The following is a 41,298-nucleotide window of genomic DNA, read 5'->3' on the forward strand; positions in this document are numbered from 1 at the left end:
ACAGTCTCCGAACAGTCTCCGAACCGTCCGGTCACGCCGGACGGTCAACAGTCTCCCAACCGTCCGGTCACGCCGGACGCTCCCTTCTCCCTGGGATCCCTTCTCCCCTCCCCGGACGACGACGTCTCGATGAACCGTCACGGCCATCACGACAACGCGATGAGGGGGTTGGAGGATTTGGTTTCAGAGAGATGGCTTCCAATCGGTGCAGCCGAGCTGATCACTCACGCATACCGCCTTGGCAACGGAGACCCGTGGCAGGGCTACCTCGAGATCAAGCACCGGACCGCGCGAAGCCTGGACGGTGCCACAGACCCGAAGGCCGTCCTCATGTCCAGATTGCGAGGCGCAGCATGACGACTCTGACGACACATTGCGTGTGTGGGCACGTGTTCCGTATTCACGGACGCGCATGGATCGGCGACGAGAAGTGTCGCGCCTGCGACTGCGACGATTTCGAGGAGCGCATCGATGCCGATACGTGCTGAAGGCGTTACCCGAATCCTCACAAGCCGAACCGGAGAGTTCGTCGCCTTCGTGCCCGACGGCTACATCGAGGTCCGAGTTCGATTCTCTCCAGCCGGCGGCCCTGCCCGCTACAGGTGCGACAACTGCGGGAGGCACCCCGACCCGACCTGCAAGCACGAGCACGCAGCGAAATCCGCATACCGACGACACATGAAGGAGAACCATGGCTGACACCACCGAAAGCCCGACCGAAGCACCCGAGGCGGTCCAGGAGGCCCCAGACGCACCCGCCGAGGCTCCCGAACCGGGCAAGGCCGGCCGCGAGGCTGCGAAGTACCGCACACAGCTCCGTGAGACCGAGGCCGAGCGCGACACGCTCCGTGAGACCGTCTCGGCCCTTCGTCGCGAGCAGGCCGAGGCTGCCCTCGACAAGACCCTCGCCAAGCCCGATTCCTTCTGGCTCACGGGCGCCACTGTGGACGACTACATCGACGACACGGGCAACCTCGATCGAAGCCGCCTCGTCGCCGATGCTCAGAGTGCCGTGAACAAGCAGGGACTCGCGTCCTTCAAACGCTTCGCCGGCCACGCCGATCAGGGTGCACGCCCGGTCGAGAAGAGCGGCGGAACCACCTGGCAGGACGTTCTCGGCGGTTAGCAATATCGCACCTGGTCCGGTATCCTTGGAGATGAGCGCAAGGATGCCGGGCCAGGTGCCCATTCCATTCGCTCAGCCGCCCCAGGTGGGCAGCGCAGGTAGGCCAGGAGCCGCCGCGTAGAAGGATCACCATTCCTCCGCGTGCGGCTCTATTGCTGCCTGAGACCCCAGGAGCATCACATGACGATGTTCACCACTTCCACCGATGTCTCGGGAATCCTCCCCGACGATTACGGCCCCCTCATCGTTCAGCCCGTGCAGCGTGGCTCGATCGCCTACCAGGTCTCGACCGGCCTGGGGACGAACTCGACGCAGATGCACGTCCCGATCGTGACCGAGGACCCTTCCGCCGCCTGGGTGGCTGAGGGCGCCGAGATCACGCCGGACGACGGCACCCTCGACGAGCTCTCGATCACCCCCACCAAGATCGCCGGCCTCACCGCGATCACCCGCGAGCTGGCCAGCGACTCCAGCCCTGCCGCCGCCGAGATCGTGGGCAACGGCCTGGCACGGTCCATCGCCACTCGGGTCGACCAGGCGTTCTTCGGTGCTCAGTCGGCGCCTGCCCAGTCCGGTCTCGGTGCCCTGTCGGGCGTCGGCACCGTGGACGCTGGCAGCGTGTGGGCCAACCTCGACCCGTTCCTCGAGGCCATCAGCAACACCGAGACCGTGGGCACCAACGTCACCTCCTTCGTGGCCAACCCCGCCGACGCCCTGCTCCTGGCCCAGCTCAAGGACCAGACCGGCAGCAACCGCCCGCTGCTCGGCTCGGACCCGACGCAGCCCACTCGACGACTCATCCACGGTGTCCCGCTGTACGTCTCGCCCGCTGTCACCGTCGGCACGGTCTGGGGAATCCCTCGCGACCGCGTCCTCGTCGTGACCCGTGAGGACGTCTCTCTCGAGGTCGACAAGAGCGTGTTCTTCACGAGTGACCGAGTCGCGGTCAAGGCGATCATGCGCGTCGGGTTCGGCTTCCCGCACGCCGCCGCGGTCCAGAAGATCACCCTCGGCGCGTGACCTACCCAGTCGTGACCCTGGCGTCAACGTCACCCGCCCTGGTCTATAGCCAGCCAGGCACGCGGGATCGCTGAGCAACCCCGCAGGTCAGCGACTTGTGTGACGCAAGGCAACCAACGCCCTGACCAGGGGGGATGCCCCCCAAGGTCCAAGCCGGAACACCGCCGGTGAGGTGAGGCGCGGTCTGTACGGGATCCCAGGTCCGCCGGGCAGGCGGAAACCAACTGCATAGAGAACGCCCCCGCGACCGCGCCAACGGTCCGGGGGCTTGGCCGACTTTCGAGGAGTCGACATGCCCCAGCGTACATGCGCCATAGACGGATGTGACGGCGGTCTCTGTACCTCGCGGAGGGTTCAAAACTTTCGGCCCGGTAGGGATTCGAGCATAGGAAGGAGGCCTCATGGCCGATCGGTCAATCCGCATCGTGATGTCCGCTAGCGTCCAAGGCCTCGTCAACGGCTTCAAGACTGCGAACACAGCGGCGAAGAACCTCAACACCCAGCTCAAGCAGAACGAGCAGGCGGCGCAGCAGGTCACTACGAGCCTTGGCCTAGTCGGTGCCGCCGGTGTCGCTGGTGCCGGGCTGGCGATCAAGACGTTCGCCACCTTCGACAAGCAGATGAGCAACGTCAAGGCGACGGGTGCGGCGACCGCTGGCGAGCTGAACAAGCTGCGCGAGGCCGCCGTGCAGGCGGGTGCGTCTACGGCATTCTCGGCGACCGAGGCTGCGGCGGGTATCGAGAACCTGCTCAAGGCTGGTGTCGCGGCGAAGGACGTGCTCGGTGGCGGGCTTGCCGGGTCGTTGGACCTGGCTGCTGCTGGTGAGCTCGGCGTGGCTGACGCTGCGGAGATCGCCGCGACGGCGATGACGCAGTTCAACCTCTCGGGCCGCGACGTCACACACGTTGCAGACCTGCTCGCCGCTGGTGCAGGCAAGGCCGCTGGCGACGTCACGCAGATCTCGCAGGCACTGAACCAGGCGGGTCTCGTGGCCTCGCAGACCGGTCTCTCCATCGAGGAGACGACCGGCACCCTGGCCGCGTTCGCCTCGGCGGGTCTCCTGGGCTCCGACGCTGGTACGTCGTTCAAGACGATGTTGCAGCGGCTCTCCGCGCCCACCAAGGAAAACGCCAAGTACATGGCGGAGCTCGGCATCTCCGCATATGACGCTCAGGGCAACTTCGTGGGCATGTCTGCGCTCGCAGGCCAGCTCACGGACGCGCTCGGCAAGATGACCCCGGCCCAGCGGAACGCCGCGCTCGCTACGATCTTCGGGGCCGACGCCGTTCGTGCCGCGTCGGTGGTCTACGACCAGGGCGCGAAGGGTATCGACTCCTGGATCGGCAAGGTCAACGACCAGGGGTACGCGGCTGAGACCGCTGCGGCCCGGCTCGACAATCTCCAGGGGGACCTCGAGGCCCTGGGCGGCGCCTTCGAATCGGCATTCATCCGCGCGGGTGCTGGTGGCAACGACGTGCTGCGCGGCCTTACTCAGGGCGCGAGCCATCTCGTGACCGCGCTCGGTGAGCTCCCCACTCCCATCCTTGGCACGACCACGGCACTCGTCGGCGGCGGTGGCCTTGTGGCGCTGGGTGTCGCTGGTCTCGGCAAGCTCGCGCTGAGCGTGAACGAGATCAACTCTGCGTGGTCGTCGATGGGGCGCAACGTGAAGTTCGCATCCGTCGGCATGGCGGGTGCGCTCTCCGCGGCCACCGTTGGGATCGCTGTCTGGGCGCAGAATGCCGCTGAGGCTCGGGCCGCCGTCGAGGAGTGGAAGGCCACTCTTGACGAGTTCGGCAACACCACCGACACGACCCTGGAGAAGGTGAACGAGGGGCTCGCCAAGTCTCGCGAGGTCTGGTGGCAGGTAGGCGAAGACCAGCGCTCTGCGATCGAGATTGCCGACCAGTACGGCGTCGCCATCGAGGACGTCCAGGCGGCCATCCTCGGCAGCGACGACGCCCTCACTCGCGTGAACAAGTCGCTGGCGACCGCCAACGAGCGATACACCTACGGCACCTCTGGCGCGTACCTCTTCCAGCAGGGCTCGGCGCGGCTGCTCGAGACGATCTCGCAGCAGAGCGCCGAGATCCGAAAGTCGACCACGGAGAAGCAGCGCGAGGCGGCGGCCAACGAGGCGGCAGGAATCGCCCAGGACGGCCTCACGGATGCCACCCGCGACACCACGACTGCCCTCGAGGACTACGCGGCAGCGCAGGAGGAGGCGTGGCAGGCCACGAGGAAGGCTGCGGGCGTCGTTCTCGACCTGCGGTCCGCTCAGGCCTCTTACGAGGCGTCTCTGGACGAGGTGACCGCCTCGCTGGAGAAGAACGGCAAGACCCTCGACATCTCCACCGAGGCCGGCCGGGCGAACGACGAGGCCCTGCGCAAGCTCGCCGGCGACGCCCTCGACGTCGCCGACTCGATGCGCGAGGGTGGCGCGGGCGCAAACGAGCTCAGCGAGCACATGCGCTCCGCCCGCAAGGACGTCATCAAGGCGGCCACGTCCCTTGGGATGTCGAAGGCGGAGGCGAAGGCGTTCGCCGACCAGCTCGGTCTCATCCCGGGGAACGTGAACGTGAAGGTCTACGCCGACACGGACGACGCGCTGCGCAAGATCGCCAGAGTCCGCAAGCAGGTGCTGAACCTGCCGGACAAGAAGATCACGGTCACCACGGACACCCAGGTCACGGGCGGCTGGGGCTCTCGCGCCGGCGGCCTGCCCTGGGGTGACGGTGAGGGTGCCGGTTGGACCGGGGGCGTTCCTCGTGGCGTCTCCGCGATGTCCAAGGCTGTCCGGTCGATCGACCCGGGCGCACGGATCACGTCGGGCTACCGTCCGGGCGCGGTCACGGCGACGGGCTACCCGAGCTATCACGGCATGGGTCGTGCGATCGACATCGTGTCGCCGAACATGGGCCGCACCTGGGACCTGCTCCGCCGCGCCTTCGGATCCCAGGCCAAGGAGCTGTTCTACACGCCGCGCGGGTTCCTCCGTAACGGCGTGATGGGCGGTGCCGCTCCGGTCACTCGCCGCACGCACTACTCGCACGTTCACCTGGCCCTGGCGAACGGTGGGCGCCTGCCCGGCCCGGCTCCGGCGGATCCTCGCGAGGACAACCTCCTCGGGGTGGACGAGCACGGGATGCCCTTGGCGCGGGTTCGCTCGCGCGAGTGGGTCGTCAACCAGGGCGCGTCGGACTACTACGGCGATGCCCTCATGTCGGCGATCAACTCGCGTCGGATCCCGCGCGAGGAGTTGGCGGCCTTGCAGGGGCTGGCCGGCGGTGGCGCGGTCGGGTCTGCCGACTCGGCGGTGAAGCGGGCTGAGCGTGAGCTCTCTCGTGCTCGTGCGGCGCGTCGAGCGGCCAAGAAGGAGAAGACGAAGGCGGCTGCTGAGAAGCGGGTCGAGCAGGCTGAGGAGCGTCTGTCGAAGGCTCGTGAGCGTCGGTCGAACCTTCGTGAGAGCCGGACTGACCTGTCGCTCGATGTCCGTCGTGGTGGCCTCATTTCATCCGCCACGTCCGGGGCTGACGGTGCGTACGGCGTGGTCGACGAGATGCGCAGCCTCGCCCTTTCTGGCGATCTCGGCAAGCGTCGCTCTCGGACCCTCGCGTCCCAGGCGTCCAAGGCCGAGGCAGCGGTCCGCGGGCTCTACAAGGAGGTCGACAAGGTCGACAAGCGCCTCGAGTCCGCAGCGGACAACACCGAGCGTCTCCAGACCATCAGCGACGGTGTGAAGAACGCGCTGATGGGCGAGCAGTCGCTGTCGGATCTCGTGCAGGAGGGCACGTTCCGGGATGTCACCCGGACGAACTCTCGCGGCGAAACGTGGACCGAGCAGATGTGGGACGCAGGTGGCACGACCGCCAAGGGACTCGTCAACGCCAAGCAGGGTCAGGCGTCACGTGCGATGGCCTTCGCGGAGAAGCTCAACAAGCTTCGGGCCAAGGGTCTGTCCGGGACGATCCTCGAGGAGATCGGCAACCTCGGCTCCGAGAAGGGCATGCAGGTTGCCGACGCGCTGCTCAAGGATCCGGGTCAGATCGACGACCTGAACAAGGCCTACAAGGACGTCGCCAAGTACTCCGGCGCTGCGGGTGAGTACGTGACGGACGCTTTCTCCAAGGGCGGTCTGTCTGCGGCGAAGTCGTTTGAGGCGGGCCTCGTCAACCAGAAGTCGAGCCTGGAGAAGCAGGCCTACAACTGGGGCGTCTACATGGCGAACGGGATCTCGGCTGCTCTCACGGGCAAGAAGACGGGTCTCAAGAAGCGTGCGAGGGGCGGACAGGTTGCGCCTGGCACGCCGTACCTGGTCGGCGAGGAGGGTCCGGAGCTCATCGTTCCGGCGGCCTCCGGCCACGTCATGACGGCCGCCCGCACCCGCCATCTGGCGGACACGGCCCAAGCTGCGCGACGGTTTCATCCTGCCGCGGCCAGCGGTCCGAGCGTTACCGTCGCGCTCAACGGTGACCTCATCGCGACAGACACAAACGCTGCGGTCGACCGGATGTACACAAAGGCGTGGGACGCGATCAACACGCACGGAATCAACGCACTGGCACAGGGGGTGGGCGTGTGAGCACAGAAGCATCAGTACCTGAGGGCATCGCCGAGAGGCTGGCAGGGCAGATCGAGTCCGCCTTGCAGACGCTGGAGCAGGACCCCGAGAGCCACAACGAGCTCTTGAGGGCTTTCATGGATGTGGCGACCCACACCACCGAGGCGATCCTCCGCCTCGAGATGTTGGTTCACGTCCTGGAGGACCAGCGGCGATCCTTGCCGTGACTCAACCCCGTGCCCGACAGAAGCGCCCCCGGTCCACAAGGACCGGGGGCGCTTTCGTGCGTTCGGGGTCTGAGATTTCATCCTTGGCGGCAACCGTTGCGGAGGGCCACCTTGGACCATGGAAATCATCTATGGCGGCACGTCCCTCTCGATCGCTGACAGTGAGAACATCGGCCTCTTCCAGAAGCGTGTGAACGAGATCCTCGCCCGGGGCGGTGGTTGGATGACCCTCGCCGGTACTGACGCCAAGACCGGCCTACCGGGGGTCACGGGCATACTGATCACCCCTGGAGTTCCGATCCTGTTTCGAGGCGCCGGGACCCCCGATGATGCTGGCGTCGATTACCAGGAGATCCAGACCAACTAGCGCGGCTTGCGAACCGTCCTGCGCGAACGCGACGTCTGGCTCGCGCGCATGGCATCGATCTCGTTCAGGTGCTCGTAGCTCTCGGAAGTGATGCCGACCGAGTAAGCACGCACGAACGCTTGGGCCTGCTCCGTGGTGAACCGGATCTCACGGCCGAATCGCGTGTGCTCGAAGCCGCGAGCCGCGATCTGACGCTTCACCCAGTCGGCGGTATGGCCGGTGTTCTCCGCCATCTCCTCGAGCGAGATCGTCTTGGCGGGGTGGTCGTCGGGGAGCGGCGTCATCGGTACACCCTCTCCATCGGCAGGCTGCGAACGAAGGCGACTTCGAAGCGTTCATCCATGGCTCGGAGCGTGCCGCAGTCCGCAGAAAGTCCGCAAGAGGGCCGCACCTGGCAGTTCCGGCTCGGCGCCAGCCAACCAAGAAACCGCAGAATTCCAACGCTGCTCACGCGTACCGTGCATGTATGGATCTCGATGGCGAGTCCTGGATCAACTCGCCCGCCCAGGTGTTCGTCGCGCGCCGGGGCGTGCCGGAGCTGACGACCACGATCCTCACCGCCGGGCAGCTGCGCGACCTCGTGGAGCGGATGCTCAAGGCCTCGGGTCGCCGGCTCGACCTGAGCAGCCCGTTCGTCGACGCGTCGCTCCCCGGCGGCGAACGGCTGCACGTGGTCATCCCCGACGTCACCCGGCACCACATGGCCGTCAACATCCGCAAGCACCTGGTGCGCGCGGACCACCTCGACCACCTGGTGCGGCTGGGCTCGCTCACGCCCCACGCCGCGGCCTTCCTCGACGCCGCCGTGCGGGCGGGCCTGAACGTGCTCGTGTCGGGCGCCACCCAGGCGGGCAAGACGACCATGCTCAACGCCTTGGCCGGGTCGATCCCCGCGGGACAGCGCGTCATCTCCTGCGAGGAGGTGTTCGAGGTGCGCTTCGCCGCCCGGGACCACGTGGCCATGCAGTGCCGGCAGCCCAGCCTCGAGGGCACCGGGGAGATCCCGCTGCGCCGCCTCGTCAAGGAGGCGCTGCGGATGCGGCCCGACCGGATCGTCATCGGCGAGGTGCGTGAGGCCGAGAGCTTCGACATGCTCGTGGCCCTCAACGCCGGGATCCCGGGGATGTGCACCGTGCACGCGAACTCGGCGCGCGAGGCCGTCACGAAGATGTGCACGCTGCCGCTGCTCGCCGGGGAGAACGTTTCCGACCGGTTCGTCGTGCCGACCGTCGCGTCGGCGATCGACCTGGTCGTGCACCTCGACGTGTCGCCCGACGGCGCCCGGCAGGTCCGCGAGGTCGTCGCCGTGACGGGCCGCGTCGAGGCGGACCGGGTCGAGACCGCCGGGCTGTTCCACCGGGTGCCCGCGGAGCAGGGCGGCGACCTGGTGCGCGGCGACGGCTTCCCGCCCGGCGAGGAGCGGTTCTCCCGTGCCGGTGTCGACGTCCGCGCGCTGCTGGCCGGCGGCCGCTGATGGGGGTCGTCGTCGGGCTCCTGCTCGGTGCGGGCATGGTGTGCGTGTGGCTGTCGTGCTGGGAGGCGCCCGCCCGCCCGCGCCGCCGTCCCGGGAGGTCCGCCGCCGTGCAGGACCTGCTCGTGCAGGCGGGGGCGCCGTCGGTCACCCCGGCGGCCCTGTGGTGGCTCAGCGCGACCGCGGGCGTCGTCGTGCTGCTCGCGGGCCTGGCGCTGACGCGCTCGCCCGCCATCGCCGCGTGCTTCGCGCTGATGGCGGCGGCCGCGCCCGAGCTCCTCGTGCGGGTGCGCGCCAGGAAGCGGAGGCGAGACCTGCGGGAGGTCTGGCCCGAGGTGGTCGACCACCTCGCGTCCGGCGTGCGGGCGGGGCTCTCGCTGCCGGAGGCGGTGGCCCAGCTGAGCGAGCGCGGCCCGGTCGAGCTCCGTGAGCCGTTCGCCCGGTTCGCGGCGGACTACCGCGCGACCGGCCGCTTCGGCGAGTGCCTCGACCTGCTCAAGGCGCGGCTCGCGGACCCGGTGGCCGACCGGATCGTCGAGGCCCTGCGGCTGACGCGCGAGGTGGGCGGCACCGACCTCGGGCGGCTGCTGCGCACCCTGTCGTCGTTCCTGCGCGAGGATGCGAGGACGCGCGGCGAGCTCGAGGCGCGGCAGTCGTGGACGGTCAACGGCGCCCGGCTCGCGGCCGCTGGCCCCTGGGTCGTCCTGGCGTTCCTCGCGACCCGGCCGGAGACGGCGCAGGCGTACAACTCGGCGGCGGGGGTCGCGGTCCTGGCCGCGGGAGCGGCCACGTCGGCGCTCGCCTACTGGCTGATGCGGCGGATCGGACGCCTGCCCGAGGAGGGGCGGGTGCTGCGATGACGTTCCCCGGGTTCTCGGGCGTCGGCGCCCTCGTGGGGCTGCTCGGCGGGCTCGGCCTGCTGCTCGTCGTCTCCCGGCTCCGCGCCCGCCGCGCGACGCTCGACCGGCGTCTGGCCCCGGCGCTGCGCCCGCGCGACGCCACGTCCGGGCTGCTGCGCGACCAGCCCACCCACACGCCGTTCCCCGTGGTCGAACGGCTGCTCGCCCCCTGGGTCGCGGACGCCGCCCACTGGTTCGAACGGCTCGGCTCGTCCCGAGCGGACGTGCGACGACGGCTCGACCGCGCCGGCTGGCACGAGAGCGTCGAGGCGTTCCGGGCGCGCCAGGTCGTCTCGACCGCCCTCGGGCTCGCGGCCGGGCTGCTGCTCGCTCTGCTCCTCGCCGCGACGCGCGGGTCCTCTCCGGTGCCGCTGGCGGCGGTCGTCCTGCTCTGCGGCGCCGCCGGGTTCGTCCTGTGCGACCAGTGGTTGAGCCGTGCCGTCCACCAGCGCGAGGAGCGGATGCTCGCCGAGTTCCCGACCGTCGCCGAGCTCCTCGCGCTCGCCGTGACGGCGGGGGAGGGACCCGTGCCCGCGCTGGAGCGGGTGGCCGCCACCGCCCGCGGCGAGCTGTCCGGCGAGATCTCCACGATGCTCGCCGACGTCCGCGCCGGCGCGCCGATCGCGGCCGCGCTCACGGCCATGGCCGACCGGACGGGCCTGCCGTCGCTCACCCGCTTCGCGGAGGGTGTCGCCGTCGCGCTCGAGCGGGGCACCCCGCTCGCCGACGTGCTGCGCGCCCAGGCGCAGGACGTCCGCGAGTCCGGCCGCCGGGCCCTCATGGAGGCCGGTGGGAAGAAGGAGGTCGCGATGCTCGTGCCCGTCGTCTTCCTCATCCTGCCGATCACCGTCGTCTTCGCCGTGTTCCCGTCCCTCGCCACCCTGCAGATCGGCTGGTGAGCGTGCATGCCGACATCCGAACCCGCCGCCACCGCGCGGTGCCACCGAAAGGACCGACCATGCCCGATGAGTTGCCCGACAAGACCCCCGACGAGACATCGGACATGACCGGCGACGCGCCACCCCGGCTCCCCGGGGCCAACGACCCCGAGCGGGGGGACGTGCCGGGGTGGGTGCTCGTGACGCTCATGACGGCCGGTCTGGTCGTCGCGCTGTGGGCGATCGCGGGCCCGCTGCTCGAGGACACGTTCACGCGGGCGATCACGAGCGTCACGGGTCCGTGACGTGGCGATCGGCCGGCTGCACCACCTGATCATCGACTGCCCGGACCCGCGGAGCCTCGCGGAGTTCTGGTCGGCCGTGCTCGGCCAGGACGTGACGTACGCGGACGACGACTTCGTCGTGGTCGCGCCCAGCGACCGGCACTCCGGTCTCGCGTTCCAGCGCGCCCCCGACCATCGGTCGCCGGACTGGGGCGACCCGGCACGCCCGCAGCAGATGCACCTCGACGTGATGGTCGACGACGTGCCCGAGGCGCACGCCCGCGTGCTCGCGCTCGGGGCGCACCGGCTCACGGCCGCCGCTCCGGGCGCGGGGGAGGGCGACGTGTACGCGGACCCGGCCGGCCACCCCTTCTGCCTCGTCCCGCGGCCCGGGTGGGCCGCGCCGGTCGGCGAGGGTCGGGCGTGACGGTATCGAGCGTGACCGCATCAAGCGTCGGCGCGCCCGCGGTGCACTCCGCGACCGGGCGGGACGGCGAGCGGGGGTCCGCCGTCGCGGAGTTCGTCATGGTGTCCGCCCTGGTGCTGGCGCTGTTCCTCGCGGTGGTGCAGGTCGCGCTGGCGATGCACGTGCGGGCGCTCGCGATCGATGCCGCGGCGGAGGGAGCCCGCGTGGCCGCGCGGGCGGACCGCGACCTGGCGACCGGTGCCACGCGGACGCAGGACCTGCTCGCCGCGGCGCTCGGCTCCCGGTACGCCGACGACGTGACCGTGCGGCAGACGGTGCAGGACGGGCTCGACGTGGTGGAGGTGACGGTGCAGGTGCCGCTGCCGGTGGTGGGGCTCATCGGGCCGTCCGGGGTCCTCACGCTCCAGGGCCACGCGCTGGAGGAGTCGTGAGCGCTCCGACGCCGCGGTGCGCGCCGCGGCGGCTCATCTCCCGCACGGCAGCGAGGCCCGCGGACGAGGCCGCCGGGCCCGAGAATCCCGACCCCGGGACTCCCGACCCCGAGGCGGGCTCCGCGTTGGTGGAGTTCCTCGGCACGGCGGTGCTGTTGCTGGTGCCGCTGGTGTATCTGGTGCTCACGGTCGCGCAGGTGCAGGCCGGGGCGTTCGCGGTCGAGGGCGCCGCCCGGGAGGCGGGCCGGGCGATGGTCACGGCGGACTCCGCGGAGGCGGGGCCCGGGCGTGCCCGTGCGGCCGCCGGGATCGCGTTCGAGGACCAGGGGTTCGCCGTCTCCGACGGCTCCGTGACGCTGGAGTGCTCGGCCGACCCGTGCCTCACGCCCGGCGCGACGGTGGGGGTCCGCACCCGGCTGGCGGTGCCGCTGCCGTTCGTGCCCGACGCGCTGCGCGGCTGGTTGCCGCTGGAGATCCCGGTCACCGCGACCCACGTGGCAACCGTCGACGAGTACGGGAGGGCGCGGTCGTGACCCGGGACCATCGGAACGACGACGCACCCGGTGACGGCGCGCCCGATGCCGAGGACGGGCGGATCATGCTGCTCACGGCGGGCGTCGTGGCGCTCGCGCTGATGCTCGTCGGCATGGTCGCGTCGGCGACGGCGGTGCACCTCGACCGCAAGCACCTGTACGACCTGGCCGACGCGGTCGCGGCGGACGCGGCCGACGCCGTGCCCGCGGAGCGGTTCTACGACGGCACCGCGGCGTCGCAGGGGGAGGCGGTGCTCACGCTCACCGACGCCGACGTCGAGGCGTCGGTGGGCGAGTACCTCTCCGAGCATCCTGGCGAGGCGGCGGGTCTCGACCGCCTGCGCCTGGTCGAGGCGACCTCCCCGGACGGCCGGACGGCACAGGTGGGGCTGGCCGCCACGTCGCACCCGCCGTTGCTGCGGTGGTTCACGGACGCGTTCGGCGGTGGTTTCACCGTCGCGGCGACGGCGTCGGCGCGGGCGGGCTGACCCTGCGGGCACCGCGCCGGCACCTCGCGAACGCGGTGTGGAACATCCCACACCATCAAAGACGCATCTCGGATTCCGATTTGGCTACCCTGCGGGTGTGCAGCTCACCGCGTTCACCGACCTCGGCCTGCGGATCGTCATGCGCCTCGCCGTGCTCGACGCCGAGACGGCGACGACGCGGGCGCTCGCCGAGCAGCTGAACGTGCCGGCGACCCACGCGGCGAAGGTGGTCACCCGCCTCGGGCACCTCGGCGTCGTCGAGGCGCGACGCGGGCGGGCCGGCGGGCTGCGCCTCGCGGGCGGCGCCCGCGACCTGTCCGTCGGGTTCGTGGCCCGGGCCCTCGAGGGCGACGGCGAGGTCGTCGAGTGCGAGGGCGCGAACCCCTGCCCGCTGCGCGGCGGCTGCCGCCTGCGCGGCGCGCTCGCCCGCGCCCGCGAGGCGTTCTTCGCGGCCCTCGACCCGGTGACGATCGCCGACGTCTCCGCCGCACCCACCCGGGACCTGCTGCTCACCATCGGCACGCGCCCGCCCGGCTGACGACCGCCCACGTCCGCGCCCGCGCGCACCCGCCCGGGCGCGGCGACCCCCGAAGGAAGAGACAGGAGAGTCACGCATGCTCACCCCCGAGTCCGCCGCCGTCGTCCGCGCCACGCTGCCCGTGATCGGCGGCGCGATCGGCGACATCACGCCGATCTTCTACCGGCGCATGTTCGCCGCGCACCCCGAGCTGGAGCGTGACCTGTTCAACCGCGGCAACCAGGCCCGCGGCGACCAGCAGCGGGCCCTCGCGGGGGCCATCGCCGCCTACGCGACCCTCCTCGTCGACGACGGCCCGGACCCCCGCTCGGTCCTGGCGCGCATCGCGCACAAGCACGCGTCGCTGGGGATCCTCCCCGAGCAGTACCCGATCGTGCACGAGCACCTCTTCGCCGCCATCGTCGAGGTGCTCGGCGACGCGGTGACACCCGAGGTCGCGGCGGCATGGGACGAGGTCTACTGGGACATGGCCGACGCGCTCGTCGAGATCGAGCTCGGCCTCTACGCGGAGGCGGGGGTGTCGCCGGGTGACGTGTGGCGCACCGTCTACGTGCGCCGGCGCGTGCAGGAGTCGCCCGACACGATCTCCCTGGAGCTGGTCTCCTCCGACGGCGGGCCGCTGCTGGCCGCGCGGCCCGGCCAGTACGTCTCGGTCGCCGTCACCCTCTCCGACGGCGCGCGGCAGATCCGCCAGTACAGCCTCACCGGCGCCGGCGAGCCCGGCGCGTGGGCCGTCTCGGTCAAGGCCATCCTCCCCGGCGTCGACGCGGCCGGGGTCGCGCCCGCCGGCGAGGTCTCGAACCACCTGCACGACAACGTGTTCGAGGGCGACGCGCTCGAGGTCTCCTCGCCCTTCGGCGAGCTCACGCTGGTCGAGGGGGAGAACCCCCTGGTGCTGATCTCGGCGGGCATCGGCATCACGCCCATGATCGGCTTCCTGCACCACCTGCGCGACGCCGGCACGTCGCGCCGCGTCGTGGTGCTGCACGCCGACCGGTCGCCCGCGCGCCACGCCCACCGTGCCGAGCTCCGGACGCTCGTCGACGCCCTGCCGACGGCCGAGCTGCACCGCTGGTACGAGGACCTCGGCACCCGGCCGGTGCAGGAGCGGCTGCGCACCGGGTACCTCGACCTCGACGGCGTCGACCTCCCTCACGACGCCGACGCCTACCTCTGCGGCCCCGCGCCGTTCATGACCGCCGTCCAGTCCGCGCTGCTCGGGCGCGGCATCACCGCGGACCGCATCCACCACGAGGTGTTCGGCCCCGGCCGCGAGATCGCCGCCGCCTGACGGCGCACCCAGCGGCTCCTCACCCGGCGTCGACCAGGCGGGAGAACAGGCCGGGGTAGTCGACGACGACGCCGTCCTCGTCGACCGAGATCTCGCGGTGGAAGTCGCCGTCGCGGGACTCGTACACGTACCGCTCCGTGTCCACCCGGGTGTACCGCTGCGGGTCGGGCGAGACCTCGAACGTCTCTCCGTCGACGTACGCCGTGACGATGTCGGCCGCCGCCCCGACCGTGAGGTCGAGGCGGCGGATCGGCAGCGTGTTGGTGAACGGGCTGAACGACAGGTCCACGTCCACGGCGTCGGCCAGGTCGGGGCGGGCGGCGCCGTCCACGTGCCACACGCCGTCGGCCTCCCGGCTCACGTCGAGCTGGCGCCCGTCCGACGACCGCAGCCGCAGCACCCGGAACGCCCACTCGTCGCCCGGCCCGGTGTCGAGCTCCATCGCGTACTCGAGCCGTACGGGCCCGAGGTCGACGACGGAGCGAGCGCGGAGCAGCTCGTCGCGGGGGAGCAGGTCGAGGTGCTCGATGCTGCCGGTCCCGAGCCCGCGCCACCGGTACGTCGTCATGGTCGGCCTCCTCCACGGCTCTCATCCCCAGCATCGACCCGGACCGGTACCTCCGCCCGGTAGATTCGCGCGCATGACCGACGAGACGCCGCCCGCCGACAAGCTGCCGGTGGACCTGGACCAGATGTTCGACCTCGCCCGCGCGGGAGCCGACCTGCTCCTGGAGTTCGTCGACGCCGGCGTCCCCGCCGACCACGCCGACGCGGCGGGGAACACCCTGCTCATGCTGGCGGCCTACCACGGGCACGCCGACCTGGTGCGCGGCCTCGCCGAGCGGGGCGCGGACGTGGACCGCGTCAACGCGCGCGGCCAGTCCCCGCTGGCGGGCGCCGTCTTCAAGGGGTCCGACGACGTGGTCGCGGCGCTCGTCGCCGCGGGCGCCGACCCCGACGCCGGCACGCCCAGCGCCCGCGACACCGCGCAGATGTTCGGGCGCACCCTGCCCGATCGGGGCTGACGCCGGCCGCGGATCGACCGCGGGCGCCGTCGGGCCGGGCAGCCCGCGGCGGCGGGTAACCTTGAGGATCGTGGCCACCATCGACTTCCCCGCAGAGATCAAGGCGCTGCGCGCCACCCTCGAGTCCATCGAGGCCGTGAGCGACCCCACCGCGCTGCAGGCGAAGATCGACGACCTCACCCAGCAGGCGTCCGCCCCCGACCTCTGGGACGACCCGGAGAAGGCCCAGCAGGTCACGTCCGCGCTCTCCACCGCGCAGAACGAGCTGCAGCGCGTCGAGCGCCTCGGCGCCCGCATCGACGACGTCGAGACCCTCGTCGAGCTCGGCGAGGAGATGGAGGACGCGGACTCCCTCACGGAGGCCGAGACCGAGGTCGCCGCCATCCGCAAGGACCTCGACGTCCTGGAGGTCCGCACCCTGCTGTCCGGCGAGTACGACGCCCGCGAGGCCGTCGTCACGATCCGCGCGGGCGCTGGCGGCGTCGACGCCGCGGACTTCGCCGAGATGCTCATGCGCATGTACCTGCGCTGGGCCGAGCGGCACGGCTACCCGACCAAGGTGATGGACACCTCCTACGCGGAGGAGGCGGGCCTCAAGTCGGCCACGTTCGAGGTGAACGCGCCCTACGCCTTCGGCAACCTGTCGGTCGAGGCCGGCACGCACCGCCTGGTGCGCATCTCGCCGTTCGACAACCAGGGCCGCCGCCAGACGTCGTTCGCCGCGGTCGAGGTGGTGCCGCTCATCGAGCAGACCGACTCGATCGAGATCCCCGAGTCCGACCTGAAGATCGACGTCTTCCGCTCCTCCGGCCCGGGCGGGCAGTCGGTGAACACGACCGACTCCGCCGTGCGCATGACCCACCTGCCCACGGGCACCGTCGTCTCGATGCAGAACGAGAAGTCGCAGATCCAGAACCGCGCTGCCGCGCTGCGCGTCATGCAGTCCCGCCTGCTGCTCATCCGCCAGCAGGAGGAGGCCGCGAAGAAGAAGGAGCTCGCCGGCGACATCAAGGCGAGCTGGGGCGACCAGATGCGCTCCTACGTGCTGCAGCCGTACCAGATGGTCAAGGACCTGCGCACCGAGCACGAGTCCGGCAACACCCAGGCCGTGTTCGACGGCGCCATCGACGACTTCATCGAGGCCGGGATCCGCTGGCGCCGCTCGGGCGGCGCCGACGCCGCCTGACGGCCCCCGCCCCGACGTCGACGTCGTCGGGCCCTTGACCGCGTGCCTCGGGCGACTTTCCTGACCCGCGACACACCGGCGTGTCCTTCGCGCCACCCTCCCCGCCGGGTGCGACTCTCGGAAATCGGGCGGCCCCGGCCCAGGTGCGGTGTGACCACGAAGCGACATCGTGCCCGGTGCCGGCGCCGCACGGTCGACAGGCAGGGGAGAGGCACGTCGTGATCCGGTTCGAGAACGTCTCGAAGGTCTACGCCCGAGGGGCGCGGCCCGCGCTCGACGACGTCTCCGTCGACGTGTCGCGCGGCGAGTTCGTCTTCCTCGTGGGTGCGTCCGGCTCGGGCAAGAGCACGTTCCTGCGCCTCGTGCTGCGTGAGGAACGGCCCACCGGCGGCACCGTGTACGTCGCGGGTCGCGACCTGTCCCGGCTGTCCAGCTGGAAGGTGCCGTCGCTGCGGCGCAGCATCGGCGTCGTCTTCCAGGACTTCCGCCTGCTGCCGGGCAAGACCGTCTACGAGAACGTCGCGTTCGCGCTGCAGGTGATCGGCAAGCCGCGGCACACGATCCGCACCACGGTGCCCGAGGTGCTGGAGATGGTGGGCCTGGACGGCAAGGAGAAGCGGCTCCCGCACGAGCTGTCGGGCGGCGAGCAGCAGCGCGTCGCGATCGCGCGTGCGTTCGTCAACCGGCCGCAGATCCTGCTGGCCGACGAGCCCACCGGCAACCTGGACCCGACGACGTCGCTCGGCATCATGCGGCTGCTCGACCGGATCAACCGCACCGGCACCACGGTGGTCATGGCCACCCACGACGACGAGATCGTCAACGAGATGCGCAAGCGCGTCGTCGAGCTCTCGACGGGCTCGGTGGTGCGAGACGAGGTCGACGCGGTCTATGGCGAGCGGGAGTCGATCCTGCCGCAGGTGGGCCAGACGCCGGTGCTCGACGCCCCCGGCCGCGGTGCGCGCGCGGTGCAGCGGGTGCAGGTCTCGCCCGAGCCGGCGGACCTGGAGGCCGAACGGGCCGCGGAGGCCGCCGCCGCGCGGGCGGCGGCGCAGGAGCGGACGATCACGGAGCCGCAGCCCACGGCTGCGCCGGTGGTCCCGGTGGTCCCGGTGGTCCCGGTGGTCCCGGCGGTCCCGGAGCAGGCTGCGGCGTCCCCTGACGAGGTGGTGCAGCAGGTGCTGCGCGAGCACGAGCGCGTGCGCGCGGGACGGGAGGCCTGAGGGTGCGGCTCCAGTTCGTCCTCACCGAGGTCCTCCAGGGTCTGCGGCGCAACCTGTCGATGGTGATCTCGGTCGTCCTCGTGACGTTCGTGTCCCTGACCTTCGTCGGCGCGGCGGCGCTGCTCCAGACGCAGGTCACCAAGCTCAAGGGCGACTGGTACGACCTGGTCGAGGTCTCGGTCTTCCTGTGCCCCGACGGCTCGACGGCGCCGACCTGCGCCGACGGCGCCGCCTCGGAGGAGCAGATCGCCGGCCTCGAGAAGGTCATCGACACCGAGCTGTCCGACGTCGTCGCCACCACGTACTTCGAGAGCAAGGCGGACGCGTTCGAGGCCTTCACCCAGCTCTACCCGGACGGGTACCAGGGCACCCAGCTCACCGAGGACGACATGCAGGCGTCGTTCCGGCTCAAGCTGGTGGACCCCGAGAAGTACCAGGTGGTCGACGACGTCCTCGAGGGACGCGCGGGCGTGGAGGTCGTGGAGGACCAGCGCGAGGTGTTCGAGCCGCTGTTCCTCGCGCTCGGGCGCGCCTCGCTGCTGGCCGCGGGCCTCGCCGGCGTGATGTTGCTCGCGGCGGTCCTGCTCATCACGACGACGATCCGGCTCTCGGCGGTCTCGCGGCGCCGGGAGACCGGCATCATGCGCCTGGTCGGCGCGTCGAACCTGTTCGTGCAGCTGCCGTTCATGCTGGAGGGCGCGATCGCCGCGCTGGTGGGCGCGCTGCTCGCCGTGGGCGGGCTTTGGCTGGCCGTGCAGTACCTGGTGACGGACTGGTTGCAGGACTCCGTCGACTGGGTGGCCTACGTGGACGTGGGAGACGTCCTGCTCATCGCGCCGCTGCTCATCGGCATCGCCGTGCTCCTGGCGGTGGTGTCGTCCGTGGTGACGCTCAACCGGTACACGAGGGTGTGAGATCGCAGATGACGAGCCTGAGGACGACCACCCCAGGTCGAGGCCGGCGCGCGCTGGGCGGGCTCGTGGCCGCCGTCCTGGCGCTGGGCGGGGCGACGACGTCGGCCACGGTGACCGCGAGCGTGTCCGCTCCGGCGGCGGCGGCGGACGACATCGACGACCAGCGGGCCGCCGCGGAGGCGAAGCAGCGCGCGAAGGAGCGCGAGCGCGACAGCCTCCAGGAGGAGCTCGAGGACACCAACGCCAAGTACCGCCAGGCCGTGCTGGACCTCAACGAGGTCGAGGGCCGGCTCCCGGTGGCGCAGGCCGAGCTCGCGGCCGCGGAGGCCGCCCTCCAGGAGGCGCGCCGCAAGGCCGCGATCCTGGCGCAGCGCCTGTCCGACGCCGAGGCCGAGGAGGCCGCCGTCGCCGGGCAGATCGAGTCGGGCAAGGGCAAGGTCGAGGCGGCGCGCGCCGACGTCGTGCAGATGGCGCGCCAGGCGTACCGCAACGGGGACGACACGAGCACCCTGGGCATCGTCACCGGGGCCCAGTCCACCGAGGACTTCCTCGAGGAGTTCGCGGTCTCGTCGTCGGCGGCCCGCAGCCAGGCGCGCACCCTGACCGACCTGCAGGAGGCCGAGGCGGTGGCCCGCAACCAGCAGGCGCGCCTCGACGCCGTCCGGGCGGCCATCGCGGACCTCAAGCGCGAGGCCGACGCCAACGTCGTCGCCGCCGAGAAGGCGCAGCGGGAGGCCGCGGACCGCAAGGCGGAGGTCGAGCGGCTCATCGCCCAGCAGCGCAAGCTCAAGGCGTCGATCGAGGCGCAGAAGGCGAACGCCCTCGAGGAGCTCAAGGCGAACGAGCAGGCGCAGCAGAGCCTCGAGGCGCAGCTCAAGGACATCATCGCCAAGCAGAAGGCCCGCGACGCCCGCCTCGCCGAGGAGCGCCGCAAGGCGGAGGAGGCGGAGCGCAAGAAGGCGGCCGCCGAGCGCCGGAGCAGCAGCGGTGGCGGTGGGGGCGGCGGCTCCAGCAGCGGCGGCGGTTCCGGCGGCGGCGGATCTGGCGGCGGCGGTGGCGGTGGGGGCGGCGGATCGTCGTCCTCCGGCCCGTTCCTCGGCTGGCCGACGAACTACCACGTCGTCACCAGCTCCTACGGGATGCGGTTCCACCCCACGCTGCACTACTGGCGGCTGCACGCCGGCACGGACATCCGCACGTACTGCGGCACGCCGGTCTACGCGGCGCAGAGCGGCTACGTGGAGCAGGCGCACTACACGTCCGGCGGCGGGAACAACGTGCTCATCAACCACGGCTCCTACCGCGGTGACAACGTGATGTCGCGGTACCTGCACCTGACCTACGACACCGTGAGCGTGGGGGAGAAGGTCAGCAAGGGCGAGATCATCGGCTACTCGGGTTCCACGGGGACGTCGGCGGCGTGCCACCTGCACTTCGAGGTGTACGTCAACGGCAGCACCACCGACCCGATGGGCGGCTGGCTGAACTGACGTCCCGGCGCGGGTTCGCGGGGCGCGGAAAAGCCCTGGCCGCGGCACGGGGGTCCCGTATCCTGGGTCGTCGCGAGTCCGCGTACCCGGGAGGAGGAGACCGTGTCCAACAAGGCCAAGGGCGCCAAGAAGAAGCAGGGCGACCCGCGCACGATCGTGGCGAACAACAAGAAGGCCCGCCACGACTACGTGATCGAGGACGTGGTCGAGGCCGGGATCGTGCTGTCCGGGACCGAGGTCAAGGCGCTGCGCATGGGCCGCGCGTCGCTGCTCGACGGGTACGCGGCGATCGACAACGGCGAGGCGTGGCTCGAGAACGTGCACATCCCGGAGTACTTCCAGGGCACCTGGAACAACCACGCGCCGCGCCGCAAGCGCAAGCTGCTGCTGCACCGCGAGGAGATCGACCGGCTGGGCGTGAAGTCCCGGGAGAAGGGGCACACGCTCGTCCCGCTGAGCCTGTACTTCCTGGACGGTCGCGCCAAGGTGGAGATCGCGCTGGCGCGCGGCAAGAAGGAGTACGACAAGCGGCAGACGCTGCGCGAGCAGCAGGACATGCGCGAGGCGCAGCGGGCCATCCGGCACCAGGAGCTGCTGGGCTGAGCGGGTCCTCGTCGGGGCGCGGCCAGCGGAAATAAGGGCGCACCCGCGGTGGTTGATCCACTAGACTGGAAGACGTCGGCACGGTTCGCCGTGGCCGGCGGGGTCGGCAGACCCGGTTTGAAAAATGCATAGGGGCTGATCGGTTTCGACGGTGGTCGTGCTTCGAGGAGAAGCGGGCCGAGGATGCAGGCTCATCTCGTGAACGCTTGCCTGCAAACCTATAGGTGCCGATAACAAGCGCACCGACTTCGCCCTCGCCGCCTGAGCGAGCTCCGAAGTCCGTGAGCCCGGGATCGCTCTCGACCCGGTAGCTCACGTCATCTAGAGAGCCACTGCTCGTCGCCCTCGTCACCGGGGCGGCGGGGACTTTTAGGTGACTGGGCCCGTCCGCACCTTGTCTGCGTGAGTGCGGGGGCCGAGAAAATCACAGCAGACTGCGCCCGGAGAAGTCCTCGAAAAGCGCCACCGGACCCGGGTTCGATTCCCGGCAGCTCCACCCCTGCGACAAGGCCCCGCCGGCCGCGAGCCGGCGGGGCCTTCGTCGTGGTCGGGCGTGGTCGGGCGGGTGGCGAACGCCACGTCGGATCCGTGCCCGGAGCATCCGTCGTGTGAGCGTATGTTGAAAGCTGAACGATTCGCCGGAGGCGGACCGTCCTCACCTCAACCGCCCAAGAGAGGGGCACCGTCGTGCGCGCCGTCGTGTTCGAGAACTTCCAGACCTTCCCCGAGCTCAAGGAGGTCGAACGACCGACGCCGGGGCCGGGCGAGGTCCTGCTCAAGGTGGCCGGCTCCGGGGCGTGCCACTCCGACGTGAGCATCTACCGCGAGTTCACCGAGGGTGCTCCCGGGGCCCAGAACCCCCCGTTCGTGCTCGGGCACGAGGTGTCGGGCTGGGTCGAGGAGCTCGGCCCGGGCGTCGACGGCGTGCAGCCGGGCGACGCCTACCTCGTGTACGGCCCGATCGGGTGCGGCCGTTGCGCGGCCTGCTCCCGCGGCCAGGACACCTACTGCGAGAACGTGGCGAGCATGCCCTACCTCGCGACCGGCATCGGCCGGGACGGCGGCATGGCCGAGTACGTCCGCGTGCCGGTGCGCAACCTCGTGCCGCTCGGCGACGCCGACCCCGTGGCCGCCGCGCCGCTGAGCGACGCCGGCCTCACGCCGTACCACGCGATCAAGCTGGCGCTGCCGAACCTGGCGGGCGGCGGGAGGTTCGCCCTCGTCATCGGGCTCGGCGGGCTCGGCCAGGTCGCGGTGCAGATCCTCACCGCCCTCACCGGCGCCACCGTGATCGCCACGGACACCAAGCCCGAGGCGATGGAGCGCGCGGCCGCGAACGGGGCCGTGACGGTGCCCGGCGGCGAGGGACAGGTCGAGGCGATCCGCGCGATCACCGGCGGCAAGGGCGTCGACGCCGCGTTCGACTTCGTGGGCGCGACCCCGACGATCCGCACCGCCCAGGCGTCGATGGGCCGCCAGGGCCGGCTCACCGTGGTCGGCATCGCGGGCGGGACCGCCGAGTGGTCGTTCTTCGCCAACCCGTACGAGGCCACGATCACGAACACGTACTGGGGCACGATCGAGGACCTCCACGAGGTCGTGGCCATGTACCGCGCCGGGCAGATCACGCCGCAGGTGCAGCGCTACTCGCTGGACCAGGCCCTGGACGCCTACCGCGACCTCGAGGCAGGGAAGGTGGCCGGGCGCGCCGTCGTCGTCCCGCACACCGCCTGAGGCTCCGGCGCCACCGTTCATTAGGGTGGCGCCCATGCCGCACGCCGCCGACGTCGTCCCCGCCCCCGTCTCCCTGCGCGCCGACGGGGAGGCGCTCGTCCTGCGGGACGGCGCCCGGGTCGCCGCCGACCCCGACGTGCGCGCCGCCGCCCGGTGGTGGCGGCGCGTGAGCGAGGACGCCTTCGGCCTCGACCTGGTGCCCGTCGTGCCCGACGCCGAGGGCGCCGACGTGCGGTTCGACGTCGACCTCGGCCTCCCGGCGGGCGGCTACCGCCTGACGGTCCGGGCGGCCGGGGGCGGCGCTGCCGTGCGCGTGGCCGCCGCGGACCTCGCCGGGGCGCACGCCGCAGCCCAGACGCTGCGGCAGCTGGCTGGCCCGCAGGCGTTCCGCCGCGCCGGGAGCGCGCCGCTCGCGCTGCCGGTCACGACCGTCGACGACGCGCCCCGGTTCGGCTGGCGCGGGGTCCTGCTCGACGTGGCGCGGCACTTCCTGCCGAAGGCGGACGTGCTGCGCTTCGTCGACCTCGCCGCGGCCCACCACCTGAACGTGCTGCAGCTCCACCTCACCGACGACCAGGGCTGGCGCGTCGAGATCGAGCGGTACCCCCGCCTCACCGAGGTCGGGTCGTGGCGGCGCGAGTCCGGGGTCGGGACCTGGCGGGCCGAGCGGTACGACGGCCGCCCCCACGGCGGGTACTACACGCGCGACGACCTGCGCGAGATCGTGGCCTACGCCCGCGAGCGCGGCGTGACGGTGGTGCCCGAGATCGGCTCGCCGGGGCACGTGCAGGCACTGCTCACCGCCTACCCGGAGCTGGCCGCTCGGCCCGGCGCGCACGAGGTGCGCACCACCTGGGGCATCAGCGAGGACGTCATCGACCCGTCCGACGCCGCCGTCGAGTTCTTCGCGGGCGTCCTGGACGAGGTGTGCGCGGTCTTCGACTCGCCGTTCGTCTCCCTGGGCGGGGACGAGGTGCCCACGACGGCGTGGCGCCAGCGACCGGACATCGTCGCGCGCGCCGCCGACCTCGGCCTCGTCGGGGCCGACGGCGAGGGCGACGTCGCCCGGCTGCACGGCTGGTTCCTCGCCCGGCTCGCCGACCACCTGCGGTCGAAGGGCCGTCGCGCCGTCGTGTGGGACGAGGCGTTCGGGCCGGACCTGCCGCGCGACGTCGTCGTCACCTGCTGGCGCGGCCACGCCGTGGCGGCGGACGCCCTCGCGGCCGGCCACGACGTCGTGATGGCCCCCGAGCAGGAGGTGTACCTCGACCACCGCGCCGCGGACGGCGACGACGAGCCGGTCCCGGTGGGCTTCGTGCGCACGGTCGCCGACGTGCGGGCGTTCGAGCCGTTCCCCGCGGAGCTGCTGGAGGCGCGCCCCGAGCTCGCCGGCGACCTGCCGGGCAGGGTGCTGGGCGCCCAGGCACAGGTGTGGAGCGAGCACCTCGACTCCGCGCGGCGCGTCGACTACGCGGCCTTCCCGCGCCTCGCCGCGTTCGCGGAGGCCGTCTGGAACCCGGGCGCGCCCGGGTTCGACGAGCGCCTGCGCGACGGCCACCTCGCGCGCCTCGACGCCGCCGGCGTCGAGTACCGTCCGCTCGACGGCCCGCGGCCCTGGCAGCGACGGCCGGGTGTCGCGGGCTGGCCGCGCGACCTCGCCGCCGAGCGGGAGGCGGCCGGTTGGGCCGGGATGGGCGGCTGGGTCGAGGGGCGCGACGGCGCGGAGCCGGGGGAGCAGCCGGGCCGGGGATGAGCCGCAGCGAGGCGCGGCGGCGGCCGACCGGTCAGCGGCCGGCGGGCACCGGCTCGGGGGCCTCGTCGGGCGAGGCCGGGCGCGGGGCGTCCGGGTCGCCGGGGCCGTCGTCGCCCGGGCGGTCCGTCGGGCCGCCGTCGGCCCCGGCCTCGGGCCGCGCGCGCCTGCGCAGCCAGCGGTAGCCGAGGTAGCCGAGCCCGCCGAGCGCGAGCCAGGGGAGCAGTACACCCAGCACGAGGACGACGGTCTGGACGGTCGTGACGAGGGCGCCCCAGCCGGAGGCCAGGCCACCGAGGAACCCGCCTCGCGACTGCGCGGCGGCGACGGGCTCGGGCACGATCTCGACGTCGAGCGTCGACATCGCCACCTGGTCGGACAGGCGCTGGCGCTGCGCGGTCAGGGCGTCCAGGTCGGCCTGGCGTTCGGACAGCTCCTGCTCCACCTGGAGCAGGTCCTCGGTGCTGCCGGCGGTCTTCATGAGGTCGCGCAGCCGGTCCGTCGAGGTGGTCAGCGCGGCGATGCGCGCGTCGAGGTCCTGTGCCTCGCCGGTGACGTCAGTGCTCTGGACGTCGACGTTCTCGACGGTCCCGAGCGTGCCGAGCGCCTCGACCGCGCCGGTCATCCGGTCGGACGGCACCCGGACGGTCATGGACGCGGACCCCGGGGAGGCGTCGGTGGCCGTGGTCTCGGAGCGACGCTCGACGCGGCCGCCGGCCTCCTCGACCAGGCGGGCGAGCCGCGTCGCGGCCGCGGCGGGGTCGTCCGCGACGACGGTCGCGCTGCCGGTGGTGACGATCTCGCGCGCCGCGGCGGCACCCGGCTCCGCGGCGCTCTCGGCGACGGCGGCACCGTCGGCCGCCTGTTCCGCGCCACCGACGTCCGCGACGGTGCTGTCGGCAACCGCGCCTGAGGACGCCTCGCCCGAGTCGGCGCCGCCCGAGGAGCAGGCCGTGACGACCAGCAGCAGCGTCGCGGCCAGCGCCGCGAGGAGGGGGGCGCGGCGGGTCCGGTCCTGGCGCAGGGAGGCGGGCATGGCTCAGAGCGTAGGGCGCGGCGACGTCGCGCCCGGGGCCGTCCGCCCGATCGTGACCCGACCGTGCCGAGACCGTGACCTTGGGCGACGACCGTGGGCGATGACCTGGGGCGACGTCCTCGGGAGCAGGCGCGCGTGCCCGCACCACCGCCCTCAGTCACGATCCGGTCACACCTCGCGGTGCGTCCGGGGAGCGGATTGACACGGGGCTAGTTAAGACGCTGTACTAACAAACATGTCCACGCCGACGACGCGCACAGCACGACGAGGTCTGGGTGCCGGCCTGCGAGCCACCTCCAAGGTGCTCCCCGAGCACGCCCGGGCGCACAACCGCTCCCTGGTGCTCCAGCACCTGTTCCACGAGGGGCCCACCTCCCGGGCGGACCTGGCCCGCGCCACCTCCCTGACCCGCGTGACCATCTCCGACCTGGTGAACGTCCTGCTCTCCGAGGGGCTCGTCGAGGAGCTGGGCGTGCAGCCCGGCCGGCGGGTCGGCAAGCCCGCGATCCTCGTGGGGATGCGCACCGACGCCTACCAGATCGTGGCGGTCGACCTCTCCGACGACGCCGTCATGCGCGGCGCGGTCATGACCCTCACCGGCGAGGCCGTGGTGCGGCGCTCGCTGCCGGTCGCCGGCCAGGTCGGCGACGCGCTCGTGGACCTGCTCACCCGCTTCGCGCGCACCCTGATCTCCGCGGCCACGCGGCCCGTGATCGGGGTGGGCGTCGGCTCGCCCGGCGTCGTGGACGACTCCGGCCGCATCGTCGAGGCGCCCAACCGGCAGTGGAGCGACCTGCCGCTGGCCGCGATCCTCACCGACCGGCTGGCGCTGCCGGTGCACGTCGCCAACGACGCGAACTCCGCCGCCCTCGGCGAGTACACCTACGGCGGGGCCGCCGACTCCATGCTCGTCCTCACGGTCGGGCAGGGCGTGGGCGCCGGCGTCATGGTCGACGGGTCGCGGGTGCGCGGCGCCGCCGACGCCGCCGGCGAGCTCGGGCACGTCACCGTCGTGGACGACGGCGAGCTCTGCGCGTGCGGCCGCCGCGGCTGCCTCGAGACCGTGCTCGCGGCGCCCGCGCTGCGCCGCGCCGTCGCGGGCCTGGACCCGGCCGCCGCCGACGAGGCGCTGGCCGGCGTCGGCCGCACGCTCGGCACCGCCCTCGCGCCCGTGGTGGGCGCGCTGAACCTCGGCGAGGTGCTGCTCAGCGGCCCGGCCGACCTGCTCGACGGCGCGCTGCGCGCCGCCGCCCTGCAGGCCCTGACCGACCGCACGATGCCGGCCACCGCGGCCGGACTGCGGCTCCGGATGGCCACGCTCGACGAGGACGTCGTCCTCGCGGGGGCGGCCGTCCTGGTGCTGGCCGCCCAGCTCGGCGTCTCGTGACCCGTCCCCCGACGAGTCCCGCGGCCCCCTGACGGACGACCACCACCGAAGGCGCTGACCCGGCGCCGCCCTGCAATGATCGAGAGGAATCCCCAGTGAAGAGGAACCGTGTCGTCGCCACCGGCGTGGCGACGAGCCTGACCCTGGCGCTCACGCTCGCCGCGTGCGCGCCCGCCGACGACGAGGCGAGCGGCGAGGCGGGCGGCACGCCCGAGGCCGGCGAGATCACCCTGTGGCTCGCCGGTGCGGACACCAACGACGAGCTGCGCACGTACCTGGTCGACACGTTCGCCGAGGAGAACCCCGGCTCGACGCTGAAGATCGAGGAGCAGGACTGGACCGACCTGGTCACCAAGCTCACGACCGCGCTGCCGGACGCCGCGAACACCCCCGACGTCGTCGAGATCGGCAACACGCAGGCGCCGACGTTCACCTACGCGGGCGCGTTCCGCGAGATCTCGCCCGAGCTGTACGAGGAGCTGGGCGGCGACAAGCTGCTGCAGTCGTTCGTCGACGCGGGCTCGATCGACGAGACCAAGTACGCCCTGCCGTACTACTACGGCTCGCGCTACATGTTCTACCGCAAGGACATCTGGACGAAGGCCGGCCTCGAGGTCCCCAAGACGCTCGAGGAGTTCGGCGACTCCGTCAAGGAGCTCACCTCCAAGAAGCAGTCCGGGTTCGCGATGGGCGGCCAGGACTGGCGCAACGGCATCTCCTGGGTCTTCGCGAACGACGGCGAGCTCGCCGTCAAGGACGGCGAGCAGTGGACGTCCACGCTCTCCGACCCGAACACGGTCAAGGGCCTCGAGCAGTGGCAGGACGTCTTCGAGAACGCGTCGAACCTCCCCGCGACGGCGAAGGACGAGGCGTACTGGGACTTCATCAACGACGGCACCGACGGCGGCGCGCCCGAGGGCGCGACCATCATGGCGCCGGGCTGGGCCCGCTGGTCCATCGGCGACCTGACGAAGGGTGACGACGGCAAGGAGGTGCGCGACGGCATGGCGGACGACAAGAAGTTCGACATCTTCGCGCTGCCGGGCGTCGACGGCGGCGTGGCCCCGGTCTTCGCCGGTGGCTCGAACGTCGCGGTGTCCGCGAAGTCGCAGCACCCGGAGCTCTCGGAGAACCTGCTGCGGATCATCTACTCGGACGAGTACCAGACGATGCTCGCCAAGGCGGGCCTGGGCCCGGCCAACACCGACTTCAACAAGCTGATGACGGTCGACGCCGACGGCAACCCGGACAAGTTCGGCGAGGTCACCGTGCAGACCGCCGAGGCGTCGAAGCTCACCCCGGCCGCACCCGGCTGGGCCGCCGTGGAGGGCGCCTCGGTCTACGAGGAGCTCTTCCAGAAGATCGCCGAGGGCGGTGACGTGACGGCTCTCGCCAAGCAGTACGACGAGAAGCTCACGCCGATGCTCAACGGCCAGGCGGGCTGACCCCTTCCAGCCCCCACCCCCGACGGGCGGGGCGCCGGCACCGGTCCCCCCACCAGCGCCACCGCCCCGCCCGTCACCCACGACCCCCGGGAAGGAGGACCGCATGACCACCGCGACACCCGCGTCCACCATCGCGATCCGCCGTCGGCGCCAGCCGGCCACCCCCTACCTCCTGCTCGTCCCCGCGGTGCTGGTCCTGCTCGTCGGTCTCGGTTATCCCGTGTACTGGCAGGTCGTGACCTCGCTGCAGGAGTACGGGATGATGCAGCAGTTCGGCGCGCCCCCCACCTTCGCCGGGCTGGACAACTACGCGCGGATCTTCACCGACGAGCGGCTGCTGCCCGTCGTGACGCGCTCCCTGATCTTCTGCCTCGTGAACGCGTTCCTCACGGTGGCCATCGGGCTCGGCCTCGCGCTGCTCATGAAGGCGGTGCACGGCGCGGTCCGCATCATCATGCAGGTCGTGCTCCTGCTGGCCTGGGCGACGCCGCTCGTGGCCGCGGTGACGGTCTTCCGGTGGCTGTTCGACTACCGCGCCGGCGTCGTCAACTGGCTGCTCGTGCAGCTCGGCCTCGACCAGTACCAGGGCTACGCCTGGCTCGCGCAGCCGCTGACGTTCTTCGTCGTCGCGACCCTGGTCATCGTGTGGATGTCGGTGCCGTTCGTGGCGATGTCCCTGTACGCCGGCCTCACGCAGGTCTCCGAGGAGGTGCTCGAGGCCGCCCGCCTCGACGGCGCCCGCCCCGCACAGATCCTGCGCCACATCCTGCTGCCGCTGGTCCGCCCGGTGCTCGCCATCGTGCTGCTGCTGCAGATCATCTGGGACCTGCGCGTGTTCGCGCAGATCCGCCTGCTGCAGGACGCCGGGGCCCCCATCTCCGAGACGAACCTGCTGGGCAACTTCATCTACGAGCTCGGCATCGGCAGCCAGGACTTCTCCGGCGCCGCCGCCGTCTCGATCTTCGTCCTGCTGCTCACGGTGCTGCTCGCCGCGCCCTACGTGCGCAGCCTCATGAAGGAGGACGCCGCGTGACCGCCGTGACCGAGACCGGAACCGGGTCGGCGACGCCGGCTGCCGCGCCCGCCGTGCGCGACGCCGCCGGCCCGGCCCGCCGCGCCCGACCGCGGGTCGGCAAGGTCCTGCTGGGCGTCCTGGGGATCGCCGTGTCCCTCGTGTGGCTGTTCCCCGTCTACTGGATGCTGCTGTCGGCCGTGACGCCCGACGCGCGGCTGCGGGCGGACACGCCGAGCTTCCTGCCCACCCACTTCACGCTCGCGAACTTCGGGAGCGTCCTGACGGGCTCCGGCTTCGGCGGCGCGCTGCGGATGAGCCTCATGGTCACGCTCGTGACGATCGTGCTCGTCCTGGCGTTCGCGTTCCTCGCCGCCCTCGCGATCAGCCGCTGGCGCTTCCGCGGGCGGACCAGCTTCGTGCTGGCGGTGCTGTTCATCCAGATGCTGCCCGCCGAGGGGCTGTTCATCGCCCAGTACAAGATGCTGTCGACCGTCGGCGCGAGCGCGCCCGTGCTCGGTCTCAACTCGGTGCTCGGCATCTCGATCCTGTACACCGCGATGCTCGTGCCGTTCACGATCTGGATGCTCCGCGGCTTCGTCGCAGGGATCCCGGCCGAGCTCGAGGAGGCGGCCATGGTGGACGGTCTCTCGCGCACCAAGGCGTTCCTGCGCATCACGTTCCCCCTGCTCGCGCCGGGCCTCGTGGCGTCGGGCGTCTACGCGTTCCTCCAGGCGTGGAACGAGTTCACGACGGCGCTCGTGATCCTCCCGGCCGAGAGCCGGCAGACCCTGCCGATCTGGCTGCGCAGCTTCCTGTCGGCGTCGGCGAACCGCGGCATCGACTGGGGCGAGGTCATGGCCGCGTCGACGCTCATCGCGGTGCCGGTGATCGTCTTCTTCCTCTTCGTGCAGGGCCGGATGACGTCCGGCCTGGTCGCCGGGGCGGTGAAGGGCTGACGTGGACGACGCCACACCCCTGAACCCGCCGGGCCCCGTGGGCCCCACCGTCGGGCTCGACATCGGCGGCACCAAGACCCTCGCCGTCCTGCTGGACCCGTCCGGGACCGCCGTGGCGCAGGCCCGGCTGGCCACCGAGCGCGGCCCGGCCGGTGTCGTCGCGGGCGCGGCCCGGGCCGTGCGCGGCGTCGCGCGGCAGGCCGGCGTCGACGTCGCGGACGTCGTGGGAGTCGGCGTGGGCATGCCCGGCCTCGTCGACCCTGCCGCCGGGACCGTGCGGCACGCCGTGAACGTGGGCGTGGACGCCACGCCGCTGGCGCTCGCCCGGCTGCTCGGCGACGAGCTCGGCGGCCTCCCCGTGGGCCTGGAGAACGACCTCAACGTGGCGGCGCTCGGCGCCGCGCACCTGGAGGCCACGGCGGCGGGCACGTCCCGGGCGCGGGTCGACCTCGCGTTCCTCGCGCTCGGCACCGGCCTCGCCGCGGGACTCGTGCTCGACGGCGAGCTGCGCCGCGGCTTCGGGGGCGCGGCCGGCGAGATCGGCCACGTGCCGGTCGACCCGACCGGTCCCGTCTGCCCGTGCGGGCAGCGCGGCTGCCTCGAGCTGTACGCCTCCGGGTCCGCCGTCGCCCGGCTGTGGCCCGTCCGCACCGACCGTCCGGCCCCCGTCGAGCTGTTCGAGGCGGCGGAGCGCGGCGTGCCCGCGGCGATCGAGGCGCGCGACGTGTACGCCTCGGCCGTGGCCGCGGCGGTGCGCATGCTGGTCCTCACGGTCGACGTCCGGCACGTCGTGCTGGGCGGCGGCGTCGCCCAGCTCGGCGAGCCGCTCCTCGACGCCGTGCGTGCCGCGCTGGTGCGCGAGTCCCGCGACTCCGGGTTCCTCAGCTCGCTGCGCCTGGCCGACCGCGTCCGGCTCGCGCCGGGCCGCGTGCCCGTGGGCGCCGTCGGCGCCGCCGTCGTGGGCCGGTCGGTCGCCGGCCGCGCCCCGCTGAACGGGGTGGCGTCGTGACGCCGCGCCGCGCCGGGGCGGCGCTCGCCGGACTGCTCGCCCTGTCGTCGGCGGCCGGCTGCGCGCTGCTCGGACCCGAGGAGCCCGCCGGCCCGGACACCGACCTCACGATGTGGCTGGTCGGCGAGGACACCACGCCCGAGCTGCGGGAGTACCTGGTGCAGGAGTTCGAGGCCGAGCACCCGGGGGCGACCCTCACGATCGTGCAGCAGGAGTGGGGCGACCTCGTCGAGAACCTCACCGAGGCCGTCAAGGACCCCGCCACCACGCCGGACGTCGTCGAGATCGGCAACACGCAGTCGCCGACGTTCACCACCCAGGGCGCGTTCCGGGAGATCTCGCCGGACCTGTACGAGGAGCTCGGCGGCGACAAGCTGCTGCAGTCGTTCGTCGACGCCGGGTCGGTCGACGGCCGTCACTACGCGCTGCCGTACTACTTCGGCTCGCGGTACGTCTTCTACCGCAAGGACCTGTGGGGCGCCGCCGGCCTCGAGAAGCCGACGACGCTGGCCGAGTTCGGCGAGTCGGTCAAGGCGCTCACCGACGACGACCACGCGGGATTCGCGATGGGCGGCCAGGACTGGCGCAACGGCATCTCCTGGGCGTTCGCGACCGGCGGCGAGCTCGCGGTGCGGGAGGGGGACCGCTGGGTCTCCAGCCTGTCCGACCCCAAGTCGGTCGAGGGCCTCGAGATGTGGCAGGACGTGTACGAGAACGCGTCCTACCTGCCGTCCACCGAGAAGGACGTCGAGTACTGGGACTTCCTCAACGACGGCGTCGAGGAGACGGCACCCGCCGCGGCCACGATCATGGCGCCGGCCTGGGCGCGATGGTCCATCGGCCACCTCGTGCGCAACGACGAGGGCGAGCTGGTGCGCGACGGGATGGAGGACGCCGACACGTTCGGGATCTTCGCCCTGCCGGGGGTGGACGGCGGTCTCGCCCCGGTGTTCGCCGGCGGGTCGAACATCGCCGTCTCCGCCGCGTCGCCGAGCCCCGAGCTGGCCGAGGACGTGCTGCGCGTCGTCTTCTCCGACGAGTACCAGGAGAAGCTCGCCGCCGCGGGGCTCGGACCTGCGAACGAGGACGCCCAGGAGCTCATGGAGGGCGACAGGTTCGGCAGGCTCATGGTCCGCACGGCCGTCGCGTCGAAGCTCACCCCGCCCGCGCCCGGGTGGGCCTCGATCGAGGACGCCGGGGTGTACGAGGAGCTGTTCGGCCGCATCGCCGACGGTGGTGACGTCGAGAGCCTCGCGCGGGAGTTCGACGCGCGCCTCACGCCGATGCTCAACGCGCCGGCCGCGGCCGACGAGTGAGCCGATGACAGCAGGACGACGGGATGATGGAACAGGTCCCGCACCCGAGAGACTGGAGCCCCCATGGAAGTCGTGATCGCCCCCGCCGACGAGCTGGCCGCGCTGGCGGCCGACGCGATCGAGGCGCTGCTGCGCGAGGACCCGGCCACGGTGCTGGGCCTGGCGACGGGGTCGAGCCCGCTGAAGGTGTACGACGAGCTGGCGCGTCGCCACCGTGAGGAGGGGCTGTCGTTCGCCCGCGCCCGCGGCTTCATGCTCGACGAGTACGTGGGCCTGGGCGCCGACCACCCGCAGCGGTACCGCAACGTGATCGAGACTGAGATCGCCTCGCGGGTCGAGTGGCCCGCCCACCAGGTCTCCGGCCCGGACGGCCTCGCGGAGGACATCCCGGCGGCGTGCGCGGCGTACGAGCAGGCGATCACGGACGCGGGCGGCGTGGACCTGCAGATCCTGGGGATCGGCACCGACGGTCACATCGCCTTCAACGAGCCCGGGTCGTCGCTCGCGTCCCGCACGCGGATCAAGACCCTCACGGCGCAGACGCGCGTGGACAACGCGCGCTTCTTCGACGACGACGTGGACCAGGTGCCCACCCACTGCCTGACCCAGGGTCTGGGCACGATCATGCAGGCGCGCCACCTGGTGCTGCTCGCCACGGGGCGGCAGAAGGCCGAGGCCGTGCATCAGCTGGTCGAGGGCCCGATCTCCGCGATGTGGCCGGGCACCGTGATGCAGCTGCACCCGCACGCGACGGTGCTGGTCGACGACGCGGCCGCCTCGCGCCTGCAGCTCGGGGACTACTACCGCCAGACGTTCGCCTCCAAGCCCGGCTGGCAGGGCCTGTGATCCGTGCCCGGATCGGCGGCACGGAGGCCGGCGAGGCGGGGGAGCGTCAGGGGGTGCGTCGTAGACTGCCGGGCATGAGCGATCCCCTCTCCGCCCCGCCGGCCGACCCCTCGCAGGACACCGGGGCCGGCACGAGCGTGCTGGAGCGCCCCGACACCCGCGAGCAGGCCGCGGAGCCGGGCGACCACGAGCGTTTCGCGCACTACGTGCGCAAGGAGAAGATCATGGAGTCGGCCCTGTCGGGCAAGCCCGTGATCGCGCTCTGCGGCAAGGTGTGGGTGCCGGGTCGTGACCCGTCGAAGTTCCCGGTCTGCCCGGTCTGCAAGGAGATCTACGACGGCCTCCGCGACCCGCAGGACGGCGAGGGCGGCGAGGGCGACTCCGGCAAGTGAGCGCGCAGCCGCTTCCCGAGCCCGAGTCCACCCCTGATCTGTTCGCCGCCGCTGCGGAACCGGTCAAGCCGCTGCCGCAGTCGCCGTCGTCGTCCGCGGCGTCGCACCTCAGCCCGGCGTTCCCGCGCCGCGCGCCGTGGGGCACGGCGTCCAACCTGCGTGCCTGGCAGGCCGAGGCCCTCGACCTGTACCGGCGCCGCGACCCGCGCGACTTCCTCGCGGTCGCGACGCCCGGCGCCGGCAAGACGACGTTCGCGCTGCGCGTGGCCACCGAGCTGCTCGAGGCGGGGATCGTGCGGCGCGTGACCGTCGTCGCGCCGACCGAGCACCTCAAGCACCAGTGGGCGGACGCCGCCGCGCGCGTCGGCATCCGGATCGACCCGTCGTTCAAGAACAGCCAGGGCCGGCACGGCTCGCACTACGACGGCGTCGCCCTGACGTACGCGCAGGTCGCGGCCAAGCCCGCGCTGCACCGCGCCCGCACCGAGGCCGCGCGCACGCTCGTCATCCTCGACGAGGTGCACCACGGCGGCGACGCCCTGAGCTGGGGCGACGCCGTCCGTGAGGCGTTCGAGGACGCCACGCGCCGTCTGGCGCTGACCGGCACGCCGTTCCGCTCGGACACCGCGCCGATCCCGTTCGTCACGTACGAGGAGGACCGCGAGGGCATCCGCCGCTCCAAGGCCGACTACACGTACGGCTACGGCGACGCGCTGCGCGACCACGTCGTGCGGCCCGTGCTGTTCATGACGTACTCGGGCAACATGCGCTGGCGCACCAAGGCCGGCGACGAGGTCAGCGCCCGCCTCGGCGAGGCGATGACGAAGGACATGCACGCCCAGGCGTGGCGCACCGCGCTGGACCCGAACGGCGAGTGGATCCCGTCCGTGCTCGCCGGGGCCGACAAGCGGCTCACGGAGATGCGCCGCACGGTCCCCGACGCGGGCGGCCTCGTCATCGCGACCGACCAGACGGACGCGCGCGCCTACGCGGGCCACCTGGCCCGGCTGACCGGCCAGAGCCCGACCGTCGTCCTGTCCGACGACGACGGCGCCAGCGCCCGCATCGACGAGTTCGCGCAGGGCGACTCGCGGTGGATGGTCGCGGTGCGCATGGTGTCCGAGGGCGTTGACGTGCCGCGGCTCGCCGTCGGCGTGTACGCGACCAGCACGTCGACGCCGCTGTTCTTCGCCCAGGCCGTGGGCCGCTTCGTGCGCGCCCGCAAGCGCGGCGAGACCGCGTCCGTGTTCCTGCCCAGCGTCCCGCTGCTGCTCGAGCTCGCCAACGGCATGGAGCTCGAGCGCGACCACGCCCTCGACCGCCCGAAGACCGCCGAGGAGCAGGGGATCGAGTACGACCCCGAGGCCGCGCTCCTCGCGGCGGCGAACAAGGAGGAGAAGGCGTCGGGGGAGCTCCTCGGCTCCTTCGAGGCGCTCGAGGCGCAGGCCTCGTTCGACCGCGTCCTGTTCGACGGCGGCGAGTTCGGCACCGGTGCGGACGTCGGCTCCGCGGAGGAGCTCGACTTCCTCGGCCTGCCGGGGCTCCTGGAGGCCGACCAGGTGACCACGCTGCTGCGGCAGCGCCAGGCGCAGCAGGTGCGCGGGCGGGGCGGCGCGACCGCGTCGGAGGCCGCGCTCGAGCAGTCGGAGGCGGAGCACCGCCGGGCCGCCGACCTGCGCAAGGAGCTGTCCAAGCTGGTGTCCGCCTGGGCGCGCAAGAGCAGCACGCCGCACGGCTCCGTGCACAACGAGCTGCGCCGCCGGTGCGGCGGGCCCGAGGTCCCCCTGGCCACCGCCGACCAGCTCGCCGCGCGCGTCGAGATGGTGCGCGGCTGGTTCGTCGGAAAGAAGTAGGCACCCGCTTCGCCCGTGGTGCGGCGCGCGGCGTCGCGTCACCCCCGCCAGTGCTCCCGCAGGACCTCCGTCGCCCGGGCGACGTCCTGGACGCGGTGGCCGGCACCCGCGAGGACGACGTGACGGGCGCCCGCGCCGACCAGCGCCTCGGCCGTCTGCTCGTACAGGGCGCTGCTGCCCCCGGTGACGACCAGCGTCCTCCCGGGGATCGGCACGCTCGGGTCGAGGTCGAGGCCCCAGGGCGGCCGCAGGGCCCGCAACCGGGCGACGCGTTGCTCGAGCACGTCGTCGGGCAGGTCCGGAGGGCGCGTCCCGGACGCGGCGGCGAACCGGCGCGAGAACTCGCGCGGCGAGACCGAGGGGTCGTCCGCGACGGCGAAGACCGGAGTCATCGCCGCGATGTGCTCCTCGACGGCGGGCCTGCCGCGCGCCAGGTCGAAGCAGGCGGGTTCGAGGAGCGCGAGCGAGGTCACGAGCGTGGGCTCCCGCTGCGCGGCGAGGAGTGCGGCGTTCGCCCCGTACGAGTGCGCCACGACGTGTCCGCCGCCCACCTCGCGGAGCAGGTCGAGGACCCGGCGGGCGTCGCGCACCGGGTCGTCCGCGACACCCTCACGCGCCAGGAACGCCCACCCCGGCTCCGCGACGGAGGCCTGCTCGGGCCAGGCGTCGGCGCCGGCCGACCCTGAGCCTGGACGAAGACGACCCGCGTCCCGTCGCTCAACGGAGCACGAGGTCCACCGTGGGGATGGCCGGGTCCCCGGCGGAGAGCCGGCGGCCCCCGCGCGGCAGCTCCGCACGCGCCTGGAGGTGGTGGCGGGCCGCGTTCTGCACGCCGTAGGCGCCCACCCAGCGGGAGTCGACGGCACCGTCCACGACGAGCGGCACGAGCAGGCTGCGCAGGTCGGGGCGCTCGCCGTCGGCGGACTCGCGGTCGCTGGCCTCGCCGCCGGTGGCCTCGTCGGCGCCGGTCGGGGCGCCCCCGTCCTCCGGGGACCAGGCGACGACAAGGTCGTCCGGACCGGTGACGAGGACCTCCTCGACGGCGCGGCCGTCAGGGCCGTAGCGGCGGGCCGCGCCCTTGCGGCCACCCTGGCTGCTCTTGTGCGTGGACGCCTTCGCGACCGGCTGCAGCACGCCGGACGGGTCGGCGCGCGCCACGAGCTTGTAGACCATGCCGCAGGTGGGCGCGCCGGAGCCGGTGACGAGCGACGTCCCGACGCCGTAGACGTCCACGGGCATCGCCGCGAGGCCGGCGATGGCGTGCTCGTCGAGGTCGGACGTCACGACGATCTTCGTGCCGGTGGCGCCCAGGTCGTCGAGCTGGCGCCGCACCTCGACGGCGAGCACGCCGAGGTCGCCCGAGTCGAGGCGGACCGCGCCGAGCGACGTCCCGCCCGCGGCGATCGCGTTCTCGACGCCGCGCCGCACGTCGTAGGTGTCGACCAGCAGGGTGGTGCCCGACCCGAGCGACGCGATCTGGGAGTCGAACGCCGAGCGCTCGTCGTCGTGCAGGAGCGTGAAGGCGTGCGCGGCGGTGCCGATGGTGTCGAGGCCGTACCGCATGCCGGCCTCGAGGTTCGACGTGCCCGTGAAGCCGCCGACGACGGCGGCGCGCGCGGCCGCCACGGCCGCCTGCTCGTGCGCGCGGCGCGAGCCCATCTCCAGCACGGGGCGGTCCACGGCGGCGCTGGTCATCCGCGACGCGGCCGACGCGATGGCGGAGTCGTAGTTGAGGATCGACAGGATCAGCGTCTCGAGCAGCACCGCCTCGGCGAACGTGCCCTCGACCTGCAGCACCGGCGAGCCGGGGAAGAAGATCTCGCCCTCGGCGTACCCCTGGATCGTGCCCGTGAAGCGGTAGCCGCGCAGGAAGTCCAGCGTCCGGTCGTCGACGACGCCCGCGCGCTCCAGGTAGGCGAGCTCGGCGTCGCCGAACCGGAAGTGGGCGAGCGCCTCGAGGATGCGCCCGGTGCCCGCGAGGACGCCGTACCGGCGCCCGGCCGGCAGGCGGCGCGTGAACACCTCGAACACGCAGTGGCGGTGGGCGGTGCCGTCCGCGAGGGCCGCCTGCAGCATCGTCAGCTCGTACCGGTCGGTGAGCAGCGCGACCGACGGGCGGACGGACGGGAGCGGGGCAGCCGGGACGGCGTGCAGCGACGGGGCGGCGCCGCCCCGGGGCTCGTCGGTCATGGGGACACGGTAGGGCTCCCGCGCTGGTCCGGCAGGGTGAAGCCCGCCAGGCGGACGGTCGACGGCCACGGTCCGGCTGTGCCTACGCTGGGCGGGTGAACGGGCAGACGACGACGGGCGCGAGGCTCGCGACAGCGGCCGCGGCGACCGAGGCGGCGGGGGACACCCAGGTCGACACCCGGGAGGATGCGGCGGCCGCCGTCGCGGACCCCTGGGTGACGATCGTGTGGAACGACCCGGTGAACCTCATGTCGTACGTGAGCTACGTCTTCGAGAGCTACTTCGGCTACCCGGAGGCGAAGGCGCAGAAGCTGATGCTGCAGGTGCACCACGACGGGCGCGCGGTGGTGTCGTCCGGCCCGCGCGAGCGCATGGAGGTGGACGTGCAGGCGATGCACGGGTTCGGGCTGTGGGCCACGCTGCGGCAGTCGGGCGCCTCCGACGGCGTCTCCGGCGGGGGTGCGGCATGACGCCGTTCCGGTCCGCGCCGGCGGGCTACGTCGCCCGGTGGGACGACGTCGAGCGGGAGGTGCTCGGGCGCGTCGCGCGGGACGTCGCGGAGCTGCTGCGTGCGGAGTCGGGGCTGGAACCGGGGATCGAGGTCGGCGACGGCGTGGCCTTCACGGGCGTGGCGCGGGTGCCGCAGGACCCGGCCGTGCAGCGGCTGCTGCCCGACGCGCACGACGAGGACGCCGACGTCGCCGCCGAGTTCCGGCACCTGACGCAGACGGACCTGGCCGCCGGGAAGTTGGCCCGGCTCGTCGCGTTCGCCGACGCGATCGACTCGCCGGACGTGCTGCCGGACGACCCGCGGGAGGGCGCGGAGCTCGTCGTGCCGCGCGAGTCCGCGCAGGAGTTCGCGGGGGCGCTGACCGACGTGCGCCTCGTGCTCGCGGAGCGGCTGGGGCTCGTCGACGACCAGGACGTCGAGACGCTGCACGACGACGTCCTGGCCGGTCTCGACGACGAGGACGACGACACCGACGATGCGGACGACGACCGGGAGGAGACCGACGACGCCCCGGACGAGTACGCCGGCTGGGAGCGTGTCGGGCTGTCGGGCCGGGAGCGGCGGTACTGGGGCGGCGTGTTCGTGGCCGCGGGGTTCGCGCAGGAGTCGCTGGTCGACGAGATGCTCGCGGACCTGCGGGCGGGGCGCGCGAGCGGGTGATCGCCGACGGCGGAACGCCGTCGTCGCAGGCCGGGGCGGTGCTGTGGCGGGCGCCACGCCGTGTCGCCGCTCACTCCCCGGGGTCGTGACGGCTCGTCGCGACTAGGCTTCCTCGCGTGAACGACGCCCCCATCGGGATCTTCGACAGCGGCGTCGGCGGGCTGACCGTCGCGCGCTCCATCCTCGACCAGCTGCCCCACGAGCAGGTGCTCTACCTGGGTGACACGGCGAACAGCCCGTACGGGCCGAAGCCGCTCGCCGCCGTGCGCGCGATGGCGCTCGACGTGATGGACCGCCTGGTCGACGAGGGCGTGAAGATGCTGGTCATCGCCTGCAACTCCGCGACCGCGGTGGCGCTGCCCGACGCCCGCGAGCGGTACACCGTGCGGCGCGGGATCCCCGTCGTCGAGGTGATCCGGCCCGCCGCCCGGCGTGCGGTGCTCACGTCCAAGACCGGGCGCATCGGCGTCATCGGCACCAAGACCACGGTCGACTCGCGCGCGTACGACGACGCCTTCCACGTGACGCCTGGCCTAGAGATCACCACGCAGGCGTGCCCGGACTTCGTGCCGCTCGTCGAGCGCGGGCTGACGTCCGGTCCCGAGGTCCTGGAGGTCGCCCACCGCTACCTCGACCCGGTGAAGGCCGCGGGCGTCGACACGCTCGTCCTGGGCTGCACGCACTACCCGCTGCTCGCGGGCGCCGTCTCCTACGTGATGGGCGAGGACGTCACGCTCGTGTCCAGCGCGGAGGAGACGGCCAAGGACGTGTACCGCAACCTCGTGCAGCACGGCCTGGAGCGCTCGACCGACGCGCCCCCGCCGGTGCACCGCTTCCTGGCCACCGGGGACACCGAGCCGTTCGAGCGGCTCGCGCGCCGGTTCCTGGGGCCGGAGGTGACCCTGGTGGAGGCGGCATGAGGCTCGTCACCGTGGGGGTCTCGGGGTCGTTCCCCGGGCCGGCGTCGCCCGCGTCCGCGTACCTGCTGCAGGCGCACGACGGCGAGCGCGACTGGAACGTGGTGCTCGACCTCGGCAACGGGGCGCTCGGCGCCCTGCAGCGGCACGTCGACCCGCTGGACCTGGACGCCGTCGCGCTGTCCCACCTGCACCCCGACCACTGCGCGGACCTGTCCGGGCTGTACGTGTACCTGCGGTACCACCCGGAGCGGGGCGGCACCCGCACCGGCGTCGGGCGCCGGCTGCCGGTGCTCGGGCCGAGCACGACGGCGGACCGCGCGGCGGCGATGTACGGCCTGGCCGCGGGGGAGTCGATGGACGGCGAGTACGACGTCCGCGCCTGGCAGCCGGGGACGCCGGTGCAGGTCGGCCCGTTCGAGCTGGAGCCGTTCGCGGTGTACCACCCGGTGGAGGCGTACGGCATCCGCGTGACGGGGCCGTCGTCGGTGCGCCCGGGGGAGCGGGTCACGCTCGTCTACTCAGGGGACACCGACGCGTGCGACGGCCTGGTCGAGGGCGCCCGCGGCGCCGACCTGTTCCTGTGCGAGGCCGCGTTCCAGGAGGGGCGCGACGACGGCGTCGAGCGTGGCATCCATCTCACCGGCCGGCGGGCGGGCGAGGCCGCCGCGGCCGCCGGGGTGCGGAGCCTGCTGCTCACCCACCTGCCGGTGTGGAACGCGCCGGACGTCGCGATCGCGGAGGCCCTGTCGGCCTACGACGGACCGGTCGCCGTGGCGACCGCCGGCGGGGTGCACGAGCTGTGAGCGGTAGCCTCGGCCCCGTGAACGCTGCCCCGGCCCCCGTCTCCCCGACGACCCCGACGGCCCGGCCCGCCTGGCCCGCCGCCGTGTGCGACCTCGTGTGCGTGCTCGTGTTCACCGTGGTGGGCACGCTCAGCCACGACACCGCGGGCGTCGGGCACGTCGCGCTGGTCGGCCTGCCGTTCGTCGTCGGCCTCGCCGTCGGCTGGCTCGCGACGCGCGCCTGGCGCGCCCCCGCGCAGGTGTGGCCCACCGGCGTGGCCGTATGGTTCGCCACCGTCGTCCTGGGCCTGGTGCTGCGCCCCGTGCTCGGCATCGGCGGCGTCGAGGTCTCCTTCGCGATCGTCACCGCCGTCTTCCTGGGCGTGACCATGCTGGGCTGGCGGGCGCTCGCGTCCCTCGCCGCCCGTCGCCGCACCGCCCCCTGAATGTTGTGAGCGCGATTTCGGGGACTATTCGTGTGGGGCAGTAAGCCCGAAGAGGGCCGACAAACAA

At 72.7% G+C, this 41,298-nt stretch carries 42 protein-coding genes and 1 other RNA gene; 38 read left to right on the plus strand and 5 right to left on the minus strand.

From position 1 onward, the window contains the following. Positions 1 to 691: 691 nt before the first annotated feature. From ABZ493_RS06160 to ABZ493_RS06180, 5 genes are all read left to right on the plus strand, one after another. Positions 692 to 1,126 carry a hypothetical protein gene (locus tag ABZ493_RS06160; protein ID WP_430581295.1) on the plus strand — a complete coding sequence of 145 codons (435 nt, stop codon included), beginning with the start codon at positions 692 to 694 and terminating at the stop codon, positions 1,124 to 1,126. A gap of 180 nt (positions 1,127 to 1,306) precedes the next feature. Then, a complete protein-coding gene (locus ABZ493_RS06165) occupies positions 1,307 to 2,146 on the plus strand; it encodes a phage major capsid protein (RefSeq protein WP_430581296.1) in 840 nt (279 codons plus the stop codon). Positions 2,147 to 2,547: 401 nt separating this feature from the next. Continuing rightward, positions 2,548 to 6,729, plus strand: a complete 4,182-nt coding sequence (locus ABZ493_RS06170; protein ID WP_430581297.1) for a phage tail tape measure protein — start codon at positions 2,548 to 2,550, stop codon at positions 6,727 to 6,729. Beyond that, positions 6,726 to 6,935 carry a hypothetical protein gene (locus tag ABZ493_RS06175; RefSeq protein WP_430581298.1) on the plus strand — a complete coding sequence of 70 codons (210 nt, stop codon included), beginning with the start codon at positions 6,726 to 6,728 and terminating at the stop codon, positions 6,933 to 6,935. Before ABZ493_RS06170 ends, ABZ493_RS06175 begins: the two co-directional genes overlap by 4 nt. A 118-nt stretch (positions 6,936 to 7,053) precedes the next feature. Beyond that, on the plus strand, positions 7,054 to 7,302 hold the full coding sequence (locus ABZ493_RS06180; RefSeq protein ID WP_430581299.1) for a hypothetical protein: 249 nt from the start codon (positions 7,054 to 7,056) through the stop codon (positions 7,300 to 7,302). Here the strand turns inward: ABZ493_RS06180 and ABZ493_RS06185 are convergent. Then, positions 7,299 to 7,586: a hypothetical protein gene (locus ABZ493_RS06185; RefSeq protein WP_430581300.1), complete on the minus strand. Its 288-nt coding sequence runs from the start codon at positions 7,584 to 7,586 to the stop codon at positions 7,299 to 7,301. The two genes, ABZ493_RS06180 and ABZ493_RS06185, sit on opposite strands and share 4 nt — an antisense overlap. 182 nt (positions 7,587 to 7,768) lie before the next feature. On the opposite strand from ABZ493_RS06185, the gene ABZ493_RS06190 reads away from it, so the two are divergent. The 10 genes from ABZ493_RS06190 to ABZ493_RS06235 all read left to right on the plus strand — a co-directional run bounded on the left by ABZ493_RS06190 (position 7,769) and on the right by ABZ493_RS06235 (position 14,542). Continuing rightward, positions 7,769 to 8,776, plus strand: coding sequence for an ATPase, T2SS/T4P/T4SS family (locus tag ABZ493_RS06190; RefSeq protein ID WP_430581301.1), 1,008 nt, complete (start codon positions 7,769 to 7,771; stop codon positions 8,774 to 8,776). Further along, complete coding sequence (locus tag ABZ493_RS06195) at positions 8,776 to 9,633, plus strand: type II secretion system F family protein (RefSeq protein WP_430581302.1); 858 nt, start codon at positions 8,776 to 8,778, stop codon at positions 9,631 to 9,633. The genes ABZ493_RS06190 and ABZ493_RS06195 overlap by 1 nt, the downstream gene beginning before the upstream one ends. Then, on the plus strand, positions 9,630 to 10,571 hold the full coding sequence (locus tag ABZ493_RS06200) for a type II secretion system F family protein (protein ID WP_430581303.1): 942 nt from the start codon (positions 9,630 to 9,632) through the stop codon (positions 10,569 to 10,571). Before ABZ493_RS06195 ends, ABZ493_RS06200 begins: the two co-directional genes overlap by 4 nt. Positions 10,572 to 10,675: 104 nt before the next feature. Beyond that, on the plus strand, positions 10,676 to 10,855 hold the full coding sequence (locus tag ABZ493_RS06205; RefSeq protein WP_430581339.1) for a hypothetical protein: 180 nt from the start codon (positions 10,676 to 10,678) through the stop codon (positions 10,853 to 10,855). A 1-nt stretch (position 10,856) separates the two neighbouring features. After that, positions 10,857 to 11,261, plus strand: a complete 405-nt coding sequence (locus tag ABZ493_RS06210; protein WP_430581304.1) for a VOC family protein — start codon at positions 10,857 to 10,859, stop codon at positions 11,259 to 11,261. An 11-nt stretch (positions 11,262 to 11,272) separates the two neighbouring features. Beyond that, positions 11,273 to 11,692 (plus strand): TadE/TadG family type IV pilus assembly protein, encoded by a 420-nt coding sequence (locus ABZ493_RS06215; RefSeq protein WP_430581305.1) that lies wholly within the window; start codon positions 11,273 to 11,275, stop codon positions 11,690 to 11,692. After that, positions 11,689 to 12,225: a pilus assembly protein gene (locus ABZ493_RS06220; RefSeq protein WP_430581306.1), complete on the plus strand. Its 537-nt coding sequence runs from the start codon at positions 11,689 to 11,691 to the stop codon at positions 12,223 to 12,225. Before ABZ493_RS06215 ends, ABZ493_RS06220 begins: the two co-directional genes overlap by 4 nt. Next, on the plus strand, positions 12,222 to 12,713 hold the full coding sequence (locus ABZ493_RS06225; protein WP_430581307.1) for a hypothetical protein: 492 nt from the start codon (positions 12,222 to 12,224) through the stop codon (positions 12,711 to 12,713). Before ABZ493_RS06220 ends, ABZ493_RS06225 begins: the two co-directional genes overlap by 4 nt. Before the next feature lie 97 nt (positions 12,714 to 12,810). After that, the gene (locus ABZ493_RS06230) at positions 12,811 to 13,251 is read left to right on the plus strand and encodes an Rrf2 family transcriptional regulator (protein WP_430581308.1); all 441 of its coding nucleotides are present in this window, start codon (positions 12,811 to 12,813) and stop codon (positions 13,249 to 13,251) included. A 76-nt stretch (positions 13,252 to 13,327) separates the two neighbouring features. Beyond that, positions 13,328 to 14,542, plus strand: coding sequence for a globin domain-containing protein (locus tag ABZ493_RS06235; protein ID WP_430581309.1), 1,215 nt, complete (start codon positions 13,328 to 13,330; stop codon positions 14,540 to 14,542). Positions 14,543 to 14,561: 19 nt separating this feature from the next. Here ABZ493_RS06235 and ABZ493_RS06240 read toward each other — a convergent pair whose 3' ends face one another. Then, entirely contained in the window at positions 14,562 to 15,110 is a 549-nt protein-coding gene (locus ABZ493_RS06240; protein WP_430581310.1) for a putative glycolipid-binding domain-containing protein, read from the minus strand. 73 nt (positions 15,111 to 15,183) lie between these two features. Here ABZ493_RS06240 and ABZ493_RS06245 point away from each other — a divergent pair, with 73 nt between their 5' ends. The 9 genes from ABZ493_RS06245 (at position 15,184) to ABZ493_RS06285 (ending at position 24,470) form a co-directional block, all read left to right on the plus strand. After that, entirely contained in the window at positions 15,184 to 15,567 is a 384-nt protein-coding gene (locus ABZ493_RS06245; protein WP_430581311.1) for an ankyrin repeat domain-containing protein, read from the plus strand. A gap of 70 nt (positions 15,568 to 15,637) precedes the next feature. Beyond that, positions 15,638 to 16,753, plus strand: coding sequence for a peptide chain release factor 2 (gene prfB / locus ABZ493_RS06250; RefSeq protein WP_430581312.1), 1,116 nt, complete (start codon positions 15,638 to 15,640; stop codon positions 16,751 to 16,753). Positions 16,754 to 16,971: 218 nt separating this feature from the next. Further along, a complete protein-coding gene (ftsE, locus tag ABZ493_RS06255) occupies positions 16,972 to 17,976 on the plus strand; it encodes a cell division ATP-binding protein FtsE (protein ID WP_430581313.1) in 1,005 nt (334 codons plus the stop codon). Positions 17,977 to 17,978: 2 nt separating this feature from the next. Then, entirely contained in the window at positions 17,979 to 18,890 is a 912-nt protein-coding gene (ftsX, locus tag ABZ493_RS06260; RefSeq protein ID WP_430581314.1) for a permease-like cell division protein FtsX, read from the plus strand. Positions 18,891 to 18,898: 8 nt separating this feature from the next. Beyond that, complete coding sequence (locus ABZ493_RS06265; RefSeq protein WP_430581315.1) at positions 18,899 to 20,380, plus strand: peptidoglycan DD-metalloendopeptidase family protein; 1,482 nt, start codon at positions 18,899 to 18,901, stop codon at positions 20,378 to 20,380. Between the two features lie 102 nt (positions 20,381 to 20,482). Next, complete coding sequence (gene smpB, locus ABZ493_RS06270) at positions 20,483 to 20,983, plus strand: SsrA-binding protein SmpB (protein ID WP_429762444.1); 501 nt, start codon at positions 20,483 to 20,485, stop codon at positions 20,981 to 20,983. Positions 20,984 to 21,114: 131 nt separating this feature from the next. After that, positions 21,115 to 21,482, plus strand: a transfer-messenger RNA (tmRNA) gene (gene ssrA / locus ABZ493_RS06275). A 188-nt stretch (positions 21,483 to 21,670) separates the two neighbouring features. Continuing rightward, on the plus strand, positions 21,671 to 22,717 hold the full coding sequence (locus tag ABZ493_RS06280) for an NAD(P)-dependent alcohol dehydrogenase (RefSeq protein WP_430581316.1): 1,047 nt from the start codon (positions 21,671 to 21,673) through the stop codon (positions 22,715 to 22,717). Between the two features lie 34 nt (positions 22,718 to 22,751). Continuing rightward, positions 22,752 to 24,470: a beta-N-acetylhexosaminidase gene (locus ABZ493_RS06285; protein ID WP_430581317.1), complete on the plus strand. Its 1,719-nt coding sequence runs from the start codon at positions 22,752 to 22,754 to the stop codon at positions 24,468 to 24,470. Positions 24,471 to 24,501: 31 nt separating this feature from the next. On the opposite strand, the gene ABZ493_RS06290 is transcribed toward ABZ493_RS06285, so the two are convergent. After that, positions 24,502 to 25,503: a DUF4349 domain-containing protein gene (locus tag ABZ493_RS06290; RefSeq protein WP_430581318.1), complete on the minus strand. Its 1,002-nt coding sequence runs from the start codon at positions 25,501 to 25,503 to the stop codon at positions 24,502 to 24,504. A 235-nt stretch (positions 25,504 to 25,738) separates the two neighbouring features. Between ABZ493_RS06290 and ABZ493_RS06295 the strand changes: the two genes are divergently transcribed. From ABZ493_RS06295 to ABZ493_RS06335, 9 genes are all read left to right on the plus strand, one after another. After that, the gene (locus ABZ493_RS06295; RefSeq protein WP_430581319.1) at positions 25,739 to 26,890 is read left to right on the plus strand and encodes an ROK family transcriptional regulator; all 1,152 of its coding nucleotides are present in this window, start codon (positions 25,739 to 25,741) and stop codon (positions 26,888 to 26,890) included. Between the two features lie 95 nt (positions 26,891 to 26,985). Continuing rightward, positions 26,986 to 28,335: an extracellular solute-binding protein gene (locus tag ABZ493_RS06300; RefSeq protein WP_430581320.1), complete on the plus strand. Its 1,350-nt coding sequence runs from the start codon at positions 26,986 to 26,988 to the stop codon at positions 28,333 to 28,335. A 103-nt stretch (positions 28,336 to 28,438) separates the two neighbouring features. Further along, positions 28,439 to 29,368 (plus strand): sugar ABC transporter permease, encoded by a 930-nt coding sequence (locus ABZ493_RS06305; protein ID WP_430581321.1) that lies wholly within the window; start codon positions 28,439 to 28,441, stop codon positions 29,366 to 29,368. Positions 29,369 to 29,421: 53 nt separating this feature from the next. Further along, positions 29,422 to 30,306, plus strand: a complete 885-nt coding sequence (locus ABZ493_RS06310) for a carbohydrate ABC transporter permease (RefSeq protein WP_430581340.1) — start codon at positions 29,422 to 29,424, stop codon at positions 30,304 to 30,306. A 1-nt stretch (position 30,307) separates the two neighbouring features. Then, positions 30,308 to 31,315, plus strand: coding sequence for an ROK family protein (locus tag ABZ493_RS06315; RefSeq protein WP_430581322.1), 1,008 nt, complete (start codon positions 30,308 to 30,310; stop codon positions 31,313 to 31,315). Continuing rightward, positions 31,312 to 32,631 carry an extracellular solute-binding protein gene (locus ABZ493_RS06320; protein WP_430581323.1) on the plus strand — a complete coding sequence of 440 codons (1,320 nt, stop codon included), beginning with the start codon at positions 31,312 to 31,314 and terminating at the stop codon, positions 32,629 to 32,631. Before ABZ493_RS06315 ends, ABZ493_RS06320 begins: the two co-directional genes overlap by 4 nt. Before the next feature lie 63 nt (positions 32,632 to 32,694). Next, a complete protein-coding gene (gene nagB, locus ABZ493_RS06325; RefSeq protein WP_430581324.1) occupies positions 32,695 to 33,477 on the plus strand; it encodes a glucosamine-6-phosphate deaminase in 783 nt (260 codons plus the stop codon). 74 nt (positions 33,478 to 33,551) lie between these two features. Next, positions 33,552 to 33,869, plus strand: coding sequence for a DUF3039 domain-containing protein (locus tag ABZ493_RS06330; protein ID WP_430581325.1), 318 nt, complete (start codon positions 33,552 to 33,554; stop codon positions 33,867 to 33,869). A 38-nt stretch (positions 33,870 to 33,907) separates the two neighbouring features. Beyond that, positions 33,908 to 35,722 carry a DEAD/DEAH box helicase gene (locus tag ABZ493_RS06335; RefSeq protein ID WP_430581341.1) on the plus strand — a complete coding sequence of 605 codons (1,815 nt, stop codon included), beginning with the start codon at positions 33,908 to 33,910 and terminating at the stop codon, positions 35,720 to 35,722. Positions 35,723 to 35,760: 38 nt separating this feature from the next. On the opposite strand, the gene ABZ493_RS06340 is transcribed toward ABZ493_RS06335, so the two are convergent. Next, positions 35,761 to 36,519, minus strand: a complete 759-nt coding sequence (locus tag ABZ493_RS06340; RefSeq protein ID WP_430581326.1) for an alpha/beta hydrolase — start codon at positions 36,517 to 36,519, stop codon at positions 35,761 to 35,763. Continuing rightward, positions 36,440 to 37,912, minus strand: a complete 1,473-nt coding sequence (locus tag ABZ493_RS06345) for a nicotinate phosphoribosyltransferase (protein WP_430581327.1) — start codon at positions 37,910 to 37,912, stop codon at positions 36,440 to 36,442. The genes ABZ493_RS06340 and ABZ493_RS06345 overlap by 80 nt, the downstream gene beginning before the upstream one ends. A gap of 95 nt (positions 37,913 to 38,007) precedes the next feature. Here ABZ493_RS06345 and clpS point away from each other — a divergent pair, with 95 nt between their 5' ends. The 5 genes from clpS to ABZ493_RS06370 all read left to right on the plus strand — a co-directional run bounded on the left by clpS (position 38,008) and on the right by ABZ493_RS06370 (position 41,231). Next, positions 38,008 to 38,382 (plus strand): ATP-dependent Clp protease adapter ClpS, encoded by a 375-nt coding sequence (gene clpS, locus ABZ493_RS06350; RefSeq protein WP_430581328.1) that lies wholly within the window; start codon positions 38,008 to 38,010, stop codon positions 38,380 to 38,382. Continuing rightward, positions 38,379 to 39,083 carry a DUF2017 family protein gene (locus ABZ493_RS06355; RefSeq protein WP_430581329.1) on the plus strand — a complete coding sequence of 235 codons (705 nt, stop codon included), beginning with the start codon at positions 38,379 to 38,381 and terminating at the stop codon, positions 39,081 to 39,083. Before clpS ends, ABZ493_RS06355 begins: the two co-directional genes overlap by 4 nt. A 116-nt stretch (positions 39,084 to 39,199) precedes the next feature. After that, positions 39,200 to 40,003 carry a glutamate racemase gene (gene murI / locus ABZ493_RS06360; RefSeq protein ID WP_430581330.1) on the plus strand — a complete coding sequence of 268 codons (804 nt, stop codon included), beginning with the start codon at positions 39,200 to 39,202 and terminating at the stop codon, positions 40,001 to 40,003. Further along, positions 40,000 to 40,806: an MBL fold metallo-hydrolase gene (locus ABZ493_RS06365; RefSeq protein ID WP_430581331.1), complete on the plus strand. Its 807-nt coding sequence runs from the start codon at positions 40,000 to 40,002 to the stop codon at positions 40,804 to 40,806. The genes murI and ABZ493_RS06365 overlap by 4 nt, the downstream gene beginning before the upstream one ends. A gap of 17 nt (positions 40,807 to 40,823) precedes the next feature. Next, a complete protein-coding gene (locus tag ABZ493_RS06370) occupies positions 40,824 to 41,231 on the plus strand; it encodes a DUF3054 domain-containing protein (protein ID WP_430581332.1) in 408 nt (135 codons plus the stop codon). Positions 41,232 to 41,298 lie beyond the last annotated feature (67 nt).

The organism is Isoptericola sp. NPDC019482 (assembly GCF_040632295.1).
Taxonomy (GTDB): Bacteria; Actinomycetota; Actinomycetes; order Actinomycetales; family Cellulomonadaceae; genus Isoptericola.

Bases quoted from the DNA above. Each gene is read 5' to 3' on its own strand.
- nagB (WP_430581324.1), top strand. From the start codon at position 32,695: ATGGAAGTCGTGATCGCCCCCGCCGACGAGCTGGCCGCGCTGGCGGCC.
- ABZ493_RS06285 (WP_430581317.1), top strand. From the start codon at position 22,752: ATGCCGCACGCCGCCGACGTCGTCCCCGCCCCCGTCTCCCTGCGCGCC.
- ABZ493_RS06200 (WP_430581303.1), top strand. From the start codon at position 9,630: ATGACGTTCCCCGGGTTCTCGGGCGTCGGCGCCCTCGTGGGGCTGCTC.
- ABZ493_RS06190 (WP_430581301.1), top strand. From the start codon at position 7,769: ATGGATCTCGATGGCGAGTCCTGGATCAACTCGCCCGCCCAGGTGTTC.
- ABZ493_RS06235 (WP_430581309.1), top strand. From the start codon at position 13,328: ATGCTCACCCCCGAGTCCGCCGCCGTCGTCCGCGCCACGCTGCCCGTG.
- ABZ493_RS06165 (WP_430581296.1), top strand. From the start codon at position 1,307: ATGACGATGTTCACCACTTCCACCGATGTCTCGGGAATCCTCCCCGAC.
- ABZ493_RS06355 (WP_430581329.1), top strand. From the start codon at position 38,379: ATGACGCCGTTCCGGTCCGCGCCGGCGGGCTACGTCGCCCGGTGGGAC.
- ABZ493_RS06170 (WP_430581297.1), top strand. From the start codon at position 2,548: ATGGCCGATCGGTCAATCCGCATCGTGATGTCCGCTAGCGTCCAAGGC.
- ABZ493_RS06305 (WP_430581321.1), top strand. From the start codon at position 28,439: ATGACCACCGCGACACCCGCGTCCACCATCGCGATCCGCCGTCGGCGC.
- ABZ493_RS06180 (WP_430581299.1), top strand. From the start codon at position 7,054: ATGGAAATCATCTATGGCGGCACGTCCCTCTCGATCGCTGACAGTGAG.
- ABZ493_RS06345 (WP_430581327.1), bottom strand. From the start codon at position 37,912: ATGACCGACGAGCCCCGGGGCGGCGCCGCCCCGTCGCTGCACGCCGTC.
- ABZ493_RS06205 (WP_430581339.1), top strand. From the start codon at position 10,676: ATGACCGGCGACGCGCCACCCCGGCTCCCCGGGGCCAACGACCCCGAG.
- ABZ493_RS06365 (WP_430581331.1), top strand. From the start codon at position 40,000: ATGAGGCTCGTCACCGTGGGGGTCTCGGGGTCGTTCCCCGGGCCGGCG.
- ABZ493_RS06160 (WP_430581295.1), top strand. From the start codon at position 692: ATGGCTGACACCACCGAAAGCCCGACCGAAGCACCCGAGGCGGTCCAG.
- ABZ493_RS06330 (WP_430581325.1), top strand. From the start codon at position 33,552: ATGAGCGATCCCCTCTCCGCCCCGCCGGCCGACCCCTCGCAGGACACC.
- ABZ493_RS06240 (WP_430581310.1), bottom strand. From the start codon at position 15,110: ATGACGACGTACCGGTGGCGCGGGCTCGGGACCGGCAGCATCGAGCAC.
- ABZ493_RS06195 (WP_430581302.1), top strand. From the start codon at position 8,776: ATGGGGGTCGTCGTCGGGCTCCTGCTCGGTGCGGGCATGGTGTGCGTG.
- ABZ493_RS06245 (WP_430581311.1), top strand. From the start codon at position 15,184: ATGACCGACGAGACGCCGCCCGCCGACAAGCTGCCGGTGGACCTGGAC.
- ABZ493_RS06290 (WP_430581318.1), bottom strand. From the start codon at position 25,503: ATGCCCGCCTCCCTGCGCCAGGACCGGACCCGCCGCGCCCCCCTCCTC.
- ABZ493_RS06295 (WP_430581319.1), top strand. From the start codon at position 25,739: ATGTCCACGCCGACGACGCGCACAGCACGACGAGGTCTGGGTGCCGGC.
- ABZ493_RS06265 (WP_430581315.1), top strand. From the start codon at position 18,899: ATGACGAGCCTGAGGACGACCACCCCAGGTCGAGGCCGGCGCGCGCTG.
- ABZ493_RS06185 (WP_430581300.1), bottom strand. From the start codon at position 7,586: ATGACGCCGCTCCCCGACGACCACCCCGCCAAGACGATCTCGCTCGAG.